This is a genomic window from Streptomyces oryzae (assembly GCF_017676365.1).
Taxonomy (GTDB): domain Bacteria; phylum Actinomycetota; class Actinomycetes; order Streptomycetales; family Streptomycetaceae; genus Streptomyces; species Streptomyces oryzae.
This window is the reverse complement of sequence record NZ_JADKMA010000009.1, coordinates 1-55,716: the sequence shown is the minus strand read 5'-3', so window position 1 is coordinate 55,716 and position 55,716 is coordinate 1. Positions and strand designations below refer to the sequence as shown.

Here is a 55,716-nt window from a genome sequence, read left to right as displayed (position 1 = left end):
TACGCGAGGGCCCGGGTAGCTCCCCAGCTACCCGGGCCTCGTGCCGTCCGCCGCACCCCCGTCCCCACGGGGCTGTAAGCCGGAAGTCCCCGACCCGGTCCGCTCCACCGGGCCTGGGATCGCTCAGGACCCCAGCATTCCGGCCACGGACGACGCCTGTGTCAACACCATCCGGCCCCAGCCCGAGACGAGGCCGAGGAGGAGGGCGAGTGGCAGCACCATGGCGGCTGCCACCAGCGGATGACGGCGACCGCCGGGACGGGTGCCGAGATCGGCGAGTGCCGCGAGCCTTCCCTTCCCTGTGGGCGTCGTGCGCCCGGCGATGTGTGCCATCTCCACTCCTGATCGTTGTCTGGGGCGGCGGACGTCTGACCTCGGGGGACGAGTGCTGCGCCCGCCGCTTGACCACAACATTAGGCAAAGACGTACGCAGCGGCGTCATGCGCGCGTACCGACTCGGGGGCCTCCCGCAGGATGACGTGGTGTGGGGGCGCCTACTCCCCAGGGTGGAGGCGTGATCGGCTTTTCCAGGGTCTTCCCCCAAGGGGTACCACCGCCCGGCCGTCCGAGGGCTCCGTGGGGGTGAGTTGTCTCACTCCGCCGCTGCCGCTTGCTCCGGCGGGGCGCCGCTCGCAGACGGTCCGGAACGGTTCCGGGACGCTGCCCGGTGTATCCGTGCGACCTCCGGCTTCGGGTGCGCCCTTGGTGCCCGCCAGGACCCGTCGCTCCGTCAAACTCCGTCCGGCGGCGTCTCTTTGACTGCGACGGGCCGGGGGCGCACGGGCGCGCGGAACCGGCGCGCCCGACGGACTTTCCGTCGTCCGCCGGGCTCTGACATTCCGTCCGGCGCCGCGTGCGCGGCCTATCGTCGCCTTGCCACGGCAGTCCGTAAGCTGTGGTCGTCAGACGGACCGGTCGGCGGTGGGCTGCTTCCCCCACCGGGCGCCGGAGGTGGGGCATTCGCGCACCGGACACCGGAGGTAGGAACGGACATGGCGATGATGCGGCTCCGGCGCGAGGACCCGCGAGTCGTCGGCTCGTTCAGGCTCCACCGGCGCCTGGGGGCCGGGGGCATGGGCGTGGTCTACCTCGGTTCCGACCGGCGCGGCCAGCGGGTCGCGCTGAAGGTGATCCGGCCGGATCTGGCCGAGGACCAGGAGTTCCGCTCCCGCTTCGCCCGCGAGGTGTCGGCGGCGCGGCGCATCAGGGGCGGGTGCACGGCCCGGCTGGTGGCGGCGGACCTGGAGGCCGAGCGGCCCTGGTTCGCCACCCAGTACGTCCCCGGCCCCTCGCTGCACGACAAGGTGAACGAGGGCGGGCCGCTGCCGGCCGCGCAGGTCGCCTCGATCGGCGCCGCGCTCGCCGAGGGCCTGGTGGCGGTGCACGAGGCGGGCGTCGTGCACCGCGATCTGAAGCCGTCCAACATCCTGCTCTCGCCCAAGGGCCCGCGCATCATCGACTTCGGCATCGCCTGGGCGACGGGCGCCAGCACGCTGACGCACGTCGGCACCGCGGTCGGCTCCCCCGGCTTCCTCGCCCCCGAGCAGGTGCGGGGCGCGGCCGTCACCCCCGCGACGGACGTGTTCGCGCTGGGCGCCACGCTGGCGTACGCGGCCACGGCGGACTCCCCGTTCGGGCAGGGCAGTTCGGAAGTGATGCTCTACCGCGTGGTGCACGAGGAGCCGCAGCTGGACGCGGTGCACGCCGCGCTGGCTCCGCTGATCCGCGCCTGCCTCGTCAAGTCGCCGGAGGACCGGCCCAGCACCTTGCAGCTGTCGCTGCGGCTCAAGGAGATCGCGGCGCGCGAGGCCCGGGGGCTGTCCGACGGCGACGCGACACTGGGCGACTGGCCCGGTGCCGGTCACCGCCCGGCGGCCGGCGGGCCGGTCTCCGGCAGGCCGGTGCCCGGCAGACGGCACGAGGCGCCGTCCCGGGAGCGGTATCCGCGGGACCACGCACAGCAGCGCACCCAGCGGGACAGCGGCAGCCGGGAGCGCGAACGGACGGCGAGCGCGTCCCGCGCCTCCACGCCACGCGCCCCCCGCTCGACGGCGCCCGGCTCCTCGCACGCCGCGCGCCCCTCGCGGGACGCGGGACATGTGACCGGCAGCGGCGGCCGCAGGGGTGGAGAGCGCCCGGCACGCCGCCCCGCGAGCCCGCCGCCTCCGCGGGGCGGCAGCGAGCGGACGGGCGGCGGCAGGCCGGCGGCGACCGGCGGCAGGCGCCCGGCAACCAGGGGCGGCCGCCCCGGCGGGCTCAGCCCCGCGGCCCGCAAGCGCCGCCTGCTGCGGCAGCGCCTCATCGTCTTCGTGACCGTCACGCTGCTGGTCGCGCTCGGCATCGCCGCGGCCCAGGGCTGCGAGGGCCCGACCCGGGGGCTCGGCAGCGTCTCGGAGCAGCGGCCGTAGGAGCGTAAGGCAGTTGGACGGGGTCCGCGCCCATGGGACCTGGTGCCGTCAGCGGGTCACCGCGTAGAAGGCGACAGCCGCGGCGGCGCCCACGTTGAGGGAGTCGACACCGTGGGCCATCGGGATGCGGACCCACTCGTCGGCGGCGCGCAGGGCACGGGTGCTCAGGCCCTCGCCCTCGGCGCCGAGCATCAGCGCGGTGCGGCCGGTGGCGCCCGTGGTGACGGTGTCGATGGGGACGGCCTTCTCGTCCGGGGTGAGGGCGAGCAGCGGGAACCCCGCGTCGCGTACCGTCTCCAGGCCGCGCGGCCAGCTCTCCAGCCGGGCGTACGGCACGGCGAAGACGGCGCCCATCGACACCTTCACCGAGCGGCGGTAGAGCGGGTCGGCGCAGTCGGGCGAGAGCAGCACGGCGTCCATGCCCAGCGCCGCCGCGCTGCGGAAGATGGCGCCGATGTTGGTGTGGTCGTTCACCGACTCCATGATCACGACACGGCGGGCCGTGGCCAGCAGTTCCTCCGGCGCCGGGAGGGGCTTGCGCTGCATGGAGGCGAGGGCGCCACGGTGCACGTGGTAGCCGGTGACGCGTTCGGCCAGTTCCGGGCTCACGGCGTAGACGGGCGCGGGCACCTCGTCGATGACGTCACGCATCACGTCGATCCACTTGGCGGACAGCAGCATCGAGCGCATCTCGTATCCGGCCTGCCGGGCACGCCGGATCACCTTCTCGCCCTCCGCGATGAACAGCCCCTCGGCGGGCTCGCGCTTACGGCGCAGTTCGACGTCGGTCAGGCCGGTGTAGTCGCTCAGCCGGGGGTCGTCCGGGTCGTCGACGGTGACGAGCCCGCCGGCCGACGGGCCGCCGGGCGTGCCGTTGGGGGATGATGCTGTAGCCACAGGCCGATACTGCCCTGTTCCGCTCGGAGTGCCAATGTGTGCTCAGGTCGCTGTACACGGTGCCCCGCATCGGGGCTGCGCTTGCCCACCCTGCGCCCTGGGGGTACCCCCTGCTCGAAGAGCTTGGGGGAGCAGACTGCCCAAGCTTGCGGGGTAACAAATAAGGGGCGCGGGGAACTGCGCGACAAGCCACAACCAACCCACAGACCGCAACGGCCCGGTAGGGGCAGCCCCCTACCCGGACTGGCGCAGGGACACCACGTCGCCGATCACGACGACGGCCGGAGGCCGCACCCCCTCGGCGACGGCGCGCTCCGCAGCCGTCGCCAACGTGGCGTCGACCCGACGCTCAGTCGCCATCGTGCCCTCCTGAACGATGGCGACAGGGGTCTCATCCGGCCGGCCGTGCTCACGGAGCGCGGCGGCGATCGCGCCGAGGTTCTCCACGGCCATCAGCAGCACGAGGGTGCCGCGCAGCCTGGCGAGCGCGGGCCAGTCGACCAGCGAGCGCGGGTCGTCGGGGGCTACATGGCCGCTGACGACGGTGAACTCGTGGGCCACACCCCGGTGAGTGACGGGGATACCGACCGCTCCGGGCACGCTGATCGAGCTGGAGATCCCGGGTACGACGGTGACCTGGACGCCCTCGGCCGCGAGCTGTTCGGCCTCCTCCATGCCCCGGCCGAAGACGAACGGGTCGCCGCCCTTGAGGCGTACGACGGACCGTCCGGCCTTGGCGTGCTCGACCAGTACGGCGTTGATGGCTTCCTGGGCCATCGCACGGCCGTAAGGGATCTTGGCCGCGTCGATGACCTCGACGTGCGGCGGGAGTTCGTCCAGCAGATCGCGGGGGCCGAGCCGGTCGGCGACCACCACATCGGCCTGGGCCAGCAGCCGGCGGCCGCGCACGGTGATCAGATCCGGGTCGCCGGGTCCGCCGCCGACGAGGGCGACGCCCGGGGTGCGGGGGCTGCGCTGTTCCGCGTCGAGGGTGCCGTCCCCGAGGCGGGCGACGATCGCGTCCCGGATCGCGGCCGAGCGGCGCGGATCGCGGCCTGCGGCGCCCTGCGCCCCGCTGGTGAGGACGGCCACGGTGATGCCGTCGCTGCGCCCGGTGGCAGGCGTCCACGCGGTGCCCTGGTCCGCGTCGTCCGTCCGTACGCACCACACGCGGCGGGACTCGGCCTCGGCGACGATGGCCGCGTTGACGTCGGGGTCGTCGGTGGCCGCCAGTGCGTACCAGGCGTCCGCGAGGTCGCCGTCCCGCCAGGCGCGGCGCTCCCAGGTGATCTCACCGCTGGTCACCATCGCCTCGACGGAGGGCGTGACCTCGGGCGCGACGACCGTGACGTCAGCGCCCGCCGCCAGCAGCGCCGGAAGGCGGCGCTGTGCCACGGTGCCGCCACCGACCAGCACGACGCGGCGCCCGGCCAGGCGGAGTCCTACGGGGTAGGCGGGAGTGGCGGAGGTTTCCGACATCTGGGACGGCATCCTTCTCGGGAGGGCGAGCCGGCTCGATTCTGAACCGACGACGATGACGACGATGCCGCTGCGGCGGTGAAGCGGCCGGGGGACGGTGAGGGACAGCCTATGCGGGACCGGCGAGCAGTGCTGTCTCGCAGGTCACGGCGCGGGCGGAGCTGGTGCGGTGCGGACGCGAGGGGGACAGCCTGATGCGGCGCCCCGGTCCCCGGGTCCGGAGCCCGGGAGCCGTGGACGCCGTCGCATCGAGGCGTCGCGTCAGCCCTTCTCGGTGACGCCCGCCGCGTCGAACGTGGCCACCTCGTGCATCGCACGGGCCGCGCTCTGCACCATCGGGAGCGCCAGCAGCGCACCCGTGCCCTCGCCCAGCCGCAGATCGAGGTCGACCAGCGGCCGCAGCCCCAGCTTGGTGAGGGCCGCGACATGGCCGGGCTCCGCGCTGCGGTGGCCGGCGATGCAGGCGGCGAGCGCCTCGGGCGCCACGGCGCGGGCCACCAGCGCGGCGGCCCCGGCGCTGACCCCGTCGAGGATGACCGGCGTACGCAGCGAGGCGCCGCCCAGGATCAGTCCGACCATCGCGGCGTGCTCCAGCCCGCCGAAGGCGGAGAGCATGCCCAACGGGTCGGCCGGGTCGGGCTGATGGAGCTCCAGCGCGCGGCGTACGACCTCGACCTTGCGGGCGTGTGTCTCGTCGTTGATGCCGGTGCCGCGCCCGGTGACCTCGGCGGGGTCGGCGCCCGTGCAGGCGGCGATCAGCGCCGCGGAAGCGGTGGTGTTGGCGATGCCCATCTCGCCGGTGAGCAGCGCCTTGTTGCCGGCCGCGACGAGATCGCGGGCGGTCTCGATGCCGACCTCGAGGGCCCGCTCGACGTCCTCGCGGCTGAGCGCGGGCCCTGCGGTCATGTCCGCCGTACCGGCCCGGACCTTGCGGGGCAGCAGACCGGGCGTGGCGGGCAGCTCGGCCGCCACTCCGACGTCGATGACACACACCTCGGCGCCCACCTGGTTGGCGAACGCGTTGCAGACCGCCCCGCCGCCGAGGAAGTTGGCCACCATCTGCGCGGTGACCTCCTGGGGCCAGGGCGTCACGCCCTGCGCGTGCACGCCGTGGTCCCCGGCGAAGATCGCCACAGCGGCCGGCTCCGGCACCGGCGGCGGGCACTTGCGGGAGAGCCCGCACAGCTGCGCCGAGATGATCTCCAGCATGCCGAGCGCCCCGGCGGGCTTGGTCATCCGCTTCTGCCGCTCCCACGCCTCACCGAGCGCCTTCGCGTCCAGCGGGCGGATGGCGCCCAGCGTCTCGGCGAGCATCCCGGCCGGCTCGGCGCCGGGCAGCGCGCGGCGTCCGTACGACTCCTCGTGGACGACCCAGGACAGCGGGCGCCGCTTGGACCAGCCCGCCTGCATCAGCTCGGGCTCGTCGGGGAATTCGTCGACGTAGCCGACGCACAGATAGGCGACGATCTCCAAGTGCTCGGGCAGCTCCAGTGTGCGCACCAGCTCCCGCTCGTCGAAGAAGCTGACCCAGCCCACGCCCAGCCCCTCGGCCCGCGCGGCGAGCCACAGGTTCTCCACGGCGAGCGCCGAGGAGTACGGCGCCATCTGCGGCTGCGTGTGCCGCCCGAGAGTGTGCCGGCCGCCGCGCGTCGGGTCGGCCGTGACGACGATGTTGACCGGGGTGTCGAGGATCGCCTCGATCTTCATTTCCTTGAACTGCTTCGCCCGGCCCTTGGGCAGCGACTTGGCGTACGCCAGCCGCTGCCGCTCGGCCAGCTCGTGCATGGTCCGCCTGGTCTCCTCGGAGCGGATCACCACGAAGTCCCACGGCTGCGAGTGCCCGACACTGGGCGCCGTGTGCGCCGCCTCCAGGACGCGGAGCAGCACGTCGTGCGGGATCGGGTCGGGCCGGAAGCCGTTACGGATGTCCCGCCGCTCCCGCATCAGCCGGTGCACGGCTTCCCGCTCGGCCTCGGCGTACCCCGGCGCGGGGTCGCCCACGGGGGCGTCGGCGACGTCTTCGGCGCCGTGCTGGCCGCCCTGTTCGGCCCCGTGTTCGGCGCCCTCTTCGGCGGGGGTGTCGGCCGGGGCTGGGGCTTCGCCTTCGGCGGGGGCCGTTGCTTCGCCTTCGGCCGGCGTCGGCTGTTCGCCTTCGGTGGGCGCCTCGGTGTCGGACGCGGTGCCGGGCTCGCTCGCCGCGGCGTCGCCGGTGGGCGGCTCGGTTTCGGCTTCGGTTCCGGGTGCGGTTCCGGGGTCAGCTGCGGCTTCGGTTGCGGCCGCGGCATCGTTACCGGCTGCGGCTTCGGAGTCCGCTGCGGTCGCGGAGTCGGCTTCGGCTTCGGCTTCGCCTTCGGCCTTGGCTTCGGTCTCGGTCTCTGCTGCGGCTTCGGAGTCGGCTGCGGTCCCGGGGTGGGCCTCAACCTCGGTGTCGGCCTGGGCTTCGGCTTCGGCTTCGGCTGCAGCCTCGGGCTCGCCGGTTGCTTCGCCGGTCGTCGCCTCGGCAGCGACGGACTCGTCTTCTGCCGCCGCAGACTGGGAGTCGGTGGTTGCTGTGGGGGCGTCCGCGTCGGCCTCACCGTTCGCGGCTTGCGCGGGCGGCGCGGGCTCCGTGGCTTCCGCGACGCTGCCCAGCTCCATGGTCGCCGAGTCGGCCGGAGCGTTCACCGGCGCGGCAGCCTCTGCGGTGTTGCCGGGCTGTGCTTCCGGTGCCGGCTGAGGGGCAGCCGCTTCGGGCGTCGGCATGGGCTCGGGCTCCTGGTCGGGCTGGGCCTCGGACGAGGTGCCCGGGGAGTCGGGGGCTGTTGTCGCCTGTTCGGGGATCGCGGGGCCGTCCTGCTGCTCCGGGTTCTCGTTTATCGGCGGGGCCACCGACTGAGGCTGCGCTTCGCCGCCCTGCGCCGGAACGGTGGGCAGCGCGCCGGGCTGCGCCTCCTGCCGAGGGCCGGGCACGGTGTCGCTGACGGCGCTCTCCGGCGCGGACGCGGGCGCCTGCTGGGGTACGGCCTCACCGGACGCGGAGACCTCGATCGGTCCCCCCGTCGTCGGCTCGGCAGCGGGCTGCTCGGCAGCAGTGGACTGCTCGACCGGAGCGGCCTGTTCAGCGGGGAGGGGCTGCTCCCCGGGCACGGGCTGCTCCGCGGGAAGGCCGGGCTCGGCCGTCGCGGGTGCGGGCTGGGCGGTCCACGCGTCCGGCGGGAGCTGGCCCAGCTGCGGGCCGGGCAGCGGCTCCTCGACGGCTGGTACGGGTGCCTGCTGCTCGGCCTCCGGCTGCGGCGCTTCCGACTGCGGCTGCGGCTGCGCGCCCGGCTGGGGCTCCGGGTGCGGCTGCTCCTCCGCCTGGTGCTGGGGCTGGGGCTGGGGCTCCGGCTGCTGCGCCGGGGGTTCGGCCTGTGCGGGCTGCTGTTCGGGGGCAGCAGGCTCCGCGGTCTGCGAGTGCATGACAGCAGGAGTTGCCTGCTGCGGCGCCGCGCCGGGAGCCGGGCCGGCCGGCGCGTTCTGCACGGGGGCACCCTGCACCGGGGCGGCCTGCGGAGCCGCGGGAGCCGGCTGCGCGGCGGCCCGCTCGGAGAGCGGACGCACGGTGCCGGACTGCTCGGGCACCGGCGGCCCGAGGTGCAGCGGGCGACGCGGGCCGTTTCCGCTGGCGTTCCCACCGCCGTTGCCGTTACCGGGTGCGGCACTCTGCGGGGACGCGGGCGCTGCGTGCGGCTGCGGCTGTTGGGGGTTTCGGACGGAGCTCACGTCGATGGAGCCGGAGTCGCGGCCGTCCGTCTCGTGCTGTTCCGGTGCGGCCGCGGCCGACTGCGAGGCGGCGCCGGCAGCGGCGTCTGGCTGCGGCTGCTCCGGCTGGGCCGGCTGAGTGTCCTGCGCGGGCGGCTGCGCCGCGCCCTGCCCGTTCTGGACGTACGCGGCGTCCTGCGCTCCGTCTCCGAGCGGATGTCCGTGCTCCGCATAGCCGTTGACCGCGTACGCTTCGCCCGGCGCGGGGGCGCCTTCAGGGCCGTACGGCGCCTCGGGCGGCAAACCGCCCTCCTGCGGCGGCTGCTGGGCGGCGGCAGGGTGCGGCTGCCCGTGCGGGTCGTACTCGTGCTCGTAGGAGCCTTCCGGCTGGGGCTGGGTTTGCGGGTGGGGCTGGGTCTGCGGCATCGGCTGTCCCGGGCCGGGCGCCGGCTGCTCGTTCCAGGCGCCCTGCGCGGACGGCATCAGCAGCAGGTCCTCTTCCTCGTGCGGTTCGTGGTGACTTGATGCGTCGTGGGGGACATGCGCGATGTGGGGGCCTTGCACGTCATGGTGGTTCTGCGGGGGGTGGGCGGAGGCTGCCTGGGCTGCGTGCTGGATGTTCTGGACGCCCTGGGCTTCCTGGAGGTTCTGGACGTCCTGCACGTCGCCGACGCCGCCGGCCGGGCCGGCGAAGGTGTGGGCTCCGGAGGCCGGAACGCCCGGCTGCCCCTCCGGCTGCTGCCCGCCTGCGTTCTCCGGCAGCCCCTCGTCCGGGATCTGACCGGTGTCAGTCATGCGTTCCCCTCGCCCATCGCTAGTGCTCCTTCCAACCCGGCGGACGGACCGCCGCACCCCGTAGATGAAGAACGAGCACGCACTCTGTGCGGCACGTGCCTCCGCCTACACCATTCGGACAATGACGGACGAAGCGTCAACACCGAACGGTGGCACAACAGTCCATCAGCCTACCCGTCGCCACCGACACCACCGGCCACGGGTGGGAGGGAAAGCGCACTTCGTCGGGGTTCGTCACGCAGCACGTCACAGAGGTTCACCGGCACGTCACAGGTGTTCAGGTGCGGACGGCCGACAGCAGGAAGACGACGGAGCGTTCGGTCTCCGTCCACGCGGCCGTCTCCAGCTCGACCGACTGAAGCAGGGCGCACTCGACGGCATAATCGCGCTCCCCGAGCGCCCTCCCGACCGCCTCTGCCTCATCTCTGGTGGTGGCGTGCGTGACGATACGCGTGGGGCGGCGGTCGGCGACCGCCGTGACGGTGACCGCTCCCCCGCCCCCCACCCGCACCACATCCGGCTCGGGCAGGTCCTCCAGGATGTGCGGCGCGATGCCGTGCACGGTCTCCAGCTGGACGCCGAAGCGCCGGGCCGCGGCGTAGATGCGGGCACAGGCGTCGGCGTCGCTGTCGACGGCGATGGCGGCGGCCCCCAGCCGCGCGGACTCCACGGCGAGGGCTCCGCTGCCCGCTCCGATGTCCCACACGAGGTCGCCGATCCGGGGTCCCAGCCAGGCGAGTTGGGCGGCGCGCAGCTGTACCGACTCGCCGGCCCGGGGTGCGCCGGCCTTCCCTTCCACCGGCACTCCGGTGTACTCGGCCGCCGGCAGGGCCCAGCCGCGCACGGCGGGCGGGTAGCCGACCTCGTGACCGGCGAGCCAGGCGCTGCCCTGGGTGGCGCCGCTGTCGGCGCCGGCTCCCGTACCGCCCACGACGATGACGACGTTGGGGTCGCGCCAGGTGTGGTCGGCGACCTTGTCGGAAGTGAGGACGGTGACCTGCTCGCGCTCGGTGCCCAGGGCCTCGCAGATGACGAAGGTGCGGTGGACCCCGGTCAGCAGCAGCGCGAGTTCGGCCGGCCCGGCGCCCGGCGAGGTGAACACGGCGACCTTGGTGTGGGCCCGGCAGACGTTGACGGCGCGCCGCAGGGTGCGGCTGCTGGCGACGACGAGCTGGGCGTCGTCCCAGGGCATCCCGGCGCGCGCGAAGGCGGCGGCGACCGAGGAGACGGCGGGCACGACCTCGACCTCGAGGCCGTGCTCGGGGGCGCGCAGGGTCCGTACGACGCCGAAGAAGCCGGGGTCGCCGTCGGCGAGGACGACGGCCGAGCCGCGGTGGCGGGCGATACGGCGGGCCGCGAGCGAGGTGCTGCCGAGCCGGATGCGTTCGGCGTTCGGCGGGACCTCGGGCAGCGCGAGGTGGTGTGCGGCTCCGGCGACGAGGGTGGCCGCAGCGAGTGCCGAGCGGGCGGCGTCGGTCAGCGGCGAACCGTCCCACCCGATCACGGTGACGCGGTCGGCCATGGTGGGTGTCTCCTGGCTGGTGAAGTGCTCATCGCAGGTCGGGCCCACTGAGCGTACCCCCTGTGCGGCCGGGAGCGGCCTCCGCGTCCTGCCGTGCGCGGCCGTCGGTGCCTCCCTGTGCCCCGCGTGCGCGGTGTGCCCCCCGCGTACGCGGCGGTCGGTGGCGGTCAGTGGCGCTGGGGCCAGCCGGGGTAGTGCGCGTAGCCGCCGGCCTCGGCGAACTGGTCGAAGGCGCCGTCGAGATCCTCGGGGAGCAGGCTCCAGACGATGAGGTCGGTGCGGATCTCCGCCCAGCCGCCTTGGGCCTCCGGCCGGGAGGAGTCCCAGTTCTCGGTGCGGGTGCGCGCTATCCAGGCGTTGCGCAGCACTCCCTCGCTGATGCAGCCGAGCTTCTGGGCGACCTGCTGGGCCGCGGTGTTGTCGGCCGCGGTGCGGATCTCCAGGCGTTCGAACTTCTGGTCCTGGAAGAGCCATTGGGCGACCGCCGCCAGCGACTCGGAGGCGTATCCCTCGCCGCGGGCCCAGGAGGCGGTGGCGTAGGCGGCGTGCGCCGAGAGAACGCGCCAGTCGGTGTCGCGCAGTTCCACCAGGCCGACCAGGCGCTGGGTGAGCAGTTCGGTGACGGCGAAGACGATGCCGTCGCCCGAGGTGCGCCGGGCGGGGGCGGTGCGGGTGACGAAGGTCCGAGCCTCGGCCTCGGTGTAGGGAACCGGCGCCGCCATCCAGGCGGTGATCTGGTCGTCCGCCATCATCTCGGTGAGCGCGGGGACGTCAGCTTCCTCGAACGGGCGCAGCACGAGCCGGTCCGTGCTGATCGAGATGTCCGGGAAGGTCGAGGTCATTCGCCGCTCCTACACGTCGGGGTGCAGCACAGCATGCAGCATCGGCACCGTGATGTGCAGCGCCGGGCCCCCTTGGCGAGCGGGGCCCGGCGCTGATCAGAGACTTGTCGACACGGGGACATTCCCCGGATCAGACCGTGGCGTTCACGATCCCACAGACCCGAAGACGGGTTCGATGGCCCCCTGGTATTTGTGCTCGATGAACTTCTTGACCTGCTGGGAGTTGAGCAGCTTGGCCAGCTTCTCGATCCGCGGGTCGTGCTGCTTGCCGTCCTTGACCGCGAGGAAGTTCGCGTAGGGGTTGCCCTTGGCCTGCTCGGCGACCAGCGCGTCCTTGGCGGGGTTGAGGTCGGCGTCGACGGCGTAGTTGCCGTTGATGACGGCGGCGTCCACGTCGTCGAGCGCGCGCGGGACCGCCGCGGCCTCCAGCTCCTTGAACTTCAGGCCGTTGGTGTCGGCGATGTCGCCGAGGGTGGCTTCCTGTCCGGCGCCCGGCTTCAGCTCGATGAGGCCGTGCTTGGCCAGCAGGTGCAGGGAGCGGCCCTCGTTGGTGCTGTCGTTGGGGACGGCGACGGTGTCGCCGTCCCCGATGTCCTTCAGGCTCTGCTCCTTCTTGGAGTAGAGGCCCAGCGGCTCCAGTTCGACGTTCACGACCGGCCTGATGTCGGTGTGCTGCTTCTTGTTGAAGTCGTCCAGATAGGGCTTGTGCTGGAAGAAGTTGGCGTCGACCTCGCCGCTCTCGGTGGCGGTGTTGGGCACCACGTAGTCGTTGAACTTGCGGACGTCGAGCTTGAGCCCCTCCTTGGCGGCGAGGTGCTTTTGCACGTATTCCAGGATCTCGGCGTGCGGGGTGGGCGAGGCGGCGATCCTGAGGGTCTGCTTGTCCTCGCCGCCCTGGCCGATCCCGTAGCCGATCAGCGCCAGCGGGACCACCACGGCCGCGGCCACCGCGACGGTACGGCCACGCCCCAGCCGGGCGAGCCGCCTGCTCGCTCCCCCGTCGCCGCCCGCGCCGCCGCGGCCGGCGGCCAGCAGCCGTACGACGGCGTCGCCGATGATCTGCACGGCGGTGACGATGACGATCAGCGCGACCACCGTGGCGAGCATGACGCTGGTCTCGAAGCGCTGGTAGCCGTACTGCACGGCGACCGAGCCGAGACCGCCGCCGCCGACGGTGCCGGCCATCGCCGAGTAGCCGATCAGCACGATCACCGTCGTGGTCAGCCCCGCCACCAGGGACGGCAGCGCCTGCGGGAGCAGCGCCTTGAAGACGACGGTGGGGGTGCCGCCGCCCATCGCCTGCACGGCCTCGACGAGCCCGCGGTCGACCTCGCGGACGGCGGTCTCCACCAGCCGCGCGAAGAACGGGATCGCGCCGATGGCCAGCGGCACGATGGCGGCGGTCGAGCCGACGGACTGGCCGACGACGAACCGGGTGAAGGGGATCAGGGCGATCAGCAGGATGATGAACGGCAGCGACCTGCCGACGTTCACCACCGCGCCGACAACCTTGTTGACGGGTGCGTTCTGCAGCATCCCGCCCTTGTCGGTGAGGACCAGCAGTACGCCCAGCGGCAGTCCGCCGGCCAGTGCGATCAGCGCGGACCAGCCGACCATGTAGAGGGTGTCCCAGAACCCCTGGAAGAGCAGCGGCTGTATCTCGGACCAGGTCACTTGGCGCCCTCCTTGGCGAGACCGGCGGTGCCGCGCGCGGCGTCGGTGTTCTCGTCGTCCCTCGCCGCGGCTGCGACGGCCGCGACATCCACGGTCAGGCCCTGCTCGCGCAGGAAGCCGATGGGCACGACGTTGTCCTCGAAGCTGCCGGGCAGTTCGATCCGCATCCGGCCGACCTGCTTGCCCGCGACGGTGTCCATGGCGGCGCCGAGGATGGAGATGTCCACCTCGTAGGTCCGCGACAGCTTGGAGATCACCGGCTCGGTGGTCGTCGCCCCGTGGAAGGTGACGTCCACGACGGTACGGCCGGGCGCCGAGGGCACTCCGCCGACCGGGAAGAGCTCGCGGGCCAGCTCGGAGCCGGGCGTGGCCAGCAGTTCGGGGACGGTGCCCGATTCGGTGATCCGGCCGTTCTTCATCAGCGCGGCGGAGTCGCAGACGGCCTTGACGACGTCCATCTCGTGCGTGATCAGCAGCACGGTGAGGCCCAGTTGCTCCTTGAGGTCGCGGAGCAGCTGGAGGACGGAGCGGGTGGTCTCCGGGTCGAGTGCGGAGGTGGCCTCGTCGGAGAGCAGCACCTTGGGGTCGCCGGCCAGCGCCCGGGCGATGCCGACCCGCTGCTTCTGGCCGCCGGAGAGCTGCGCGGGGTGTGCCTTGGCCTTGTCGGCGAGGCCGACGAGGTCGAGCAGTTCGCGTGCCTTGCGGGTGCGCTCCTGTCCGCTGTAGCCGAGGATCTCCAGCGGCAGCTCGACGTTGCCGAGCACCGAGCGCGAGGACAGCAGGTTGAAGTGCTGGAAGACCATGCCGATCCGGCCGCGTGCCGCGCGCAGTTCCTTGCCGGCGCGCTTGCCGCTGCCGGCGAGGGCTGTGAGCTCCTGACCGGCTACGGAGACGGTCCCGGAGGTGGGGCGTTCGAGGAGGTTGACGCAGCGGATGAGCGAGGACTTCCCGGCGCCGCTCTGGCCGACGACGCCGAAGACCTCGCCTTCGCTGACGTGGAGATCGACCCCGTCCAGTGCGGTGACCTCGCGGTCCCGTGTGCGGTAGACCTTTGTGAGGTCTTTTGTCGTGATCACAGAAACATCCGTGGTGTCGGTGGGATAGCGCTTACGGTGCCGTCGGGGCGAGCGCGCGGCGCGGTGTCCGGCGGTGCGGGCAGAGTGCGCCCACGGCTGCGGTGTTCGCGGTGCGCGTGGGAAGTCCGCCACGGCTTCGGCCGGCAGCCCGGAGGGCTCGGCGGTGGCGGGGATGCTCTGCCCGCGGGGCTCGGCGCGCGGGCTCGTGACTCGCTTCGGGGCGCGAGTCGCCTCGGTCAGCTCAGGCGGGGGCCCTCAGCGGGCACACATTCGCCGCGCGGTCTGCGACGGCCAGGCGCGCAGCGGCATACAACGAGCACCGGGCGTCCTGGTCGCCTCGGTCGCAAGGGTGCGGCAGCTCGTCGTGTTCATGGAGCTCAGTAAACCAGAGAGGGCGGACGGCACCGAGCCCTATGTCCGCATTGCGGACGCGGAAATGGACAGCAGCCCGGTGTGCCGCGGCCCGTTCAGTCCTCTGCGACGACCGTCACACCCGAGGCCGTGACCTGCGCGGTCACCGAGCCGAGGTGCTCGACCAGCACATCTGCACTCAGCTGATCCCGCGCGTGTGTTGTGGCCAAGCCCACGGTCCGCATCCCGGCCCTGCGGCCCGCCTCCAGCCCGGCGGGCGCGTCCTCGAAGACCACGCACCGCGCCGGGTCGGCGCCCAGCTTCCCTGCGGCCAGCAGATAGGGCTCGGGGTCGGGCTTGCCGCGGGTGATGTCGTCGGCGGCGACCACCAGCGGCGCCTCGATGCCGACGGCACGCAGCCTGGCCTCGGCCAGCTCGCGGGTGGCCGAGGTGACCACGGCCCAGCTGCCCTCCGGCAGCGAGGCCAGCAGCTCGGCGGTGCCGGGCAGCGGGACGACGCCGCCGTGCGGCACGTCCTCGACCTCCAGCCGCTCGATCCGGGCCAGCGCCTCGGGGATCAGCTCGGCCGGCAGCAGATCGCCGACGATGTCAGCGGCCGGCCGCCCGTGCAGCTCGACCGCGGCGAAGTCCTCCGCGCTGATCCCGTACTCCTGCGCCCACCTCGTCCAGCAGCGGAGCACGGACTCCATGGACGAGAGCAGGGTGCCGTCGTTGTCGAACAGCGCGGTCACAGGGGCTTCGAACTTCATGCCGGGCAGCGTACGCGGACGCCCGGGGGCGCGCGTCGGCGGGCCCGGGCGCCCTTCTAGACTCCTTCACATGCTCACCCCGCTGACCGTCGCGCTCGCCGTGGCCGCACTTGCGCTGGCCGCGTGGTGCGGCTGGGCGGCCTACCGCGACCAGCCCACGAAGGACTGGCACTTCGCCGGCATGGCCGTGGTGACCCTGCTCGCGCTGGCGCAGCTGGTGGTCGGCATCGTCCAGGCGGCCCGCGGCCAGACCGCGGCCGAGGGCTCGGTGATCTTCTTCTCCTACCTGGTCGGCGTCGTGGCGTGCGTGCCGGTGGTGGGTCTGATCTCGCTCACGGAGCGCACCAAGTGGGGCTCGCTGACAGTGGTGGCGGGCGCCGTCGTACTGGCGGTCCTGCAGGTGCGTCTCCACGACATCTGGGGAGGCGGCACGGGTGGCTGAACGAACGCCCTCGCAGACCGTTCCCGCGCCCCGCCGCGCGGGCATCAACACCGGTCCCGGCAAGCTGCTGGTCACGCTCTACGGGATCTTCACGGTGGGCGCCGCCTCGCGCTCGGCCGTCCAGCTGTCGACCCGTTTCCACGAGGCGCCGCTGGCCTACGTCCTCTCGGCGGTCGCCGCCGTGGTGTACGCGTTCATCACGCTCTCCCTGGTCAGGGGCGGTGAGGGCGCGCGCAGAGCCGCCCTCACCTGCTGCGCACTGGAGCTCTTCGGCGTCCTGGCGGTGGGCACCTGGACCCTGGTGGAGCCGTCCGCCTTCCCGGACGCCACGGTCTGGTCCGACTACGGGATGGGCTACCTCTTCATCCCCGTCGCCCTCCCGGTGACGGGCCTGTGGTGGCTGCGGGCCCGCCGCGACGGGTGACTCCCCGCGCGACGGGCCCGGCCCCCAAGCTCCGGCGCCCGGCACAGCGCTACGCGCTGGTGGCGTACTCCGTGGCGTCCTTGGCGAGAGCCACCAGCGTCACCCGGCGGTCCCGCTCGGTCCCCACCGGGGTGTACCCCAGGCGGCGGTACAACCGAAGGTTGCCCTCGCTGCGGCTGCCGGTCACCAGGTGGTAGCGCTTGGGCGCGAACTCGTCGGCGAGCCGGGCCTCGACGGCGGCCAGCAGCCGGCCGCCCAGTCCGTGCCCCTGGAGGCGGGGGTGCACACACAGCCGGCCGATGCGCGCGGTGCCCTCGGCATCGACCTTGCCGCGCACGGTGCCGACGACCTCCTCGCCGAGCCGGGCCACCACCATGCAGCCCTCGGCGAGTTCGGCCCGCAGCTCGTCCAGCGTCTGGACGAGCGGCTCGATGGAGTAGTCGCCGTACAGTTCCGCCTCGCTCTGGAAGCAGAGGTACTGCAGCTTCAGTATCTGTTCGGCGTCTCGCTCGTCCGCCGCAGAGATGGTCACGCTCATGCCCATGTGCGCATGCCTCCCCAAGTTGTGTGCGCACGGGCACGGGAGAGTGAGGGTGCCGTGTCCGTGCAGTCTGCCCTGGTGACGCCGGTTGCCTCTCGCACCCTTCCCTTACTTCCGGGTGGCGGAACCTTTGCCGCGAGCATTCTGCGCAGGCATTCCAGACAGCGGGAACGCAGCGGGCCCACCGCACCCTGTGAGATTCCCAACTCATGGGCGATTTGCGGGTATGTGGGGTCTTTCCTGGACAGCAGCGCGCGCAGCACGGCGGGACAGCGCCCCGGAAGTCCGCTGACGGCCGCGACAAGTTCGCGGCGCCGCTCGATGGCCAGCAGCGGCGCCTCGGTGTCGCTGGCCGGATCGCCGTGGCCGTCGGCTGCGGTGATCCTCGACTGCGGAGGTGTACGGGGTGCGGGCTCGGCCCCTCGCGGTACCTCGCGCCCCTCGCCCGCGTCCGCCGCCGCCCGGGCTTCGGCCCATACCGCGGCGGCCAGCCAGGCGGCGGGCTCGGTAGGCGGCCCGGTGCGGCGCAGCTGCTCCAGCCAGCGCAGCCAGACGCCCTGGCGCAGATCCTCGGCGTCCGCGCCGGAGCGGGCGGCGGCCTCGGCGGCGCACTCGGCATCCAGCAGCGCCCGCAAGCCGGGCGCCATCAGCGCGTGTTCGGTCATACGCCGCTGCACGCGCGCCGCCCGGCCGCGGTTGCGGAACGGGCGGCGCGTCACTCGTGCGGGTGGAACGGGGCGGGACTGGTCAGCGGTTGGCGCGGAAGTCGGCAGCCGCCAGCAGCGCGGTGTCGCAGTTGTCGGAGAAGATTCCGTCGATGCCGGTCTCGAACCAGCGCTTGAAGGCACCGAACGCGTCGCCGTACGCGTTCGGATCGTCCCCCTTGCGGAAGTCGGCCGGCAGGAAGGTGTTCTCGTTGCGCATGGTGTACGGGTGCAGCACCAGCTTCTGCGCGTGCGCGTCCCGCACCAGGGTCGTCTCCTCGCCGAGGGAGCCGTCCTCCTTGCGGGGGATGATCAGGTCGAGGGTGGGCCCGATGCCCTGCGCGAAGCCGGCGATCCACTTCAGCCCCTCGGGCTCGACCAGATCGGCGACGGTGCGCGGGTCTCCCGCTTCCTCGAAGTCCCAGGGGCGCGAGTCGGCAGTCCACAGCAGGACGACGCGGGGGCACTCCACCAGCTTGCTCAGCTGCTCCATGCTGCTCGGCTCGAAGGACTGGAGGAAGTTGGGAGAGTCCGCCTTGTGCCGCCCGTACCGGCGCAGCAGCTTGGCCAGCGGCTTCTCCAGGCCGAGGCCGAGCTTGCGGAAGTAGGTGGGGTGCTTGGTCTCGACGTGCAGCCATACCGGGCGGCCGCGCTGCCTGCCCTGCTTGTCGGCCCACTGAAGGACCTCTTCGAAGCTGGGCACCTCCCAGCGGCCGTTGTAGAGGGTGTTGTGCTGGCGCTGCTTGGGGATGCGCTCCTTGGCCCGCAGCGTCTTGAGCTCCTTGAGGGTGAAGTCCTCGGTGAACCACCCGGTGATCTCGTCGCCGTCGACCGTCTTGGTGGTCTTGCGGGAGGCGAACTCGGGGTGGTCGGCCACGTCCGTGGTGGCGGTGATGTCGTTCTCGTGCCGGCACACCAGGTGGCCGTCCTTGGTGGACACCAGGTCCTGCTCGATGACGTCGGCGCCCATGTCGAGGGCGAGCTGGTAGGAGCCGAAGGTGTGCTCGGGGCGGTAACCGCTGGTGCCGCGGTGCGCGATGACGGCCGGAGTGGGCAGGCCACGGTGGCCGTCCCCGCTTCCCTCGGTGCGGACCGCCGAGCGGCTCGCGGCCTGCGCGGTGCCGCCGCCGAGCGCGACCGCGCCCGTACCCGCCGCGCCCAGCACCGCCGCCGCCCCGAGCACGGTTCTGCGGCCCGGCTGCTGCTCCTGTCCCATGCGCTCTCCTCATCTCCCGGTGGCACCGATGTCCGGCCCCTGCCACACGTCGGGCTGATCGTAGGACCGGCCGGGGGACGCCGGGGAGACGTGCGGGCGAACACGGCTGAAACACCGGCGAGTCGGCGACCGGGAGGGGAGCAATACGGAGGTAACCCGCGTCAATTCCCCGTAACGGTGCAACCAACCCGGTGTGCCGGGTACCCGAAGCGGCGAGTATCGTCCTCATCTGCGCGTCCTGCGCATCGACCACGTCCGTGCGCATCGACCAGGCGCACGGTCATATCGACTTGGGCGGAGGGTCCGTTGTCCCGTTTCCGGCTGATCAAGGCAGTGCTCGGCCCGCTCCTTCGCGTGCTGTTCCGGCCGAAGATCGAAGGGGCCGACCGTATTCCCGGCTCGGGTCCGGTGATCCTGGCCGGCAACCACCTCACCTTCATCGACTCGATGGTGCTGCCGCTGGTCACCACCCGCCAGGTCTTCTTCATCGGCAAGGACGAGTACGTCACCGGCAAAAGCCTCAAGGGGCGCCTGATGGCGTGGTTCTTCACCGGTGTCGGCATGATCCCCGTCGACCGGGACGGCGGCCGCGGAGGCGTCGCCGCACTGATGACCGGCCGCCGGGTGCTGGAGGAGGGCAAGGTCTTCGCCATCTACCCCGAGGGCACCCGCTCCCCCGACGGCCGCCTCTACCGGGGCCGTACGGGCATCGCACGGCTCGCCCTGATGACGGGCGCCCCCGTGGTGCCGTTCGCGATGATCGGTACGGACGAGGTGCAGCCGGGCGGCAAGGGCCTCCCGCGGATCGGCGGCGGGCGCCGGATCACGGTTCGCTTCGGCGAACCGCTCGACTTCTCGCGGTACGACGGTATGGACCGCGACCGCTATGTGCTCCGCGCGGTGACCGACGAGGTGATGAGCGACGTCATGCGCCTTTCGGGCCAGGAGTACGTGGACATGTATGCGACGAAGGCGAAGGCGGCCTGAGCCCGAATCTGCCGGATTGCCGGCCTGCCGGCTTGAGCGGTGTGCCCGCTGCCGCTGAGGCCGTCGACGGATTCCGCCGGGCCCTCGCGGTTGTGGCTCGCCGCCGTTGCGGCGGGAAGAGATCTCGGCGGGCGGCGGGGGCCGGCGGGCTTCACTGCCACGGCAGCTCGGAGCGGCGCCGCCAGTACACCTCGGGCTCCTCCACCAGGTCGGCCAGCAGCGCCAGTTGGGCGTCGTCCAGCTCGGCGGCCGTGGCCAGCAGATTGGCGTGCAGCTCACCAACGGTGGCCGCGCCGGAGAGGACGACTCCCGCCCACGGCTGCCGCAGCACAGCGGCGAGCGCGACGGCATCCGGAGTGGTTCCCGCCGCCTCGGCCACCAGATGCAGATCGCGGGGCTCCTGCCCGCCAGCCAGCCGCCCGTTGGCCATGGCCTCCTTGACGATCACCGTCAGCCCCGCCTCGTGCGCCTCGGCCAGCGCGCCCGCCGCCGAGGTCTCCAGCAGGTTGTAGGTGCTCTGGACGGTACGGAAGAGCGGCTCGCCGTCCACCGTGACCGCCAGCCCCGCGCGGATGGCGTCGGCCTGCGCGGGGCCGCTGGTGCTGAAGCCGACCGTGACGCCCTCGGCCGCCAGCCGGGCCAGCCGCTCGTGCAGCGCGGTGTCCGTCAGCGCGGGGCTGTCCGGGGTGACGGAGTGGATCTGGTACAGGTCCAGCCGGTCGCCGAGCAGTTCCCGGCTCTCGGCCAGCTGCCGCTCGAACGCCGCGAGGGAGTGGTCCTTGACCTCGTGCTCCGCCGCGTCCGTCCGCCACTCCCCCACATAGGTGTAGCCCCACTTGCTGCCGACGACCACGTCGTCGGCCTCCGGGTGCTCGTGCAGCCACGCCGCCAGGAACTCCTCGGCCCGCCCGTATGAGCGCGCCGCGTCGAAGTAGCGCACGCCCTGGGCGTAGGCGGCGTCGAGGAGTTCGTGCGTACGGGAGCGCATCGCCTCCGGCGTGCGGTTGCCGGGAAGCTCCGCTTCCCGGCCGAGCGTGATGTACGCGGGGCGGCCGACGGCGGCCAGGCCGAGGCCGAGGTGGGCCGTCGGTGTGGTGGCGGAAGCGAGACGGGTGAAGGGCATCGGCATCTCCCGGCGCGGGCGGTGGGGCGGCTCTTTGCCGCCCCACCGTACTGGGCGGGTGACGCTGGGCCCTGTACCCCGGCCCGGGCACCCCCTCACGATGCCTGATGAGGGGGTGCCCCTTGCTGTGCGTTGCAGGCTGCGGGTTGTTTGTGGCTTGTCGCGCAGTTCCCCGCGCCCCTTACGGGGCACGTCTGCTCTGCACCTGCTGTGCTTGGGAGGTCTGCGCCTAGGGGTACCCCCTGCTCGAAGAGCTTGGGGGAGCAGGGCTGGCAAGCGCAGCCCCCACGCCGGGTGCCCGGGATTGCGGGCTAGCTCTGACTCTTGGCGCCGACCCACTCGCGCTGGAGGTCCAGCTCCGTGCGGAAGTCGGCGAGCTGGGCGGCGACCGCGGAGGGGGCCGTGCCGCCCTTGCCGTTCCGGGCGGCCAGTGCGCCGGGGACGTTCAGTACCTCGCGCACCTCGGGGGTGAGGTGCGGGGAGATCGCGGCGAACTGCTCGTCGGTGAGCTGGTCCAGCTCGATGCCCGTACGCTCGCACTCCTTCACGCAGGCGCCCGCGACCTCGTGCGCCACCCGGAACGGGACGCCGCGCTTGACCAGCCACTCCGCGACGTCGGTGGCCAGCGAGAATCCGGCCGGCGCCAGCTCGGCCATCCGGTCGCCGTGCACGGTCAGCGTCGCCATCATGCCGGTGAACGCGGGCAGCAGCAGCTCCAGCTGGTCGATGGAGTCGAAGACCGGTTCCTTGTCCTCCTGGAGGTCCCGGTTGTAGGCGAGCGGCAGCGCCTTGAGCGTCGTCATCAGCCCGGTCAGATTGCCGATCAGCCGCCCGGACTTGCCGCGCGCCAGCTCCGCGATGTCCGGGTTCTTCTTCTGCGGCATGATCGAGGATCCGGTCGAGAAGGCGTCGTGCAGGGTCACGAAGGAGAACTCCTTCGTGTTCCAGAGGATGATCTCCTCGGCGATCTTGGAGATGTCGACGCCGATCATCGCGGTGACGAACGCGAACTCCGCGACGAAGTCACGCGAGGCCGTCCCGTCGATCGAGTTGGCCGCGCTGCCGCCCTCGAAGCCGAGATCGGCGGCGACGGCCTCCGGGTCGAGGCCGAGCGACGATCCGGCCAGCGCCCCCGACCCGTAGGGCGAGACCGCCGTACGCGCGTCCCACTGCCGCAGCCGCTCCGCGTCCCGCGCGAGGGCCTGGGCGTGTGCCAGGACGTGGTGCGCGAACAGCACGGGCTGCGCGTGCTGGAGGTGGGTGCGGCCGGGCATCGCCACCTCGGGGTGCGTCTCGGCCAGCCCGACGAGCACACCCTGCAACTCGGCCAGCAGGCCGCCGATGACGCGGGCGTGGTCCCGCAGATACATCCGGAAGAGCGTGGCGACCTGGTCGTTGCGGGACCTTCCGGCCCGCAGCTTGCCGCCGAGGTCCTTGCCGACCCGCTCCAGCAGGCCCCGCTCCAGCGCCGTGTGGACGTCCTCGTCGGCGATCGTGCCCTGGAAGTCACCGGAGGCGACGTCCCGTTCGAGGGTGTCCAGGCCCTCGATCATCTGGGCGAGCTCGTCGTCCGAGAGCAGGCCCGCCTTGTGCAGGACGCGGGCGTGTGCCCGCGAGCCCGCGATGTCGTACGGCGCCAGGCGCCAGTCGAAGTGGACCGATGCGGAGAGCTTCTCCAGCGCCTCGCTCGGCCCGTCGGCGAACCGGCCGCCCCAGAGGCGGATGTCGTCGGTGTCGTTGCTGCTCACGTGTGTCGCCTGCTCCTGGCTGGATGGTGGGGTTTCGTCGGCGGCTGCGGCTGCCCAGCGCGGATTATGCCCGTCCGCTCGGGGTCTGCCGTACGCTGAGGTCAGCATAAGTATGCGTACCTCTGCATGAATCGTCAATCAGCGTTTCCGGCCTGCGGCGCCGGCGCCCCCTACGAGGCGCGCCCCTTCAGCTCTTCCGCCAGCACCCGGGTGTGGCCGAGGGCGGGGTCCTTGACGGCGGTCAGCAGAGTGAGGGTGCCGGCACCGGAGGCGGTCTCGAGGAGGTCGCCGAGCGCCTGCTCGCCCTCTTCCGTGGCCAGCTCGGCGCGGTAGCGCTCGGCGAACGCGTCGAAGCGGTCCGGATCGTGCCCGTACCACTTGCGCAGCTCCGTGCTGGGCGCGACGTCCTTGTGCCAGGCGTCCAGTGCGGCCTCCTCCTTGGACAGACCGCGCGGCCAGACCCGGTCCACCAGGACGCGCGCACCGTCGGTTCCCGGCTCGGGCGCCTCGTAGACGCGGCGCACCTGGATCTTCGGTTTCTTCTTGGCAGCCATGACGCCAGCCTGCGACCGGTGCCCGCACTCTCGCATGTTGACACCGTTCACATTGCCGGATAGCTTTCCGCCATGACTGACTACCCGAGTCTCGCGCGGCAGACGTGGCACCAGCTCGAGCCCGTCTACGCGTCCGTCTACTTCTCCCGGCGGACAGCCGCGGAGGCCGGCGCCCTCGGCTACGACGCCACCGCGCGCTGGCCCTTCTACTTCGCCCTGCGTGCGGCCCCGCTCGGAGCGGCGAGTGCCCGGCTGGTGACGGCGACGTTCTACAGCTTCAGCCCGCACAGGGTCGCCGCGCACGTGCCCGGTGTCTGGGCGACGGCCTCGCCCGGTGCGGTGCTGGAAGCGCGGACACGGAGCGTGGACGCGACGCTGCGCGCCATTCTCGGCGACCGGATCGCGGACCCCGGACTCGCCGAGGCGGCCGCACTGGCACGCACCGCCGCCGAGGCCGCCGACTTCGCCGGGCGCCCGCTGGCCGCCGCCAACGCCGCGCTGGAGTGGCCGCAAGAGCCGCACCTGGTGCTGTGGCAGGCGGCGAACGTGCTGCGCGAACACCGCGGGGACGGCCATCTGGTGGCGTTGCAGTCCGCCGGTCTTGACGGCTGCGAGGCGCTGGTGTCCTTCGCCGGAATCGGCGCGGCACCCGCGGAGAACTTCGCCTCGCGCGGCTGGAACGAGCAGGAGTGGGCAGCCGCCCGCACCCGGCTGAGGGAGAGGGGGCTGGTGGACGCGGAGGGGACGGCCACCGAGCGCGGGCGCGAAGTGCGGGACGAGGTGGAGCGGTTGACGGACGAGCTTGCCGCGGGGCCGTATCGCGTCCTCGGCGAGGACGGCTGCGCCCGGCTGGCCGAGCTCAACCGTCCCGCGTTCACCGCGGTGATCGAGTCCGGTCTGCTGCCCGCGCAGTCCACGCTGGGCATCCTCAACATCCAGGCGCCGAAGCCGCGGTAGGGCTTCTCCTCGGAAGGGGGGACGGACTGCCCGAGCTCCGCAGGACAGCAGCGCACCGGTCACATTGCGAGACGGCCTTGCCAACCAGCTCCACCAGGGCGTTTTCTCTGCGGGTGCGAACCGAACACCAGAACACCTCGCCGGACTCCCCCGCCGCCGGCGCCGAGCAACGCGGGGCCCGCCGCGCGGTGACCCTCTTCCCGCTGCTGGTACTGCTCGCCGGCGGCCTCGGCATGGTGACTCCGGGCAGCTTCACGGGAGCGGCCGAGGCAGTGCCGTATCTGCTCGGCGTCGTCATGTTCTGCATGGGCCTGACCATGACGCTGCCCGACTTCCGCTCAGTGGTGCGCCGGCCCTGGGCGGTCGCGCTCGGACTTGTGGCGCAGTACATAGTGATGCCGGGGCTCGGCTGGCTGATCGCCCAGGCGCTGGACCTCTCGCCGCAGCTCGCGGCCGGGCTGATCCTCGTCGGCTGCGCCCCGGGTGGTACGGCCTCGAACGTCGTCACCTACCTGGCGCGCGGCGACGTGGCCCTCTCGGTCTCGGTGACCTCGGTCTCCACGCTCGTCGCTCCGCTGCTGACGCCGCCTCTGACGCTGTTCCTCGCCGGGGAGTTCCTGCCGGTGGACACCGCCTCGATGGTCGGCGACATCCTCAAGACGGTGCTGCTGCCGGTCATCGGCGGATTGGTTGTGCGGCTGCTCGCGGGGCGCTACGTCGAGCGGGCGCTGCCCGTGCTGCCGTGGCTCTCGGCGGTGACCATCGCGGCCATCGTCAGCATCGTGGTGGCGGGCAGCGCGGACGCGATCAAGTCGGCTGCGGGGCTGGTCTTTCTGGCGGTCGTCCTGCACAACGGCCTGGGTCTGGCGCTCGGTTACACCGTGGGGCGCTTCTCGCGGCTGGGCGAGCCCGCCGGACGTGCCTTGGCCTTCGAGGTGGGCATGCAGAACTCCGGCCTCGCCGCATCCCTCGCCACCGCGCACTTCAGCCCGCTGGCCGCGCTGCCCGCGGCGGTGTTCTCCGTGTGGCACAACGTCTCCGGGGCGCTGGCCGCCGCGTGGTTCTCCTACCGGGACCGGCGGCGCCCCGCGGAGTAGTTCTTGCCCGGCGGATCCTGCGATGAGCGTCGCATCCCGAGGATCCGCCGGACAGCCGCCTACCTTGCCGGACCGATCCGGTACACGTCCCCGCCCAGCGCCAGCGCGTACAGCTCCCGGTCGCCGTCCTCGGCGAAGGAGACGATCTCGCCTCCGTTGACGCCGAGGTTGGTCTCCCCGGTGACCTTGCCGTCCTTCATCCGCAGCGCCCGGACGTCGCCCTCGCAGTAGTCGCTGAAGAGGTAGCTGCCCTGCAGCTGCGGGACGGCGCGGCCGCGGTAGACATAGCCGCCGGTGACCGAGCAGCGGGAGGGGCCGCGGTCGTACTCGAAGACCGGCGGCACATGGTTGGCGGGCTCCTCGCCGGCGACCGGAAGGGTGCCCTCCATCCTGGCCCAGCCGTAGTTCTCGCCGCCCTTGCTGGCGGCGGGCGCCCAGTCGATCTCCTCACGGCGGTTCTGGCCGACGTCGCCGATCAGCAGGTCGCCGTTGGCGGAGTCGAAGGAGAACCGCCACGGGTTGCGCAGCCCGTACGCCCAGATCTCGGGCCGGGCATCCGGCTTGCCGACGAACGGGTTGTCCTCGGGTACGGCGTACGGGTCGCCCTTGGAGGGGTCGATGCGCAGGATCTTCCCCAGGAAGGTGTCGAGGTTCTGGCCGTTGTCCTGCGGGTCGTTGGCGCTGCCGCCGTCGCCGAAGGCGACGTAGAGCATCCCGTCGGGGCCGAAGGCGATGTCGCCGCCGTTGTGGTTCGCGTACGGCTGCTTCTGGGTGAGGACCGTTCGGCGGCTGTCCTGCTGGACCTGGCCGTTCTCGACGGCGAACTCGTCCAGGCGGCTGTTGCCCTGCAGATCGGTGAACGAGAGATACAGGTGCCCGAAGTCCGGGGCGAAGGCGATGCCGAGGAGGCCGCGTTCACCGTCCACGGTGGTGTCGTCCGTGATGTCGACAACGGGGTCGCCGAGCCCCTTCTCGTCCAGCACCCGTACGGTGCCGGGCCGTTCGGCGATCCACACCGTGCCGTCGGGTCCGGCTGTTCCGGCAGTGGGGTTCTTGGCCTGGGCCACCTTCGTCAGGGCGACGTCCGCCTGGCGTGGTGCGGTCTTCTCCTCGGCGGACGCCGTGGATAACGCGAGGGAGGCGGCGAGCACGAGCGTGCCGAGTACCGCCGAGCGCTTGCGAACTTTCACCGTGCTCCTCCTTGAGGCAGCGGTCAAGTCGTCTGTCACCCGGCTGCGAAGGGGGCGCTTGCGCCAGCGTGCAACCTGGGTGGGGGGTGATGCGCTACTGGCTGCCCGTGAGAGTAACCGCCCGGAAGGGCATACGGAACGGCGCCGACGGCCGAGCCCTCAGCGCTCCTTCTGCGCCAGCGCCAGCAAGTGGTCCGCGAGGCCCTGGCCACCATCCGGTGCCCGGCTGATCAGCAACAGCGTGTCGTCCCCCGCGATGGTGCCGATGATCTCGTGCACCCCCGCCTGGTCGATGGCCGAGGCCAGGAACTGCGCAGCGCCCGGCGGGGTCCGCAGCACGACGAGGTTGGCCGACGCCTCGGCGGAGATGAGGAGTTCACCGGCGAGCCGCGCCATCCGCGCCTCGGTGGCGGACTCGCCCAGCGGAGCCCGCGGGGTGGGGTCGCCCCCCTCCCCGGGGACCGCGTAGATCAGCTCGCCTCCGGTGTTGCGGATCTTGACGGCGCCCAGCTCGTCGAGGTCCCGGGAGAGGGTGGCCTGGGTGACCGTGAGCCCGTCGTCGGCCAGGAGCTTGGCGAGCTGGCTCTGCGAGCGGACCGGCTGCCTGCTAAGGATGTCGACAATACGGCGATGGCGGGCCGTCCGCGTCTGCGGGACGGCCTGTCCCCCGTGCTGCTCATCGGTCATCGTGCGCGTACCCCTCTGGCTCATCTGCTGCGGCTCATCGCTGTCTGTCGGCCGCGGCACCGGTCGCCGCGCCGGCCGCTGCCACGTCATGGGCCGCTGCCGCGTCGAGGACGGCGGGCAGCGCACCGACGAGCGCGTCCACCTCGGCCTCGCCGACGATCAGCGGCGGAGCGAGCCGGACGACGTCCGGGGCGACCGCGTTCACCAGGAATCCCGCGTCCTGCGCCGCCTGCTGCGCGCGCGGCGCGACCGGCTCGGAGAGCACGATACCCAGCAGCAGCCCCGCGCCACGGACCTCAGCGACCAGCGGGTGGCCCAGACCCGCGATGCCCTCGCGCAGCCGGGCACCGACACGCTTGACGTGGTCGAGCAGCCCGTCGGCCGCGATGGTCTCCAGCACCGCGAGACCCGCCGCGCACGCGACCGGGTTGCCGCCGAAGGTGGAGCCGTGCTGGCCCGGCTCCAGCAGCTCCGCCGCAGCACCGAACGCGAGCGTGGCGCCCAGCGGCAGCCCGCCGCCCAGCCCCTTGGCGAGCGTGACGACATCGGGCTCGACGCCCTGGGCCTGGCACTCGAACCAGTGCCCCGTACGGCCGATGCCGGTCTGGATCTCGTCCAGCACCAGCAGCGTGCCGGTGGCCGCGGTGATCTCGCGGGCCGCGGCCAGATAGCCCTCGGGCGGTACGACGACACCGTTCTCGCCCTGCATCGGCTCGACGATGACCAGCGCGGTCTCCTCGGTCACCGCAGCGCGGAGCGCCTCGGTGTCGCCGTACGGGACGTGTGTGACCTCGCCGGGCAGCGGGCGGAACGGGGCCTGCTTGGCCGGCTGGCCGGTCAGTGCGAGGGCGCCCATGGTGCGGCCGTGGAAGCCGCCCTGGGTGGCGACCATATGGGTGCGCCCCGTGCGCCGTCCGATCTTGAAGGCGGCTTCGACGGCCTCCGCACCGGAGTTGGCGAAGTACACCTTCCCGGGGCGGCCCGCCACCTCCAGCAGCTTCTCGGCGAGCGCGACGGGCGGCTCGGCGATGAAGAGGTTGGAGACATGGCCGAGGGTGGCGATCTGGTCGGAGACGGCGCGCACCACCGCCGGGTGCGCGGTGCCGAGCGCGTTGACGGCGATCCCGCCGACGAAGTCGGTGTACTGCTTGCCCTCCGCGTCCCACAGCTTGCTGCCCTCGCCGTGGGTGAGGGGGATGCGCGGCGTGCCGTAGTTGTTCATCAGCGCGCCCTGCCACCGTCCGGTGAGGGCGGAGTTGTCGTGCGCGATGGTCATGCGGGGCCCTCCGCGTCGTGTCGGGTGTCCGGTGCCGGGACGGCGTCGGGCACGACCATCGTGCCGATGCCCTCGTCCGTGAAGATCTCCAGCAGGATGGAGTGCGGCACCCGCCCGTCCAGCACGCGGGCCGTGTGCACCCCGTTGCGTACGGCGTACAGGCAGCCCTCCATCTTGGGGACCATCCCGCTCGCCAGCTCGGGCAGCAGCTTCTCCAGCTCGGCGGCGGTCAGTTCGCTGATCACGTCGTCGCTGTTCGGCCAGTCCGCGTACAGGCCCTCCACGTCGGTGAGGACCATCAGCGTCTCGGCGCCGAGCGAGGCGGCGAGCGCGGCTGCCGCGGTGTCGGCGTTGACGTTGTACACCCCTCCCTCGCCGTCGGCGGCGTCGGCGCTGCGGGCGATGGAGGAGATCACCGGGATCCGGCCGTTGTCCAGCAGCGCCTCGATGGCACCGGTCTCCACGGAGCTGATCCGGCCCACCCTCCCCAGGTCGACCGCTTGCCCGTCGACCTCGGCCAGGTGCTTGGTGGCGGCCATGATGTGGGCGTCCTCGCCGGTCATGCCCACGGCGAGCGGGCCGTGCTGGTTGAGCAGGTTGACCAGCTCGCGCTGCACCTGGCCCGCCAGCACCATCCGTACGACGTCCATCGTCTCGGGCGTGGTCACCCGCAGTCCGGCGCGGAACTCGGATTCCAGGCCGAGCCGGTCCAGCTGCTTGCTGATCTGCGGGCCGCCGCCGTGCACCACCACGGGGCGCAGGCCGGCGTGCCGCAGGAAGACGACGTCCTGCGCGAAGGCCGCCTTCAGCTCCTCGTCCACCATGGCGTTCCCGCCGAACTTGATGACGACGGTCCTGCCGTGGTGCCGGGTCAGCCAGGGCAGCGCCTCGATGAGGATCTGTGCCTTGGGCAGCGCGGTGTGTTTACGGGTGCCGCTCGGCTGTCGAATGCTCATGACGAGTACGCGCTGTTCTCGTGGACGTAGTCGGCCGTCAGATCGTTGGTCCAGATGACGGCGGACGCGGAGCCTGCGTGCAGGTCGGCGGTGATACGGACCTCGCGGAACCGCATGTCCACCTTGTCGCGGTCCTCGCCGACGGAGCCGCCGCGGCAGACCTGTACGCCGTTGATGGCCACGTCCAGCTGGTCGGGTTCGAACGTCGCGTCGGTGGTGCCGATGGCGGACAGCACCCGGCCCCAGTTGGGGTCCTCGCCGTGGATGGCGCACTTGAGCAGGTTGTTGCGGGCGATGGTGCGGCCCACCGTGACGGCCTCGTCCTCGCTGGCGGCGCCCAGCACCTCGATGCGGATGTCCTTGGAGGCGCCCTCGGCGTCGTGGATCAGCTGCTGGCCCAGGTCGGCGCAGACCGCGTGCACCGCCTCGGCGAACTCGGCCTGCTCGGGGCGTACTCCGGCGGCACCGGAGGCGAGCAGCAGCACCGTGTCGTTGGTGGACATGGCGCCGTCGGAGTCGATGCGGTCGAAGGTGGTGCGGGTCGCGGAGCGCAGCGCGCCGTCCAGCTCGTCCGTCGTCAGGTCGGCGTCGGTGGTCAGGACGACGAGCATGGTGGCCAGCCCCGGGGCGAGCATGCCCGCGCCCTTGGCCATGCCGCCTACCGTCCAGCCCGACGGGCTGGTCACGACGGCCGTCTTGTGCACCGTGTCCGTCGTCTTGATGGCGATGGCGGCCTTCTCCCCGCCGTGCTCCGAGAGGGCTGCGGCGGCCGTCTCGACGCCGGGCAGCAGCTTGTCCATCGGCAGCCGCAGCCCGATCAGCCCCGTGGAGGCGACCGCGACCTCGCCGGCGCCGTGCTCGGTGCCGGTGGCGGCGGTCAGCGCCTCGGCGGCCTTCTCCGCGGTCGCGTGGGTGTCCTGGAAGCCGGGTGCGCCCGTACAGGCGTTGGCGCCACCGGAGTTGAGCACCACGGCGGAGACCCGGCCGCCCTTGAGGACCTGCTCGGACCAGAGCACCGGCGCCGCCTTGACCCGGTTGCTGGTGAAGACGCCCGCCGCCGCCTGGCGCGGCCCGTTGTTGACGACGAGCGCGAGGTCCGGGGCCCCGCTCTCCTTGATTCCGGCTGCGATGCCCGCCGCCGTGAACCCGCCGGCCGCTGTGACGCTCATGGTGCGACTCCGATCGTGGAAAGTCCCAGTCCCTCGTCCAGGCCGAGGGCGATGTTCATGCTCTGCACGGCACCGCCCGCGGTGCCCTTGGTGAGGTTGTCGACGGCGCCGACGACGATGATCCGGTCGGCCTCCTGGTCGTGGGCGACCTGAAGGTGCACGGAGTTGGAGCCCTGCACGGCAGCCGTCGCGGGCCACTGGCCCTCCGGGAGCAGGGTGACGAACGGCTCGTCCTGATACGCCTTCTCGTACGCGGCCCGCAGCTGTTCCGCGGTCGTGCCGGGGGTGGCCTTGGCGCTGCAGGTGGCGAGGATGCCGCGGGACATGGGGGCCAGGGTCGGGGTGAAGGAGACGCTGACGCGCTGCCCGGCAGCCGCGGAGAGGTTCTGGATCATCTCGGGGGTGTGCCGGTGCGTACCGCCCACTCCGTACGGGCTCATCGAGCCCATGACCTCGCTGCCCAGCAGGTGCGGCTTGAGTGCCTTGCCCGCGCCGGAGGTGCCCGTCGCGGCGACGATCACCGCCTCGGGCTCGGCGAGGCCCGCCGTGTACGCGGGGACGAGTGCGAGGGAGACGGCCGTGGGGAAGCAGCCGGGCACCGCGATCCGCTTCGTTCCGCGCAGCGCCGCGCGGGCGCCGGGCAGCTCGGGCAGTCCGTAGGGCCAGGTGCCGGCGTGCGGGGTGCCGTAGAACCGCTCCCAGTCGGCCGCGTCGGCCAGCCGGAAGTCGGCCCCGCAGTCGATCACGAGGGGCCCGTCGTCAGCGGAGCCGAGCTGCTGGGCGACGGCCGCCGACTGTCCGTGCGGGAGGGCGAGGAAGACGACGTCGTGACCGCGCAGCACGTCCGCCGTGGTCTCCTCCAGCACACGGTCCGCGAACGGCACCAGGTGCGGCTGCAGCACCCCGAACCGCTGCCCGGCGTTGCTGTTGCCGGTCAGCGCGCCGACCTCGGCCTGGGGATGCCCGGCGAGCAGGCGCAGCACCTCACCCCCCGCGTATCCGCTCGCTCCCGCCACTGCCGTGCGCACTGCCATGAATCCTCCTTCTCAGGAGCATGACTATACGCAGTGCAGCAGTTTTATGCAATGAATCGTCTGATCAACAGCCGGGCCGAGTACAACGCTCAGGGGCCAACTGAAACGCTCAGTCACAGTCCAGGGCAGGACTCAAACCGCCATTCCCACTCCACAGCGCGGCCGATGAGTTTGTGTCTCGCGGCCGGTCCAAGCTCGTGACACCTCAGGAAGGGAACCGCCATGTCGGAGCTTCTCGTCGACTTCATCACCTCCCTCGACGGCTATGCATCAGGAGAGGGATGGCCCGGATTCTGGGGCCTCGAGGGCCCGGAGTACCTCGCGTGGCTCGGCGAGCAGCCCGAGGCCACCTACCTGATGGGAGCAAACACCTACCGCCTGATGTCGGGCTTCGCCGCAGGCCAGGTCCCCAATGGCCAAGACGAGTTCAGGCCCGAGGAAGAGGCGTCCGTCGACCAGCTCACGCAAGCGTCCAAGGTGGTGTTCTCCTCCTCACTCGAGGAGCCACTGAAGTGGGCCAACGCCACGCTCGTCCGTGACGACGCCGTCGAGGCGGTCCGCGCCATGAAGTCGAGTGGCTCGGGGCTCCTCAGCACGATCGGCAGCCTCAGCCTGTGCCGGTCCCTGCTACGAGCCGGACTCGTCGACCGCTTCCGGGTCGTGATGTTCCCGGTGATCACCGGGGCCACGGGCGAAGAACGCATCTACGACGGCTATCCCGACGTTGCCCTCGAGATGATCGAGCACCGCACCTTCGACGGCCGCACCCAGCTGGTCGAGTACAAGCCCCGCGTACTCGAGCACCCCCCGCTCGACGCCCCTGCGTGACCTCGCCTCGTCCGCCGGTCTGGACGGCCGCCAGGCCGGCGCCGACGGACGCGAAGCAAGACCTGACAAGGGGGCGGACGGTCGACTAAAGCGCTCAGCCACATGGACGTGACCCGCGAACCGGCGCGGTCCCCCTCAGCGGTCCCTGCCGGCCAGCACCACGGACAGCAGCCCCGGAAAGCGGGCTTCGAGATCGTCGCGGCGCAGCGACATCATGCGGGCCTTCCCCACCCGGCGGGTACGGGTGATGCCCGCCTCCCGCAGGATCCGCCAGTGGTTGGACAGCGTCGAGCGGGGCACCTGAAGCCCCTCGGGGCTGCACTGGCTCTCACCGTGCTCCGCCATGTCGCGCACCAGGGCCAGCCGCACCGGGTCCCCCAGGGCGTGGAGCACCGCGGACAGCTCGAGATCCGCCGCCGTTCCCTCAGCGTGCCGTGCCACGGCCCCTCCTTTCCCTTTCCTTCACTTTCCTCCACTTTCCTTCGCTCTTTGCCGCTCGGGATCCTTCCCGTAGTATCTCGATCACTTCAACGTTTCGGAAAACCCGAAATGATCAAGGAGGTTACCCGCCATGCCCGTCGCATGCACCACCCTCGCCCGGGTCTACGTCGACGACCTGGACACCGCCCTGCCGACGTTCGTGGACCTCACCGGGGAACAGCCGCGCCAGCGCTTCAGCTACCGCGGCCTTGAACTCGCGACCATCGGCGGTTTTCTCCTGCTGGCCGGTACCGAAGAGGCGCTCGCCCCCTACCGAGGGACCCATGCGACCGTGCTGGTCGACTCCCTGGACGAGGTGCTGCGGCTCACCGAGCAGCACACCGGCGAGATCCTCGACGGTCCCAACCAGGTGCCGACCGGACGCAATCTGACCGTCCGGCACCGGGGCGGATCGACCATCGAGTACGTGGAGTTCGGCACGCCCGGCGCCGGGACCTGATCCGGGAAAACCCGTGGCCCCGTCCCGTACCGGCCGTGATACTCGCCGCATGATTGACTTCTCCGACTTCGACACGCGCGGGTACCGCACCGTGGACGTGGCCACCGGGTACGGCCAGTGGGTCAGTACGTACGAGGACACCGTCGAGGACGTGATGGACCTCGCGCTGCTCGACGAGCTGACCGTGCCCGCCTGGAGCGGGGTGCGGCGCACTGCCGACCTGGGGTGCGGGACCGGGCGGACCGGTGCCTGGCTGCGGCGGCGGGGCGTCACCGGCACGCTGGACGGGGTCGACCTCACGCCGGAGATGCTGCGGCTGGCGCGCGCCAAGGGCGTGCACGACCGCCTGCTGGAGGGCGACGTTCGCGCCACCGGGCTGGAGTCGGGCGCCTACGACCTGGTGATCTCCTCGCTCATCGACGAGCACCTGCCCGATCTGCGGCCGTTCTACGAGGAGGCGTGGCGGCTGGCGGCGCCGGGCGCGCACTGCGTCGTCGTCGCCTTCCATCCGCACTTCATCATGGCCTCCGGGATGCCCACCCACTTCACCGACGCCTCCGGTGAGCACGTCGCCATCAGCACCCATGTCCACCTGCTCAGCGACCATGTGACCGCGGGCCTGGGTGCCGGATGGCGGCTCGCGGAGATGCGGGAGGGGGTCGTCGACGAGCGCTGGCTGGAGCGCAAGCCGAAGTGGGAGAAGTACCGCCACCACCCGGTCTCGGCCGCGTTCGTGTGGCACCGCACGGACGACTGAGGGTGCGAGGGAGGGTCGGGCCGGGTCGGTCGTACGCAGGTGACGCGGCGGGTTTGCGTTGGAGCGCACTCCAGCCCCTAGCGTCGACGACGGATCGCACCGACCGGCGCCCGGTCCCCGAGACCGGACGCCCGCGCACTGGAGGTACCACCATGACCGCCCTTCCCACCCGCCACCTGGGAGAGCTCGCCGTCTCCGCGCAGGGCCTCGGCTGCATGGGGATGAGCCACGGCTACGGCTCCTCCGACGACGAGACCTCGCTCGCCACCCTGCACCGGGCGCTCGACCTGGGCGTGAACCTGCTGGACACCTCCGACTTCTACGGTGCGGGCACCAACGAGGAGCTGCTCGGCCGGCTTCTCGCCGACCGCCGCGCGGAGGTGGTGCTGGCGACGAAGTTCGGCTTCGCCAACAAGCTGGGCGAGCCCACCGCCATCCGGGGCGACGCCGCCTACGTACGCCAGGCGTGCGAGGCGTCGCTGCGGCGGCTGGGCACCGACCACATCGACCTCTACTACCAGCACCGCGTCGACCCCGAGGTACCGATCGAGGAGACCGTCGGGGCGATGGCCGAGCTGGTCGCCGAGGGCAAGGTGCGCCACCTGGGCCTGTCCGAGGCGAGCGCCGAGACCATCCGGCGGGCCCACGCGGTGCACCCGATCAGCGCGCTGCAGAGCGAGTGGTCGCTGTGGACGCGTGACCTGGAGGACGAGATCGCCCCGCTCTGCCGCGAGCTGGGCATCGGTGTGGTGCCGTTCTCGCCGCTGGGCCGCGGCTTTCTGACGGGGCGCTACACCTCCGTCGACAGCATGGAGGAGGGCGACGCCCGGCGCGGCATGCCGCGCTTCGCCGGGGAGAACTTCGACCGGAACCTGGCGATCGTCGAGCGGCTGAACGAGCTCGCCGAACAGCGCGGGGTCACCGCGGGGCAGCTCGCCCTGGCGTGGGTGCAGCACCGCGGCGACAACGTGGTGCCGATCCCCGGCACCCGGCGGCAGAAGTATCTGGAGGAGAACGTGGCGGCGCTCTCGATCTCCCTCACCTCCGACGAGCTGGCCGCCATCGAGGCGGCGGCACCCCGCGACCGGATCGCCGGGGCCCGCTACGACGACGGCGCCCTGTCCTTCGTCAACGGCTGAGCGTCAAGGGCCGGGAAGCCGCTGTCGGTTACCACGCCCATACTCGTATCCATGGCTGAGAGTGCGGAAAGCAGCGGGGCCGCCGTGCGGGAGCTCCGGGCGCTGCTGAACGAGCTGGCGCTGGACGAGGCGGCGTGCATCACTGCCGTTCGCGGCGCCGATGTCGCCGAGGTGATCCGGCTGTTCGGCGGCGACCCGGTGGGGGCGCCCCCTGCTCGAGCGAAGCCGAGAGCTTGGGGGAAGGCTGTGCAGCGGGTGCTGGGCGAGGAACTTCTGGAAGAGCTCGCCGAGCACCCAGACCGCCAGACGTCACCCATCGCCGTCGCCCAGGCGGGGCCCGCCGTGGTGGTCGTCGAGTACAACGGCTTCCAGGGCACCCGCGAGGAGGTGCTGCGCCCGCTCTCCCGGCTCGGGGGCCGGGCGGCCAGCGCCTATTGGAACGACGACGCGCTCTCCGAGCTCGCCCTCGCCGAGGACGGACTGGTGCTGTCCTCCTTCGAGATGCTGGTCCCCGACCACCGCTACGGCGCCGCGCCGCAGGCGTGGGACAGGTATCTGGACGGGCTCGCCTTCGACAGCGACGCCGACTGGCGGGCCGCCGGCCTGGTTGCCGTCACGCGCGCCACGGGCGCCCGGCTGGACAGGGAGTGGGCGAGCGCGCCGCAGCTGTACGTGGAGATCGAGGAGGTCGGATCAGCCATGCTGCCGCAAGGGCTGGAGGACTCGCCGCTGCTCGCCGAGGAACCGTTCCGTTCCTTCCACGCCGACCTCGGGCCGGGCGCCGTGCCCGAGATGGAGCGCTACGCGGTGGAGCTGGCCGCGCGCCACCACGGCCTGGCCGACGACGCGCTGTGCACGCTCGCGCTGGCCGTCCTGGACGGCTGCGGTCCGCCTGAGGGCCGCAGTGCGCTGCGGGCACAGCTCGCGGCGCGGGCTGCGGCGGGCGACGGCGGGGCGAGCGAGGGCGCGGCCCACGGCGGCGCGGGGTGCGGCGGCGGCCCGGCGGCGCAGCGGGCGGCGGTCTGGCGGACGCTCGGCGATCTGCTCGCCCGCGAGGACGGCGCTCCGGTGGACGGGCCCCCGCCGATGTTCCACCTCTCCCGGGCCATGAACGACAGCCGCAGCACGCCCGAGTCGGAGCGCTTCTGGCTGCTCCACGCGCTTCACCAAGCGGCCCGCGGCGGCTGACCCGGCACCCGAGGGCTGCCGTGGTCACGACAGGTCCAGGTGCCATTCGCCCGCCTTCCCGGTGAGGGCGACGGTGGCGAGCGGGTGGGTCTCGATCTGCCAGTAGGCGTGCGGCGGAGCTTTGAGGGCGTAGCAGAGCGCTGCCCGTAACACGGAGGGCTCGGTGACGGCCACCGCCCACTCGCCGGCGCCCACCGGCCGGGTGTCCAGCCAGCCGCCGATCCGGCGGATGAAGGCCAGCAGCGACTCGCCCCCGTGCGGGGCCGAGCACGGGTCGGTGAGCCACTGGTGGACGGCCTCCGGCTCGCGCGTCGCCACCTCGCCGAGGGTGGCGCCGCGCCAGCGGCCCATGTGCCAGTCCAGGAGGGCCGGCTGGGCGAGCGGGGTGAGCCCGAGCACCGCACCGGTCTCCCGGCAGCGGGGCGACGGCGAGCAGTAGCGCAGCTCGGCAGCGGCCAGAGAGGAAAAGGCGGGGACCTGCCGGACGACCTCCTCCCAGCCGGCGGCGTCCAGCGACCGGTTCTCGCCGAAGCGCACGTCGGCCAACGAGGAGCTGCGGCCCGCGGCGAGCAGCGTCATACGCGCGTGCATGCGGTGAGCGTAGAGCCGTTCGGCCCGGTGTTCGAGAGTTCCGACAGACCGTAGTTCTCGGGGAGTTGAGCACTGCAGCGCTCTTGATGCTCCGTCAGCTCCGGCCCCAACTGCCGCCCGACTCCCCCGCGTTACCCCGTCAGCACCTCCGCGCAAGCCGTACGCAGGCGGCGTACGCCCTCCACGATGTCGCCCTCCGCAGCGGCCGGGGCGAAGGTGAGCCGCAGATGGGGAGCCGGGGGCTCGGCGGCGAAGTAGGCGCGGCCGGGGGCGACGGCGACGCCGGCACGCAGCGCGGCGGCGCTCAGCGCGCCCTCGTCCGTCCCGTCGGGGAGCCGCAGCCACAGGTGGTAGCCGCCGCGCGGGGCGTGGTCGAGGCGCAATGCGGGCAGCTCACTCGCGAGCGCGGTGACCATCAGCTCGCGCCGGGTGCGCAACTCGGCGGCGACCGTGCGCAGATGGCGGGACCAGGCGGGGGCGCCGACGAGTTCAAGCGCGGCTTCCTGGAGCGGCCTCGGCACGAAGAAGCTGTCGACGATCTGGATGGCGCGCAGCCGCTCCAGCACGGGCCCGGACGCGGCCAGCGCACCGACGCGCAGGCTCGGCGAAGTGATCTTGGTCAGCGAGCGGACGTGTACGACGACCCCGTCGGGGTCCTCGGCGCGCAGCGCGGGCGGCAGCGCTCCCGCGTCCTCGTGCGCGAGGTGCCGGGCGAAGTCGTCCTCGACGATGAAGGCGCCTGCCTCGCGCGCCACCCGAAGCACTTCGCTGCGCCGGTCCGGCGCCAGCACGGCGCCGGTCGGGTTCTGGAACAGCGGCTGGCAGACGAAGACCCGCGCCCCGCTGGCCCGGAACGCGTCCGCCAGCAGATCGGGCCGTACGCCAGCGGGCTCGACGGGCACCGGTACCGGGCGCAGGCCCGAGGCTCGGGCTGCGGCGAGCATGCCGGGGTAGGTGGGCGACTCCACGAGGACGGGGGCGCCCGGGGGCGCGAGGGCGCGCAGCGCGGTGGTGAGCGCCGCCTGTCCGCCCGAGGTGATCAGCACGTCCTCGGCGGTGACCGTGCCATGGCGCCCGGCGGCACCGGCAGAGCCCACGGACGGTCCGCCGATCTCCCGCGCGAACCAGTCGCGCAGCTCCTCCACGCCCTCCAGGGGCGGCCGCCGCCATGCTCCCGGCCGCCGTCCGGCGCGGGCGAGCGCGGCGGCGAGGGCCTTCTCCGGCTGGAGACCGGGCGGCAGATAGCCGCCGTTGAGCTCCAGCACGCCCGGTGGCGGCACGTCGAGCGTGGTCGTCACCCCGCTCGCGTCCACGCTGCGGGGCGCCTGGTCGGCGGAGGGGTCGGCGCTGAGCGCCACTTCTTGCCAGGAGGTGTCGCCGCGGGGTGCGAGCGCGTCGTGCGGCCGGCGCGGTTCGGCGCGGAAAGCGCCGATCCCGGGCCTGGTGACCACCAGCCCCTCGGCGGCCAGCACCGCCAGCGCCCGCGAGACGGTCACCGGGCTGGCCCGGAACCGTTCGACCAGGGCCCTGCTGGACGGGAGCTTTCCGCCCGGGGAGTAGCGGTCCAGCTCGCTTCGCAGGGAAGCAGCCAGGTCAGCCACACTGCTACGCTCTGCCATGAGAGACGACGATAGCGCTACTCCCGCCATAGGGATAGCGGCGCCGGCCGCCCCGGTCAGCGCCCGCCCCTGCCCGCCCGATGCGGAGTGCGGCTGCCTTGTGGCTGATCGCGCAGTTCCCCGCGCCCCTGACGGGACGCAGCCCCATTCCGGGTACGTGGCCCGTACCGGGGTCGTGTTCGCCGTGTTCGGGGTCGTTCTCTTCTCGCTGACCTTCCCCGCGACCAGCTGGACGCTGGAGGGGTTCGGCCCCTGGTCGGCGACGTCGTTGCGGGTCGTGCTCGCGGGGCTGGTCGCCGGGAGCGTGCTCCTGGTGCGGCGGGTGCCGCTTCCGGCGCGGCGGCACCGGACCGGGCTCGCGCTCGCCGCTTCCGGTGTCGTGATCGGGTTTCCGCTGCTGACCACGCTCGCCCTGCAGACCTCCACCACCTCGCACGCCGCGGTCGTCGTAGGGCTGCTCCCGCTGACGACGGCCCTCTACGCGTCGGTGCGCACCGGCTCCCGGCCCGCGCCGCTGTTCTGGGTGGCGGCCCTGGCGGGCGCCGCGGTGGTGGTCGCCTTCGCGCTGTACCAGAGCGGCGGCGCCCCCGGCCTCGGCGATCTCTTCCTGTGCGGGGCGCTGCTGATCTGCGCCGCCGGGTACGCGGAGGGCGGCAGGCTGGCGCGGGAGCTGCCCGCGCTGGAGGTGATCGGGTGGGCGCTGGTGGGCTGTCTGCCGCTCGCCGCCGTCGGCGCGGGGCTCGCCCTGGCGTACGAGCCGGTCACGCTGACCGCGCACTCGGTGCCTGGCCTGGCGTGGAGCGCGCTGGGTTCCCAGTTCATCGGGCTGCTCTTCTGGTACCGCGCGATGGGGCTCGCCGGAGTGGCCCGTACGAGCCAGGTGCAACTTGCGCAGCCGCTGCTTACGCTGGTGTGGGCGGTGCTCCTACTCGGTGAGCGTCTTTCTCCCGCCGCGCCGGCGGCGGCGCTCGCCGTGCTGGTGTGCATCGTGGTCGTACAGCGCAGCCGCGCCTGACCACCGGGAACAGGAGGGCATGTGTCATGCGAGCGAACACAGGCGACCAACTGCTGATGCACGGAAGGACCGTGGGACAGCACGACCGTACGGCGGAGATCGTCGAGGTCATGGGCACCAAGGGCGAGCCCCCGTACCGGGTCCGTTTCGAGGACGGCCACGAGGCCGTGATCTCCCCCGGCCCTGACTCCGTCGTGCAGGGCCGCCGGGAGAAGCACGGAGAGAAGAGCTGAGCAACCCCGGAGGGAAGAGCGCCGCGTCCGCGCGCTCTTCCCTTGCTGCGCGGTGTGGTTCCCTTGTTCGACTCCACACATAGGTGACCTTTCGCACCCGCCCGACATCCCCTGTTGCCGCACAGGTAACGTCGGGCGGCAAGCGGCGCGTCCCGGCGCCCTCACACATCCGGGGCGGAGCCGCTGCGGACCGTGAAGTTCAGCGAAAGGCACGAGGTGACAGAGTCTGTAGCCGGCGTGGAACGCGTCGGAGTGGTGGGCTGTGGCCAGATGGGTGCGGGTATCGCGGAGGTGTGCGCGCGGTCCGGCCTGGAGGTGATGGTCGCCGAGACCACCGGTGAGGCCCTGGAACTCGGCCGCACCCGCCTGGTCAACTCGCTCGGCAAGGCCGCTGACCGCGGCAAGATCAGCCGGCAGGAGTGCGACGAGGCGCTGGAGCGACTGTCGTTCACCACCGACCTGGGCGACTTCGCCGACCGCGACCTGGTGGTCGAGGCCGTGATCGAGAACGAGCAGGTCAAGACCGAGATCTTCCAGGTTCTGGACCAGGTGGTGACCCGCGGCGACGCCATCCTGGCCTCCAACACCTCCTCGATCCCCCTGGTGAAGCTGGCTGTCGCCACCTCGCGGCCCGACCAGGTCATCGGCATCCACTTCTTCAACCCGGCACCGGTGCAGCAGCTGGTCGAGCTCATCCCGGCGCTGACCACCGGCGAGGAGACCGTCAAGCGTGCCGAGGCCGTGGTGGGCCAGGTGCTGGGCAAGCACACCATCCGCGCCCAGGACCGCTCCGGCTTCGTCGTCAACGCGCTGCTGATCCCGTATCTGCTCTCCGCCATCCGGATGTTCGAGTCGGGCATCGCCAGCCGGGAGGACATCGACAACGGCATGGAGCTGGGCTGCGCCCACCCCATGGGCCCGCTCAAGCTCACCGACCTCATCGGTCTCGACACCGTCGCCTCGGTCGCCGATTCGATGTACGCGGAGTTCAAGGAGCCCCTGTACGCCGCTCCCCCGCTCCTCCAGCGCATGGTCGACGCGGGCCGACTGGGCCGCAAGGCGGGCGCGGGCTTCTACGCCTACTCCTGAGCAGCCCGCGCCCCGGGCAGCGGCTCCCGGACACCCCCGCCCTCACACCGCGGGGGTGTCGGCGTGTGGCTCGTCGCCGGGCTGGTCCGGGTTGTCGTCCGTGTTCTCGCCCGCCGCTTCGCCCTGCCTGTCGCCGGGCTTCTTGAGTTTCTTGACCGTCTTCCGGCGTGCCACGCCCACCGAGGTGCGCACCACCGACAGCGGCTTGGCGACCGCTTCCAGCGACTTGCGCTCGGCGTCCACCCCGAGGAACGTCTCGGCCAGCCCTCCGACGACCATGATGACGGCGCCCATCAGGAAGCCGACGTAGAGCCTGCCGCGCTCGGTGCCGTCGCCGATGAGCCAGCCGTAGAAGTACGGCCCGGTCGCTCCGGCGGCCTGGCCGATGGCGAAGAAGAGCGCGATGGCCTTGCCCCGCACCTCCAGCGGAAAGATCTCGCCCGCCGTCAGATAGCCGGAGGAGGCGCCGGCCGAGGCGAAGAAGAAGATCACACACCAGGCGAGGGTCTGCGTGGTCGCCGTCAGCACATCGGCCACGAACAGCGTCGCGGTGACCGCCAGCGCGCACCCGGAGAACAGATACGTGCCCGCGATCATCCAGCGGCGGCCCACGATGTCGAACAGCGGCCCCAGGACGATCGGACCGAGCAGGTTCCCCGCGGCGAACGCCAGCAGATACATCGGCGCGTCCTTGTCGGAGACGCCGTAGAACTTCGTCAGCACCAGCGTGTAGGTGAAGAAGATGGCGTTGTACAGGAACGACTGCGTGATCATCAGCGTCGAGGCGAGCACGGCCCGCTTGGGGTACTCCTTGAAGAGCACCCGCAGCAGCGTGACGTAGGTGGCGTGCTTCGACTCGCTGATCTCGATGGCGTCCCGCTCGTCGACCGGCGGGAGCTTCTTGCCGTGCCTGCGTACGGCGGACTCGATCCGGGCGATGGCGGCCTCGGCCTCAGCCTCCTTCCCGTTCATGATCAGCCAGCGCGGGCTCTCCGGCAGATGACGGCGGACGAACAGCACGGAGAAGCCCAGCACCGGGCCGAGCAGGAAGCCGATCCGCCAGGCGACCGAGTCGTCGAAAGTGCTGAGAATCATCAGCTCGGCGATGGTGCCGACCATCGCACCCGCCCAGTACGTCCCGTTGACCAGCAGATCGACCCGGCCCCTGAAGCGGGCCGGCATCATCTCCTGGATCGCCGAGTTGATCGCCGCGTACTCCCCGCCGATACCGGTGCCGGCGATGAAACGGGTGAGATACAGGAACAGGTCCCAGCCGGGGCCCTGCCCATAGGTGAGCGCCGTCAGGCCGCTGCCGAACAGATAGACGCCGAAGGTGAGCAGGAAGAGTTTGCGGCGCCCGAAGCGGTCGGCCATCCGCCCGAAGAAGAGCGCACCCGTCACCTGGCCGACCAGGTAGACGGTCGCGATCAGCCCGGCCTCGCTGGAGGACAGGCCGAGCGTGTCCGAGCGGGTGAGGACCGAGGTGACCGAGCTGGCGACCGTGATCTCCAGGCCGTCCAGGATCCACGCACAGCCCAGCGCCGCGATCATCTTGGTGTGGAAGCCGGACCAGGGCATCCGGTCGATACGTGCAGGGATCAGGCTGCGGAGCGGTGTGTCCGCCGGACGGGATGATGAGTTCGCTGCTGCCACGCCGTCACCCGTAACCGCCCCCGGACGTCCGTCAGAAGATCGTCAGGGCTTCTCACCCGAAAAGATGAGGGGACATCCGCCAGTGACGGATGTCCCCTCGAACGCCGGGCCGAGACTCGTTCAGGCGCCCCGCAGCACCGCTCCGGTCCGCTCGACCGCCTCGGCGACCGCAGCGTCACGCGCGGCGGACGCCTCCTCGGCCTTGAGCGTGCGGTCCGGAGCACGGAAGCGCAGCGCGTACGCCAGCGACTTGCGGCCCTCTCCCAGCTGCTCGCCGGTGAAGACATCGAACAGCCGCAGCGACTCCAGCAGCTCGCCCGCACCGGCGCGCAGCGCGCTCTCCACCTCGGCGGCCGGCACCGACGCGTCCACCACGAGCGCCACGTCCTGGGTGGCCACCGGGAACGTGGACACGTGCGGGCCCCGTACAGGGCCGGCGGCGGCCCGCTCCAGCAGGTCGAGGTCGAGCTCCATCGCGCAGGTGCGCTCCGGCAGCCCCAGCGCCTTCACGGCCCGCGGGTGCAGCTCACCGGCGTGCCCGGCGAGCACGCGCTCGCCGTCCAGCCGGACGTGGAGCGCCGCGCACCGCCCCGGGTGCCAGGGCGTGAAGCTCGCGCTCTCCAGGGTCAGTTCGACACCCGCCTCGGCGGCCACGGTGCGGGCGGCCTCGATGGCGTCGGCCCAGTCGGCGGGGCGGCCCTCGCCCCACCAGCCGGCCCGCTCGCGGGCACCCGCCAGCACCACGGCCAGGTGCCGGGGCTGCTCGGGCAGCGCCGCGTCCAGCGAGGACAGCTGCTCCTGGGTGGGCCGCTGGGTGACCGGAAGCCGCTCGGCGACCGTCTCGGTGCCGGTCGGCAGGAAGACCAGTCCGGTCTCGAACAGGGCCAGGTCGTGGCTGCCGCGCCCGTCGTTGCGGCGCAGCGCGGCCAGCAGCCCGGGCAGCAGCGTGGTGCGCAGCCCCGGCTCCTCGTCCGAGAGGGGGTTGACGAGCTGGACGGTGCGGCGGCGCGGGTCGCCCGCTTCCAGGCCCAGCGCGTCGAAGACGGCGTCGCCCACGAACGGGTACGACAGCGCCTCGACATAGCCGGCGCCCGCCAGCGCGCGGCCCACGCGGCGGTGCAGCCGCTGCCGCTCGGTCAGCCCGCGGCCCGGCAGCGGCCTCGGCAGCGTGGAGGGCAGGTTCTCGTAGCCCTCCAGCCGGACGACCTCCTCGGCCAGGTCGTTCGGGTCGGTCAGGTCGGGCCGCCAGGACGGCACGGTGACCGTCAGCTGCTCGTCCTGCCCGGTGCCCCCGTACACGTCGCAGCCGACCTGCTGCAGCCGGCGGACGACCGTCTCGCGGCCGTAGGAGACACCGGCGACCTTGTCCGGGTGGTCGGCCGCGATGCGGACCGTGTGCGGGCCCGACGGTGTGGTGATCTCGGTGACGCCCGGCTCGGCCGTGCCGCCCGCTAGCAGCACCAGCAGGTCGACGGTGCGCTGCGCCGCCGCCGACGCCGCCTCGGGGTCGACGCCCCGTTCGAAGCGGCGCGACGCCTCGGAGGAGAGCTTGTGCCGGCGTGCGGTACGGGCGACGGAGACCGGGTCGAAGTGCGCGGCCTCGATCACCACGTCCGTGGTCTGCTGCGCCGCGCCGTCGGCGTCGGCGATCTCGGTGTTGGCGCCGCCCATCACCCCGGCCAGGCCGATCGGCCCGCGGTCGTCGGTGATGACCAGGTCACCGGGGGCCAGCACCCGCTTGGTGCCGTCGAGCGTGGTCAGCTTCTCGCCGTCCTCGGCCCTGCGCACCCCGATGGCGCCCTCGATCCGTGCCCTGTCGTAGGCGTGCAGCGGCTGGCCCAGCTCCAGCATCACGTAGTTGGTGATGTCGACGGGCAGCGAGACGGGGCGCATCCCGGCCTTCTGCAGCCTGCGCTTGAGCCAGATCGGGGACTGCGCCTCGGGCCGCAGCCCGGTGACGGTGCGCGCGGTGAACCGGTCGCAGCCCAGCCGGTCGGCGACCCGCACCGGGTGGCCGTGCGCATTGGGCGCCGGCACGTCCAGCAGCGCCGGGTCGCGCAGCGGCACCCCGTAGGCGGTGGCCGTCTCGCGGGCGATGCCCCGCATCGACAGGCAGTAGCCGCGATCAGGTGTCACCGCGATGTCCAGCACCTCGTCGACCAGCTCCAGCAGCTCGATCGCGTCGGTGCCGACCGGGTGCTCGGGCGGCAGCACCAGGATGCCCCCGTGATCCTCGCCCATGCCCAGTTCGCGCTCGGAGCAGATCATGCCCTCCGAGACGTGCCCATAGGTCTTACGGGCGCTGATCTTGAACCCGCCGGGCAGCTCGGCACCCGGCAGCACGACGACGACCTTGTCGCCGACGGCGAAGTTGGTGGCCCCGCAGATGAGGTTCTGCGGGTCGTCCGGGCCCCGCCCGACATCCACCTGGCAGTAGCGGATCGGCTTCTTGAACTCCGTCAGCTCCTCGATGGCCAGCACCTGGCCGACCACCAGCGGGCCCTTGAGCCCGGCACCGGTCCGCTCGACCGTCTCGACCTCGAGACCGGCGGCGATCAGCCTGGCCGCGACATCCCGGCCGGTCTCGGAGGCCGGCAGCTCGACGTACTCCCGGAGCCACGACAGCGGCGCCCGCATCAGATCTCCATCCCGAACGGCTGGGTGAAGCGCACATCACCCTCGACCATGTCTCGCATGTCCTCGACGTTGTGGCGGAACATCAGCATCCGCTCGATGCCGAACCCGAAGGCGAATCCGCTGTACTTGTCCGGGTCGACGCCGCAGGCGGTCAGCACCCGCGGGTTGACCATGCCGCAGCCGCCCAGCTCGATCCAGCCCTCGCTGCTGCACGTACGGCAGGGGTTGTCCGGGTCGCCGACGGAGGCGCCCCGGCAAACGAAGCAGACCATGTCCATCTCGGCGGACGGCTCGGTGAAGGGGAAGTAGGACGGGCGCAGCCGGGTGCCCAGGCCCTCGCCGAAGAGCGCCGAGACCATGTGGTCGAGGGTGCCCTTCAGATCGGCCATGGTCAGCCCCTCGTCGATGGCCAGCAGCTCGACCTGGCCGAAGACGGGGGTGTGCGTGGCGTCCAGCTCGTCGGTGCGGTAGACCCGGCCCGGGCAGATGACGTAGACCGGCAGCTCGCGGCCGAGCAGCGAGCGGATCTGCACCGGTGAGGTGTGGGTGCGCAGCACGACACCGGAGGCGTCGTCGTCGGAGCCGCCGTCCCTGCCGCGCACGAAGAAGGTGTCCTGCATCGTGCGCGCCGGGTGGTCGGGGCCCAGGTTGAGCGCGTCGAAGTTGAACCACTCCGCCTCGACCTCGGGGCCCTCGGCGACCTCGTAGCCCATCGCCACGAAGACGTCCTCGATGCGCTCCGAGAGCGTGGTCAGCGGGTGCCGGGCGCCTGCCGGACGGCGGTCGTAGGGCAGCGTGACATCCACCGCCTCCTCGACCAGCACGCGCTCGTCGCGCTCGCGCTCCAGCTCCTCCTGGCGGGCCTTGAGGGCCTTGCTGACGGCCCCCCTGGCCTGTCCGACGCGCTTGCCCGCCTCCGCCTTGGCGTGCGGGGGCAGTGCGCCGATCTCGCGGTTGGCCAGCGCCAGCGGGGAGCGGTCACCCGCGTGTGCTGCCTTGACCTCGCGCAGCGCCTCCAGATCCCCGGCGGCGGCGACGGCGGCGAGCGCCTCGTCCCTGGCCCGGTCGATCGCTTCCGGTTTCAGTGCCTCGACCTCGACAGGGTCGTACGACTTGTTGGGTGCCGACATCTCTTCCCGTGTTTCCGATTGCCCCCAGCGCTACCGCTGGGAGGTGCCCCCAGGCTGCGCCCCGCCCGTGACTGCTGACACGTCTGCTGACTGCTTGCCGAAGCCCGAGTCTAAAGGGGGCCGCCTGGTGGCGGATACGCGGAGGCCAGGGGCCCGGCCTCCGGTGCTGGCTGCGGGGTGGGCCCGTGGGCGCCGTGTGACCGGAACGGTCAGGCCATGAAGGCCGGGGCGCCCACGGGCAGGATAAATCGGAACCTGGCGCCGCCTTCCGGCGCCCGGTCGACGGTGATGACCCCGCCGTGCGCTTCCACGATGCCCTTGACGATGTAGAGCCCCAGGCCCGTGCCGCCGCGCCGGCTGCCGCGCCAGAAGCGGGTGAACACGCGGCTCATGGACTCCTCCGGGATCCCTGGCCCCTCATCGCTGACCGTGACGGCCGTCGCCGTACCGCCAGGGTCACGGGGGAACGAGGTGGGCTGGACCTCGATGGTGACAGTTCCCTCGCCGTGCCGCACCGCGTTTTCCAGCAGGTTGGCGAGCACCTGGTCGATCTTGTCGGGGTCGGCCCACAGGTCGGGCAGTTTGTCGGCGATCCCGGTCTTGAACCGGGAGGCCGGCCTGCCCGCCGCGACATGGGCCTCCAGGTGCCGCCGCACCGCCGCCGCCATGTCGAGCCGCTGTCTGCGCACCTCCAGCCGCCCGGAGTCGATACGGGAGATGTCCAGCAGCTCGGCGATGAGCCGGGTGACACGGTTCGCGTCGGCGTTGACGGTCTCCAGCATCAGCCGCTTCTGGTCGTCGGTGAAGCGCTCCCATTTCGCCAGCAGGGTCGCGGTGAAGCCCTTGACGGAGGTGAGCGGCGAGCGCAGTTCGTGCGCGACGGTGGCGATCAGCTCGGCGTGGCTGCGCTCGGTCCGCCGCCTGGCCTCGGTGCCCCGCAGCGTGACGACGACCCGCTCGACGGGCCCCCGCGGGCGTGCCCGTACGTAGCGCGCCGCGACCAGCACCTCGTGGCCGCCGGGCAGCAGCAGGTTCCGCTCGGGCTGCCCGTTGCGGATGGCGGGACCGCCGTACGGGTCGGTCAGCTGCCACCAGCGGCGCCCGTCCAGGTCCTCCAGCGGGAGCGCGGTGTGCAGCGGGCTGCCCAGCGCCTCCTCCCGCGACCGCCCGGTGATCCGGACCGCCGCGGCGTTGAAGCAGACGACCCGCCCGGCACCGTCGGCGATCACGAGCCCGTCGGGCAGATCGTCGGGCTGCACGTCCATCCCGTTCCGCCCCTCCTCAAGCCGCCCTCGGTCCCCGGCACCCTACTAGCTCTGCGTGATCGGGTGGCATCCTCAGTGCGATCGCTGTGCGCGCGCTGAGGCGTAGAGGCAGACAGCCGCGGCAGTCGCGAGGTTGAGGCTCTCGGCGCGGCCGTGGATGGGCACCCGCACGACGGCGTCCGCCAGCGCCCGGGTCTCCTCGGGCAGCCCCCACGCCTCGTTGCCGAACACCCAGGCGGTGGGCCCGGCCATCGCGCCGGCGTCCAGCTCCTCGTCCAGGTCCCGCTCCCCCGCGCCGTCGGCGGCCAGCACCCGCACCCCGGCACCGGCCAGCCCGCCGGCCACTTCTTCGACGGGGACGTCCACCACGACCGGCAGGTGGAAGAGCGAACCGGCCGAGGCGCGCACCGCCTTGGGGTTGTAGACGTCCACCGAGGCGTCGGTCAGCACCACCGCATCGGCCCCCGCCGCGTCGGCACACCGCAGCACGGTGCCCGCGTTGCCGGGGTCGCGTACGTGCGCGAGGACGGCGACCAGGCGCGGCCGTGCCGCGACGATCTCCGCGAAGGGCCGGTCGAGGAAGCGGCACAGCCCCACGATGCCCTGCGGCGTCACGGTGTCGGACATCTCGGCGACGACCTCGTCGGACGCGGTGAGCACGGGGACGCGGGCGGCCCGGACCGCAGCGAGCAGCTCCGCATGCCGCTCAGCGGCCTCCGGAGTCGCATACACCTCGACGAGGTGCTCCACCGCCTCCCGTACCGCCTGCGGTCCCTCGGCGAGGAACCGTCGCTCCTTGCTCCGGAAACTCCGCTTGGCCAGCTTTCGCGCGGCGGTGACACGGGGCGATCGCAGGGAGGTCAGCTCGGGGGGCATGAAGGGGGATCGCTCACTTTCGGGTAAACAAATTCTCGCCGTCGCGGACTGAACCACGACGGCGAGAGTTGGGGGTCGACAACGTCAGCCCCCACGCTCGGTCAAGGGCGAAGCCGCAACCGCTCAGGCGGCCTTCGGCGCGTTGACGTCGCTCGGCAGCGCCTTCTGCGCAACCTCGACCAGCGAGGCGAACGCCGCGGCGTCGTTGACCGCCAGGTCGGCCAGCATCTTGCGGTCGACCTCGATGGAGGCGGCCTTCAGACCCTGGATGAAGCGGTTGTAGGTGATGCCGTTGGCGCGGGCGGCGGCGTTGATCCGCTGGATCCACAGCTGCCGGAAGTCGCCCTTGCGCTTCTTGCGGTCGTTGTAGTTGTAGACGTAGGAGTGGGTGACCTGCTCCTTCGCCTTGCGGTACAGGCGGGAACGCTGGCCGCGGTAGCCGCTGGCCTGCTCCAGGATCGCCCGGCGCTTCTTCTGAGCGTTTACTGCCCGCTTGACGCGTGCCACGTGATTACTCCTTGTTGGCGGGGCCGGGAGGGGACCTCACTCACGGCCCAGGTCGATGGGGTCCCGGTCGTGCGGGGACTTACTTGCCGAGAAGCTTCTTGATCTTCTTGGCGTCGGCCGGGGCCGCTTCGGTCTTACCGGCAAGGCGGCGCGTCAGCGTGGACGGCTTGTGCTCGAGAAGGTGGCGGCGACCGGCGCGCTGGCGCATCACCTTGCCCGAGCCGGTGACCTTGAAGCGCTTACGGGCACCACTGTGCGTCTTGTTCTTCGGCATGTCGCCGTTTCACTCCTCGTCAGTGACGCTCCCGCTGTCACAAGGGCAGGCGGAAGCGCCAGTTGTTCGTACAGGTTCCAGGGCAGGTGCCCCGGGAGGGCTCACGCCTCGGCAGGCTCCTCGGCGGACTCCTCAGCGGAAGCGGACCCCTGCTGGCGCTCCGCCTTGCGGGCGGCCTGCGCCTCGCGGGCCTCGGCCATCGCCTCGGTCTTCTTCTTGTGCGGACCGAGAACCATGATCATGTTGCGGCCGTCCTGCTTCGGGTTGGACTCCACGAAGCCCAGGTCGGACACGTCGTCCGCGAGCCGCTGCAGCAGTCGGAAACCCAGCTCGGGGCGGGACTGCTCACGACCGCGGAACATGATCGTGATCTTGACCTTGTCACCCTGCTTGAGGAACCGGACGACGTGACCCTTCTTGGTGTCGTAGTCGTGCGGATCGATCTTCGGCCGGAGCTTCATCTCCTTGATGACCGTGTGCGCCTGGTTCTTGCGCGCTTCACGGGCCTTCATGGCCGACTCGTACTTGAACTTGCCGTAGTCCATGAGCTTGCACACCGGCGGACGGGCGTTCGCCGCGACCTCGACCAGGTCGAGGTCGTACTCCTGGGCGAGCTCCAGGGCCTTGGCAAGCGGCACGATGCCGACCTGCTCGCCGCTGGGACCGACGAGTCGCACCTCGGGGACGCGAATGCGGTCGTTGATGCGGGGCTCGGCGCTGATGGGGCCTCCTCGGGTACACCGCGCGAGCGTCTGGCGGACGGCCGCGCACAAGTTACGTGATCAGTGGGTGACCACCGCTCGCGGACGCACAAAACGCCCCGGACGGATCACAGGCGGGGCTCCTCACAGACCGGGAGCACCGCGCGGAACTCCGCGGGGCGCAGCCTGACCTTTGACCCGCGGCCCGCTGGGCCGCCAGGTGGGAGATCGGAGCCTCCACTTGCGGGCTGGAGGCCGTTCCCGTCACTGGCGGCGGGCATGGTCTTCAGCCGGTCGATATCCCAGCATAGCAGCAGGGCGCCGGGCACGCCCCGCGGTACCCGCCGCTGGGCAGGCGGCTCGGCCCGTACGACAGTACGGCAGGCGCGGGGCTTAGGGTGACCCGCATGAGCGACGCCGCAGCCGCCGGGCAGCCCTCCGGTCACAACCCTGACTTCGACAGCCTCACCCGCGACATCGCGGAGGTTCCTGCGGTCGAGGTGATCACTACCGTGGCGGTGCACCTGATGAGCTCCGCCGCCGTCAATCTCGGCCTGGCCGAGGGCGGCGAGCAGCACAAGGACCTGGACGAGGCGCGGAAGCTGATCCAGGCGCTGGCCGGCCTGGTCACCGCGAGCGCCACCGAGATCGGCTCCTACCACGCGGCGCCGCTGCGCGACGGCCTCAAGTCGCTGCAGCTCGCCTTCCGTGAGGCGTCCACCGTGCCCGACGAGCCCGGCCAGGGGCCCGGCGAGAAGTACACCGGCCCGGTGCACGGCTGAGCCGGCGGCTCCGGCGGGCCGCGGGCGGGCGCTCAACCGACCTTCATCTCGCGGCGCGGCCGCCGGTTGGGCTGCGGGTGCGTCAGCACGTGTACGTACGCCGCGGCGGCCGCGCCCACCAGCGGGGCCACGATGAACAGCCACAGCTGGGTGAGGGCAGCGCCCCCGGCGAAGACCGCGGGGCCGAGGCTGCGGGCCGGGTTGACCGAGGTGCCGGTCAGCGGGATGCCGACCAGGTGGACGACGGCCAGCGCGATACCGATGGGCAGGCCGTCGAAGCCGACGACCGCCACTCTGTGGGTCACCGCCAGCCACGTGTAGACGAGCAGGAACGTCAGGATGATCTCGGCGACGAAGGCGCCGCCGGTGTTGATGTGCACCGCAGAGCGGTCGCCGAAGCCGTTGCTGCCGAAGCTCCCGCTGGTCTCCAGGCCGGGGACCTGCTTGGCGACCAGGAACAGCAGCGCTGCGCCCGCGATACCGCCCACGAGCTGGGCGACCCAGTACTTGATCGCCACATCCAGATCGAGCCGCCCGGCCAGGAACATTCCGAACGTGACCGCCGGGTTCACATGGGAGCCGGATATCGGGCCGATGGCGTAGACGAGCGCGAGCAGTACAAAGCCGAAGCTGAGCGCGATGCCCAGCGTGCCGACGTACTCGGCGGCCAGCACCGCAGCGCCGACACCGAAGAACACCAGCAGCAGGGTGCCCAGGAACTCCGCGGCGATCGGCTGTGGCTTGTCTTCCAGGTCTCTGAGCTGTTCGGGGCTCGCCTGCAACGACTTGACCTGCATATCGACCTCCCGTGGGGGTCGTTGGCGACAGCCGGGGCTCGGACTCTCCCGGCACTCTCCCCGAGTGTCCGACGCGGCCGGACGGCTCGCACCTCGGGCGTGGTCGGGGCGCTGTCAGACGCTGTCCGCGGGCGGTGAGGCCTCTCAGGTGCGGTCGGGCCGGTAGAAGGCGGTGGCGGGCAGTGGGCTGCCCGCGGGGAGGAGCGCCAGGTCGAGGCCGCGGGTCAGCCGCGCGCGCAGTGTCTCGTCGGCGGCCAGCGCTTCGGCCACCCGCCGGGCGACGGCCGTGACCTCGGCGTCCGGCGCGAGCGCCAGGGCGAGGGTGCCGTCCTGCGAGCCGTCGCCCGGCGACAGGTGGGCGCCGGCGACCGCCGGTTCGGCCGCGAGGACGGTGCGCAGCGCTTCGGTGACGGCGGGGTCCGCCGGCGCCGAGGTGTGGGTGCGGCCCTCGGCGAGCGCGTGCAGCGCCGGCCCGGTCAGCTCGTACGGCACAGGTCCTGCCATGTCGAGGAGCAGCGTGTCCGCCTGCTCGTGCGCCGCCGCCTGCAGCGCCTGGTGCAGCGGTACGGCGACAGGGCGGGCGTCGGGGCGCCAGCGGGCCAGCGCCTCGGTGGAGGTGAAGGCCGGGAGCGCCCGACGGCCGCCGGGCGCGTTGAGGGTGGGGACGGCCATCTCGCTGGTCTTGTCGCGACGCAGCCCGTCCGCGCCGGTCTCGGCCTCGGTGAGGACGGCGACGACGGGCACGAGCAGCCGGGCCCCGCGCAGTGCCTCCAGGACGCGGGCCTCGGCCCCCGGCGCCCGGCGGTCGGCCTGCCAGGCGGCGAGCGCGTCGGCGAGGTCGGCGTCGGCGGTGCCGTCGTCGCTGGAGAAGGCCGGCTGCGGGATGTTCTTGAGCGCCACGCACCGAGCGTATCGGGTGGCCCACACCCGATACGCGCGGGATACGTGCGGCGGGATACGCGCGGGAGGGCGGCACCGATAGCGTCGCGGGGTGGGCGAGCGAGGCGACAGCTGTACGGACGGCGAGGCGGAGCCGGACAGGGCGAGCGGGGTCGGGTTGCCGGCCCCGGTGGGGCTGGGGCCGTCGGCGCGGCTGGCGGTGGCCGCCCGGCCGCTGGAGGGCGTGCCGGTGACGGTGGGGGTGCGGGAGAGTGAGTCGTTCGTGGCGGCGAGCGTGATGAAGGTGCACATCCTGGTGGCGCTGCTGCTGCGGGTACGGGGCGCTTCGGGCGGCCCGGCGAGGGAGCTGACCGCCCGGGAGAGGGAGTGGGCCGCCGCCATGGTCGTGCGCAGCGACAACGAGGCGGCGAACGCGCTGTGGCGGGCCGCAGGCGGAGCGGAGGGCGTCGCGGCGGCGGGCCGGCTGCTGGGGCTCAGCCGGACGCGGCCGGCGCGGGACGGGCGCTGGGGGCTGACCACGACGACTGCCGCCGACCAACTGGCGCTGCTGTGCGCCGTGCAGGGGCGCGGGCCCCGCGCCGACGTACTCGCGCCGGCCGACCGGCGGTGGGTGCGGGAGCTGATGCGCGCCGTCGTCCCCTCCCAGCGCTGGGGGGTGACGGCCGCCGCTGACGAGAGCGGGCCGGAGCCCGCCGGGGCGCCCGGCGAGGTGAAGAACGGATGGCTGCCGCGTACCGCGACCGGGCTGTGGGTGATCAACAGCGTCGGCCGGGTCACCGCCGCCGGCCGCCCATGGCTGCTAGCGGTGCTCTCGGACGGGCACGCCTCGGCCCAGGAAGGGATCGCTGCCGTGGAGCGCGCGGCCCGCGCCGCGGTGCGCGCACTCAAGGACCCCCGGGAAACCCCCGACCCCCACCAGACCCCGAGCCGGGCAACCGGACCCGGGAACGCAGCCGAGGCGGAACCCGCGGGGTGAAACCCCGATGCACCGCAAACGCGACACCGATCAACAACGCCCCCAGCACAGCCGCCAGAGTCGCGAACCAACCGGGGCCGGCCTCGTCACCGGAGTCGGCCGAGCCGAAGTACTCCTTGCTGTACTTGCCGACGGGCGGCTGCTGTTCGCGGGGTTCGATGTGGGAGCCCATCTCGATGGCCGCCGCCGGGTCCACGACCCCGGTGCCGACCGCGTCGCTGCGGCCGCCCTGCGGAGTGTGGCCCGCGGTGTCCGAGATCAGCTCCTTGATCTGGGCTGGGCTCAGATCCGGGTGCGCTGCGCGGACCAGCGCCACGGCGCCCGAGGTGAAGGCCGCTGCGGCGCTGGTGCCCCAGCCCTGGTAGTAGGAGCGGTCGGGGTCGGCGATGAGGATGTCCTTGCCGGGCGCCGCCACGGTCGCGTACCAGCGGCGGGTGGAGAACGCGGCCCGCGCGCCGTTGCGGTCGACGGCGGCCACCGCGATCACCCCCGGATAGGCGGCGGGGTAGGAGACGTGGTCGCCGTCCTCGCCGCCGTTGCCCGCCGAGGCGACGACCACCGCGCCCTTGCCCAGTGCGTAACGGACGGCGGCGTCCTCGCGGGCGTCGGGGTGCGCGGCGCTGCTGTCGTCGCCCAGCGAGAGGTTGATGACGTCGGCGCCGTGGTCGGCGGCCCAGCGGATGCCGTCGGCGAGTGCGGTGTTCCGCTCGCCGCGTGCCTTGGCGCGCTGCGGGTCGGTGTCCTCCAGCAGGACGCGGACGGGGAGGATACGGGCCTCGGGCGCGATACCGAGCACCCCGTCCTTGCCGCCCTTGCCGTGGCCGTGCCCTGCGATGATCCCGGCCATGGCGGTTCCGTGCCGGGCCCAGGCGCGGTCGCCCTTCTTGGCTCCCATGCCGACCATGTCCTTGCCGCCGCTGACGTTCTTGTGCAGGTCGGGGTGGCTGCCGTCGACTCCGGTGTCGAGCACCGCAACGGTGATCCCGCGGCCCTTGGTGGTCTTCCACGCCTCCTTGGCGTGCAGGGCTCGGAGGGCCCACTCCTCGCGCTGGAGACCGGCGCCCTGCGCGTGTGCCGTCCCGGCGGTGACGGGGGCGAGGGCGAGGAGGGCGCACAGGAGGGTGGTGAGGGTACGCAGCAGCCGGCTCATCGGACCTCCCCCTGGCCTTTCCCGCCCTGTTCCTTCTCGTCCTGGCTCTGCTTGCCCCGTTCTTTCTCGTCCTGACTCTGCTTGCTCTGGTCCTGCTTGCCCTGGTCCTGTTTGCCCTCGCCCTGCTTGCCCTGGTCCTGCTTGCCCTGGTCCTGCTTGCCCTGGTCCTTGGCCTCGTCGTCGGAGCCGGTCCCGCGTCGGGTCGTGGCCTCGCGCAGCCGGCGCTCGATGCGGTCGGCGATGCCCTGCGCGTCGTGGCCGAGTCCGGCCTGCGCGGCGGCGGAGGTCTCGCCCTTGCGGGTGGCGTCGTTCGCCGCCTGCGGGTCGGTGACGACGCGGCCGTCGGCGAACCCGGAGACGCTGTAGACGACGACGGGCGCGTCCCGCAGCACGCGGACCGTCCAGCTCGCGCGCTGTGCGTCACCGAAGTCGGCGGCGACGGTTCCGCGCGCGGCGTACGGACGGGGCATCAGATCGGTGCGCTGTGCGAGGTTCTGGGCTGCGAACCGCTCCCGCAGGTCGCGCATGGCGGCCGGGTCGGCCTTGGTGAACATCAGCCCGACCGTGGTGACGCTGCTGGACGTCTCGTCGGCGTAGGTGGCCCGCACCAGCCTGGCACAGCCCACCGGTGCCAGCGCCTTGGTCAGCAGCGGGTCGAAGGCGTGCCTGCAGTTGCTGTCCGGCGCCACCGCGACCCGCGTCCAGCGCCGGTCGGCGCCGCCGGGTCCGGCGCGCTCGCCCTCGAGGGTGCGGGGGAACAGTTCGTCGACCGGGAGCTCGTGCCAGGCAGCGCGGGCTCCGTCGAACCCGGCGGCCACAGCGGGCCGTTCCCCGGCGTCGCCGGAGAGCCAGGCGCCCGCGCCCGCGCCGCCCAGCAGGCCGACGCCGAGGACCAGGCAGACGGCGGCCACGACCGTGCGGAAGGTCAGCGGCCTGTGCTCGCGTGCGGCGCCGCCAGGGGCCAGCACGAAGCGAGCGGGGACACCTGGTGAAGGCAGTGAGACCACCGGCGGCGGGGGCTGGGGTGGAG

The 55,716-nt window shown here is 72.4% G+C and carries 52 protein-coding genes and 1 pseudogene; 16 read left to right on the top strand and 37 right to left on the bottom strand.

Features of this window, described 5'->3' with window-relative positions:
- Window positions 1-123: 123 nt before the first annotated feature.
- Entirely contained in the window at window positions 124-333 is a 210-nt protein-coding gene (locus ITI46_RS03370; protein WP_209237849.1) for a hypothetical protein, read from the bottom strand.
- 659 nt (window positions 334-992) lie between these two features.
- On the opposite strand from ITI46_RS03370, the gene ITI46_RS03365 reads away from it, so the two are divergent.
- Window positions 993-2,408 carry a serine/threonine-protein kinase gene (locus tag ITI46_RS03365; protein WP_209237848.1) on the top strand — a complete coding sequence of 472 codons (1,416 nt, stop codon included), beginning with the start codon at window positions 993-995 and terminating at the stop codon, window positions 2,406-2,408.
- A gap of 48 nt (window positions 2,409-2,456) precedes the next feature.
- Here the strand turns inward: ITI46_RS03365 and ITI46_RS03360 are convergent, their stop codons facing one another.
- From ITI46_RS03360 to ITI46_RS03325, 9 genes and pseudogenes are all read right to left on the bottom strand, one after another.
- On the bottom strand, window positions 2,457-3,305 hold the full coding sequence (locus ITI46_RS03360; RefSeq protein ID WP_209237847.1) for a TrmH family RNA methyltransferase: 849 nt from the start codon (window positions 3,303-3,305) through the stop codon (window positions 2,457-2,459).
- A gap of 234 nt (window positions 3,306-3,539) precedes the next feature.
- Window positions 3,540-4,784, bottom strand: coding sequence for a uroporphyrinogen-III C-methyltransferase (gene cobA, locus ITI46_RS03355; protein WP_209237846.1), 1,245 nt, complete (start codon window positions 4,782-4,784; stop codon window positions 3,540-3,542).
- Window positions 4,785-5,045: 261 nt separating this feature from the next.
- Window positions 5,046-9,299: a nicotinate-nucleotide--dimethylbenzimidazole phosphoribosyltransferase gene (gene cobT, locus ITI46_RS03350; protein ID WP_209237845.1), complete on the bottom strand. Its 4,254-nt coding sequence runs from the start codon at window positions 9,297-9,299 to the stop codon at window positions 5,046-5,048.
- A gap of 277 nt (window positions 9,300-9,576) precedes the next feature.
- Window positions 9,577-10,821, bottom strand: a complete 1,245-nt coding sequence (gene cbiE, locus ITI46_RS03345) for a precorrin-6y C5,15-methyltransferase (decarboxylating) subunit CbiE (protein WP_209237844.1) — start codon at window positions 10,819-10,821, stop codon at window positions 9,577-9,579.
- Between the two features lie 167 nt (window positions 10,822-10,988).
- Window positions 10,989-11,663 (bottom strand): GNAT family N-acetyltransferase, encoded by a 675-nt coding sequence (locus ITI46_RS03340; protein WP_209237843.1) that lies wholly within the window; start codon window positions 11,661-11,663, stop codon window positions 10,989-10,991.
- 144 nt (window positions 11,664-11,807) lie between these two features.
- Window positions 11,808-12,596: a MetQ/NlpA family ABC transporter substrate-binding protein gene (locus ITI46_RS34545; protein WP_372451836.1), complete on the bottom strand. Its 789-nt coding sequence runs from the start codon at window positions 12,594-12,596 to the stop codon at window positions 11,808-11,810.
- A gap of 93 nt (window positions 12,597-12,689) precedes the next feature.
- Window positions 12,690-13,337: pseudogene (locus tag ITI46_RS34540) on the bottom strand (methionine ABC transporter permease); the annotation flags it as partial.
- Window positions 13,334-14,413 (bottom strand): methionine ABC transporter ATP-binding protein, encoded by a 1,080-nt coding sequence (locus ITI46_RS03330; RefSeq protein ID WP_209237841.1) that lies wholly within the window; start codon window positions 14,411-14,413, stop codon window positions 13,334-13,336. The pseudogene ITI46_RS34540 and the gene ITI46_RS03330, both read right to left, overlap by 4 nt.
- 467 nt (window positions 14,414-14,880) lie before the next feature.
- Complete coding sequence (locus ITI46_RS03325; RefSeq protein WP_209237840.1) at window positions 14,881-15,534, bottom strand: HAD-IA family hydrolase; 654 nt, start codon at window positions 15,532-15,534, stop codon at window positions 14,881-14,883.
- 70 nt (window positions 15,535-15,604) lie between these two features.
- Between ITI46_RS03325 and ITI46_RS03320 the strand changes: the two genes are divergently transcribed.
- Complete coding sequence (locus ITI46_RS03320; RefSeq protein WP_209237839.1) at window positions 15,605-15,976, top strand: hypothetical protein; 372 nt, start codon at window positions 15,605-15,607, stop codon at window positions 15,974-15,976.
- The gene (locus tag ITI46_RS03315; protein WP_209237838.1) at window positions 15,969-16,400 is read left to right on the top strand and encodes a hypothetical protein; all 432 of its coding nucleotides are present in this window, start codon (window positions 15,969-15,971) and stop codon (window positions 16,398-16,400) included. The genes ITI46_RS03320 and ITI46_RS03315 overlap by 8 nt, the downstream gene beginning before the upstream one ends.
- A gap of 49 nt (window positions 16,401-16,449) precedes the next feature.
- Here ITI46_RS03315 and ITI46_RS03310 read toward each other — a convergent pair whose 3' ends face one another.
- The 3 genes from ITI46_RS03310 to ITI46_RS03300 all read right to left on the bottom strand — a co-directional run bounded on the left by ITI46_RS03310 (window position 16,450) and on the right by ITI46_RS03300 (window position 18,861).
- Window positions 16,450-16,944 carry a GNAT family N-acetyltransferase gene (locus ITI46_RS03310; protein WP_209237837.1) on the bottom strand — a complete coding sequence of 165 codons (495 nt, stop codon included), beginning with the start codon at window positions 16,942-16,944 and terminating at the stop codon, window positions 16,450-16,452.
- The gene (locus ITI46_RS03305; RefSeq protein WP_209237836.1) at window positions 16,935-17,606 is read right to left on the bottom strand and encodes a sigma-70 family RNA polymerase sigma factor; all 672 of its coding nucleotides are present in this window, start codon (window positions 17,604-17,606) and stop codon (window positions 16,935-16,937) included. Before ITI46_RS03305 ends, ITI46_RS03310 begins: the two co-directional genes overlap by 10 nt.
- 82 nt (window positions 17,607-17,688) lie before the next feature.
- Entirely contained in the window at window positions 17,689-18,861 is a 1,173-nt protein-coding gene (locus tag ITI46_RS03300) for a glycerophosphodiester phosphodiesterase (RefSeq protein ID WP_209237835.1), read from the bottom strand.
- A 306-nt stretch (window positions 18,862-19,167) separates the two neighbouring features.
- Between ITI46_RS03300 and ITI46_RS03295 the strand changes: the two genes are divergently transcribed.
- Window positions 19,168-19,848 carry a lysophospholipid acyltransferase family protein gene (locus tag ITI46_RS03295; protein WP_209237834.1) on the top strand — a complete coding sequence of 227 codons (681 nt, stop codon included), beginning with the start codon at window positions 19,168-19,170 and terminating at the stop codon, window positions 19,846-19,848.
- A gap of 151 nt (window positions 19,849-19,999) precedes the next feature.
- Here the strand turns inward: ITI46_RS03295 and ITI46_RS03290 are convergent, their stop codons facing one another.
- The 3 genes from ITI46_RS03290 to ITI46_RS03280 form a co-directional block, all read right to left on the bottom strand.
- A complete protein-coding gene (locus ITI46_RS03290; RefSeq protein WP_209237833.1) occupies window positions 20,000-20,971 on the bottom strand; it encodes an aldo/keto reductase in 972 nt (323 codons plus the stop codon).
- A 311-nt stretch (window positions 20,972-21,282) separates the two neighbouring features.
- Window positions 21,283-22,719 (bottom strand): argininosuccinate lyase, encoded by a 1,437-nt coding sequence (argH, locus tag ITI46_RS03285; protein WP_209237832.1) that lies wholly within the window; start codon window positions 22,717-22,719, stop codon window positions 21,283-21,285.
- A 170-nt stretch (window positions 22,720-22,889) separates the two neighbouring features.
- Complete coding sequence (locus ITI46_RS03280) at window positions 22,890-23,273, bottom strand: DUF488 domain-containing protein (RefSeq protein WP_209237831.1); 384 nt, start codon at window positions 23,271-23,273, stop codon at window positions 22,890-22,892.
- A 72-nt stretch (window positions 23,274-23,345) separates the two neighbouring features.
- On the opposite strand from ITI46_RS03280, the gene ITI46_RS03275 reads away from it, so the two are divergent.
- Both ITI46_RS03275 and ITI46_RS03270 read left to right on the top strand, forming a co-directional pair.
- On the top strand, window positions 23,346-24,230 hold the full coding sequence (locus ITI46_RS03275) for an SCO6745 family protein (RefSeq protein ID WP_209237830.1): 885 nt from the start codon (window positions 23,346-23,348) through the stop codon (window positions 24,228-24,230).
- Window positions 24,231-24,343: 113 nt separating this feature from the next.
- Window positions 24,344-25,327, top strand: coding sequence for a bile acid:sodium symporter family protein (locus ITI46_RS03270; protein ID WP_209237829.1), 984 nt, complete (start codon window positions 24,344-24,346; stop codon window positions 25,325-25,327).
- A gap of 59 nt (window positions 25,328-25,386) precedes the next feature.
- On the opposite strand, the gene ITI46_RS03265 is transcribed toward ITI46_RS03270, so the two are convergent.
- The 6 genes from ITI46_RS03265 to argC all read right to left on the bottom strand — a co-directional run bounded on the left by ITI46_RS03265 (window position 25,387) and on the right by argC (window position 31,639).
- Window positions 25,387-26,517 (bottom strand): PQQ-dependent sugar dehydrogenase, encoded by a 1,131-nt coding sequence (locus ITI46_RS03265; protein ID WP_209237828.1) that lies wholly within the window; start codon window positions 26,515-26,517, stop codon window positions 25,387-25,389.
- Between the two features lie 159 nt (window positions 26,518-26,676).
- Window positions 26,677-27,204 (bottom strand): arginine repressor, encoded by a 528-nt coding sequence (locus ITI46_RS03260; RefSeq protein ID WP_209237827.1) that lies wholly within the window; start codon window positions 27,202-27,204, stop codon window positions 26,677-26,679.
- Between the two features lie 34 nt (window positions 27,205-27,238).
- The gene (locus ITI46_RS03255) at window positions 27,239-28,480 is read right to left on the bottom strand and encodes an acetylornithine transaminase (RefSeq protein WP_209237826.1); all 1,242 of its coding nucleotides are present in this window, start codon (window positions 28,478-28,480) and stop codon (window positions 27,239-27,241) included.
- Window positions 28,477-29,436 (bottom strand): acetylglutamate kinase, encoded by a 960-nt coding sequence (argB, locus tag ITI46_RS03250; protein ID WP_209237825.1) that lies wholly within the window; start codon window positions 29,434-29,436, stop codon window positions 28,477-28,479. The genes ITI46_RS03255 and argB overlap by 4 nt, the downstream gene beginning before the upstream one ends.
- Window positions 29,433-30,605, bottom strand: a complete 1,173-nt coding sequence (gene argJ, locus ITI46_RS03245; protein WP_209237824.1) for a bifunctional glutamate N-acetyltransferase/amino-acid acetyltransferase ArgJ — start codon at window positions 30,603-30,605, stop codon at window positions 29,433-29,435. Before argJ ends, argB begins: the two co-directional genes overlap by 4 nt.
- Entirely contained in the window at window positions 30,602-31,639 is a 1,038-nt protein-coding gene (argC, locus tag ITI46_RS03240; protein WP_209237823.1) for an N-acetyl-gamma-glutamyl-phosphate reductase, read from the bottom strand. The genes argJ and argC overlap by 4 nt, the downstream gene beginning before the upstream one ends.
- Before the next feature lie 222 nt (window positions 31,640-31,861).
- Here argC and ITI46_RS03235 point away from each other — a divergent pair, with 222 nt between their 5' ends.
- Complete coding sequence (locus tag ITI46_RS03235; RefSeq protein ID WP_209237822.1) at window positions 31,862-32,467, top strand: dihydrofolate reductase family protein; 606 nt, start codon at window positions 31,862-31,864, stop codon at window positions 32,465-32,467.
- Between the two features lie 135 nt (window positions 32,468-32,602).
- On the opposite strand, the gene ITI46_RS03230 is transcribed toward ITI46_RS03235, so the two are convergent.
- Complete coding sequence (locus ITI46_RS03230) at window positions 32,603-32,908, bottom strand: ArsR/SmtB family transcription factor (protein ID WP_209237821.1); 306 nt, start codon at window positions 32,906-32,908, stop codon at window positions 32,603-32,605.
- 130 nt (window positions 32,909-33,038) lie between these two features.
- On the opposite strand from ITI46_RS03230, the gene ITI46_RS03225 reads away from it, so the two are divergent.
- From ITI46_RS03225 to ITI46_RS03210, 4 genes are all read left to right on the top strand, one after another.
- Window positions 33,039-33,407: a hypothetical protein gene (locus tag ITI46_RS03225; RefSeq protein ID WP_209237820.1), complete on the top strand. Its 369-nt coding sequence runs from the start codon at window positions 33,039-33,041 to the stop codon at window positions 33,405-33,407.
- Window positions 33,408-33,456: 49 nt separating this feature from the next.
- Entirely contained in the window at window positions 33,457-34,164 is a 708-nt protein-coding gene (locus tag ITI46_RS03220) for a class I SAM-dependent DNA methyltransferase (RefSeq protein WP_209237819.1), read from the top strand.
- A 152-nt stretch (window positions 34,165-34,316) separates the two neighbouring features.
- Window positions 34,317-35,303 carry an aldo/keto reductase gene (locus tag ITI46_RS03215; protein WP_209237818.1) on the top strand — a complete coding sequence of 329 codons (987 nt, stop codon included), beginning with the start codon at window positions 34,317-34,319 and terminating at the stop codon, window positions 35,301-35,303.
- A gap of 51 nt (window positions 35,304-35,354) precedes the next feature.
- Window positions 35,355-36,491: a DUF6461 domain-containing protein gene (locus ITI46_RS03210; RefSeq protein ID WP_209237817.1), complete on the top strand. Its 1,137-nt coding sequence runs from the start codon at window positions 35,355-35,357 to the stop codon at window positions 36,489-36,491.
- Window positions 36,492-36,515: 24 nt separating this feature from the next.
- Here the strand turns inward: ITI46_RS03210 and ITI46_RS03205 are convergent, their stop codons facing one another.
- Both ITI46_RS03205 and ITI46_RS03200 read right to left on the bottom strand, forming a co-directional pair.
- The gene (locus ITI46_RS03205; protein ID WP_209237816.1) at window positions 36,516-37,082 is read right to left on the bottom strand and encodes a histidine phosphatase family protein; all 567 of its coding nucleotides are present in this window, start codon (window positions 37,080-37,082) and stop codon (window positions 36,516-36,518) included.
- Between the two features lie 131 nt (window positions 37,083-37,213).
- Window positions 37,214-38,701 carry an aminotransferase-like domain-containing protein gene (locus ITI46_RS03200; protein ID WP_209237815.1) on the bottom strand — a complete coding sequence of 496 codons (1,488 nt, stop codon included), beginning with the start codon at window positions 38,699-38,701 and terminating at the stop codon, window positions 37,214-37,216.
- On the opposite strand from ITI46_RS03200, the gene ITI46_RS03195 reads away from it, so the two are divergent.
- From ITI46_RS03195 to ITI46_RS03185, 3 genes are all read left to right on the top strand, one after another.
- Window positions 38,700-39,716, top strand: coding sequence for a DMT family transporter (locus ITI46_RS03195; protein ID WP_209237814.1), 1,017 nt, complete (start codon window positions 38,700-38,702; stop codon window positions 39,714-39,716). The two genes, ITI46_RS03200 and ITI46_RS03195, sit on opposite strands and share 2 nt — an antisense overlap.
- 26 nt (window positions 39,717-39,742) lie before the next feature.
- Entirely contained in the window at window positions 39,743-39,949 is a 207-nt protein-coding gene (locus ITI46_RS03190) for a DUF1918 domain-containing protein (protein ID WP_209237813.1), read from the top strand.
- 216 nt (window positions 39,950-40,165) lie between these two features.
- A complete protein-coding gene (locus ITI46_RS03185) occupies window positions 40,166-41,038 on the top strand; it encodes a 3-hydroxybutyryl-CoA dehydrogenase (protein WP_209237812.1) in 873 nt (290 codons plus the stop codon).
- 42 nt (window positions 41,039-41,080) lie between these two features.
- Here ITI46_RS03185 and ITI46_RS03180 read toward each other — a convergent pair whose 3' ends face one another.
- The 8 genes from ITI46_RS03180 to infC form a co-directional block, all read right to left on the bottom strand.
- Window positions 41,081-42,691 carry an MFS transporter gene (locus ITI46_RS03180; protein ID WP_307808048.1) on the bottom strand — a complete coding sequence of 537 codons (1,611 nt, stop codon included), beginning with the start codon at window positions 42,689-42,691 and terminating at the stop codon, window positions 41,081-41,083.
- A gap of 120 nt (window positions 42,692-42,811) precedes the next feature.
- On the bottom strand, window positions 42,812-45,328 hold the full coding sequence (pheT, locus tag ITI46_RS03175) for a phenylalanine--tRNA ligase subunit beta (protein WP_209237811.1): 2,517 nt from the start codon (window positions 45,326-45,328) through the stop codon (window positions 42,812-42,814).
- On the bottom strand, window positions 45,328-46,458 hold the full coding sequence (gene pheS / locus ITI46_RS03170) for a phenylalanine--tRNA ligase subunit alpha (RefSeq protein WP_209237810.1): 1,131 nt from the start codon (window positions 46,456-46,458) through the stop codon (window positions 45,328-45,330). The genes pheT and pheS overlap by 1 nt, the downstream gene beginning before the upstream one ends.
- Before the next feature lie 209 nt (window positions 46,459-46,667).
- A complete protein-coding gene (locus tag ITI46_RS03165) occupies window positions 46,668-47,723 on the bottom strand; it encodes a sensor histidine kinase (RefSeq protein WP_209237809.1) in 1,056 nt (351 codons plus the stop codon).
- Window positions 47,724-47,795: 72 nt separating this feature from the next.
- Window positions 47,796-48,599: a TrmH family RNA methyltransferase gene (locus tag ITI46_RS03160; protein WP_209237808.1), complete on the bottom strand. Its 804-nt coding sequence runs from the start codon at window positions 48,597-48,599 to the stop codon at window positions 47,796-47,798.
- Between the two features lie 123 nt (window positions 48,600-48,722).
- Entirely contained in the window at window positions 48,723-49,106 is a 384-nt protein-coding gene (gene rplT, locus ITI46_RS03155) for a 50S ribosomal protein L20 (RefSeq protein ID WP_209237807.1), read from the bottom strand.
- 79 nt (window positions 49,107-49,185) lie between these two features.
- Complete coding sequence (rpmI, locus tag ITI46_RS03150) at window positions 49,186-49,380, bottom strand: 50S ribosomal protein L35 (RefSeq protein WP_019360090.1); 195 nt, start codon at window positions 49,378-49,380, stop codon at window positions 49,186-49,188.
- Between the two features lie 101 nt (window positions 49,381-49,481).
- Window positions 49,482-50,153, bottom strand: coding sequence for a translation initiation factor IF-3 (gene infC / locus ITI46_RS03145; protein WP_209237806.1), 672 nt, complete (start codon window positions 50,151-50,153; stop codon window positions 49,482-49,484).
- A 335-nt stretch (window positions 50,154-50,488) separates the two neighbouring features.
- Here infC and ITI46_RS03140 point away from each other — a divergent pair, with 335 nt between their 5' ends.
- Window positions 50,489-50,863, top strand: coding sequence for a DUF1844 domain-containing protein (locus ITI46_RS03140; protein WP_209237805.1), 375 nt, complete (start codon window positions 50,489-50,491; stop codon window positions 50,861-50,863).
- Window positions 50,864-50,895: 32 nt separating this feature from the next.
- On the opposite strand, the gene ITI46_RS03135 is transcribed toward ITI46_RS03140, so the two are convergent.
- Together ITI46_RS03135 and ITI46_RS03130 are read right to left on the bottom strand one after the other, a co-directional pair.
- Complete coding sequence (locus ITI46_RS03135; protein WP_247745398.1) at window positions 50,896-51,660, bottom strand: MIP family channel protein; 765 nt, start codon at window positions 51,658-51,660, stop codon at window positions 50,896-50,898.
- A 144-nt stretch (window positions 51,661-51,804) separates the two neighbouring features.
- Entirely contained in the window at window positions 51,805-52,560 is a 756-nt protein-coding gene (locus ITI46_RS03130) for an SseB family protein (protein WP_209237804.1), read from the bottom strand.
- 91 nt (window positions 52,561-52,651) lie between these two features.
- On the opposite strand from ITI46_RS03130, the gene ITI46_RS03125 reads away from it, so the two are divergent.
- Window positions 52,652-53,536: a serine hydrolase gene (locus ITI46_RS03125; protein ID WP_307808047.1), complete on the top strand. Its 885-nt coding sequence runs from the start codon at window positions 52,652-52,654 to the stop codon at window positions 53,534-53,536.
- Here ITI46_RS03125 and mycP read toward each other — a convergent pair.
- On the bottom strand, window positions 53,445-54,686 hold the full coding sequence (mycP, locus tag ITI46_RS03120) for a type VII secretion-associated serine protease mycosin (RefSeq protein WP_209237803.1): 1,242 nt from the start codon (window positions 54,684-54,686) through the stop codon (window positions 53,445-53,447). The two genes, ITI46_RS03125 and mycP, sit on opposite strands and share 92 nt — an antisense overlap.
- Window positions 54,683-55,716: hypothetical protein (locus ITI46_RS03115; protein ID WP_307808046.1), on the bottom strand; the 1,034-nt coding region annotated here is incomplete at its 5' end. The genes mycP and ITI46_RS03115, both read right to left, overlap by 4 nt.

Bases quoted from the DNA above. Each gene is read 5' to 3' on its own strand.
- ITI46_RS03370 (WP_209237849.1), bottom strand. From the start codon at position 333: ATGGCACACATCGCCGGGCGCACGACGCCCACAGGGAAGGGAAGGCTC.
- ITI46_RS03365 (WP_209237848.1), top strand. From the start codon at position 993: ATGGCGATGATGCGGCTCCGGCGCGAGGACCCGCGAGTCGTCGGCTCG.
- cobA (WP_209237846.1), bottom strand. From the start codon at position 4,784: ATGTCGGAAACCTCCGCCACTCCCGCCTACCCCGTAGGACTCCGCCTG.
- cobT (WP_209237845.1), bottom strand. From the start codon at position 9,299: ATGACTGACACCGGTCAGATCCCGGACGAGGGGCTGCCGGAGAACGCA.
- cbiE (WP_209237844.1), bottom strand. From the start codon at position 10,821: ATGGCCGACCGCGTCACCGTGATCGGGTGGGACGGTTCGCCGCTGACC.
- ITI46_RS03340 (WP_209237843.1), bottom strand. From the start codon at position 11,663: ATGACCTCGACCTTCCCGGACATCTCGATCAGCACGGACCGGCTCGTG.
- ITI46_RS03325 (WP_209237840.1), bottom strand. From the start codon at position 15,534: ATGAAGTTCGAAGCCCCTGTGACCGCGCTGTTCGACAACGACGGCACC.
- ITI46_RS03320 (WP_209237839.1), top strand. From the start codon at position 15,605: ATGCTCACCCCGCTGACCGTCGCGCTCGCCGTGGCCGCACTTGCGCTG.
- ITI46_RS03310 (WP_209237837.1), bottom strand. From the start codon at position 16,944: ATGGGCATGAGCGTGACCATCTCTGCGGCGGACGAGCGAGACGCCGAA.
- ITI46_RS03305 (WP_209237836.1), bottom strand. From the start codon at position 17,606: ATGACCGAACACGCGCTGATGGCGCCCGGCTTGCGGGCGCTGCTGGAT.
- ITI46_RS03300 (WP_209237835.1), bottom strand. From the start codon at position 18,861: ATGGGACAGGAGCAGCAGCCGGGCCGCAGAACCGTGCTCGGGGCGGCG.
- ITI46_RS03290 (WP_209237833.1), bottom strand. From the start codon at position 20,971: ATGCCCTTCACCCGTCTCGCTTCCGCCACCACACCGACGGCCCACCTC.
- ITI46_RS03280 (WP_209237831.1), bottom strand. From the start codon at position 23,273: ATGGCTGCCAAGAAGAAACCGAAGATCCAGGTGCGCCGCGTCTACGAG.
- ITI46_RS03275 (WP_209237830.1), top strand. From the start codon at position 23,346: ATGACTGACTACCCGAGTCTCGCGCGGCAGACGTGGCACCAGCTCGAG.
- ITI46_RS03260 (WP_209237827.1), bottom strand. From the start codon at position 27,204: ATGACCGATGAGCAGCACGGGGGACAGGCCGTCCCGCAGACGCGGACG.
- ITI46_RS03255 (WP_209237826.1), bottom strand. From the start codon at position 28,480: ATGACCATCGCGCACGACAACTCCGCCCTCACCGGACGGTGGCAGGGC.
- argB (WP_209237825.1), bottom strand. From the start codon at position 29,436: ATGAGCATTCGACAGCCGAGCGGCACCCGTAAACACACCGCGCTGCCC.
- argJ (WP_209237824.1), bottom strand. From the start codon at position 30,605: ATGAGCGTCACAGCGGCCGGCGGGTTCACGGCGGCGGGCATCGCAGCC.
- argC (WP_209237823.1), bottom strand. From the start codon at position 31,639: ATGGCAGTGCGCACGGCAGTGGCGGGAGCGAGCGGATACGCGGGGGGT.
- ITI46_RS03235 (WP_209237822.1), top strand. From the start codon at position 31,862: ATGTCGGAGCTTCTCGTCGACTTCATCACCTCCCTCGACGGCTATGCA.
- ITI46_RS03225 (WP_209237820.1), top strand. From the start codon at position 33,039: ATGCCCGTCGCATGCACCACCCTCGCCCGGGTCTACGTCGACGACCTG.
- ITI46_RS03220 (WP_209237819.1), top strand. From the start codon at position 33,457: ATGATTGACTTCTCCGACTTCGACACGCGCGGGTACCGCACCGTGGAC.
- ITI46_RS03215 (WP_209237818.1), top strand. From the start codon at position 34,317: ATGACCGCCCTTCCCACCCGCCACCTGGGAGAGCTCGCCGTCTCCGCG.
- ITI46_RS03210 (WP_209237817.1), top strand. From the start codon at position 35,355: ATGGCTGAGAGTGCGGAAAGCAGCGGGGCCGCCGTGCGGGAGCTCCGG.
- ITI46_RS03205 (WP_209237816.1), bottom strand. From the start codon at position 37,082: ATGCACGCGCGTATGACGCTGCTCGCCGCGGGCCGCAGCTCCTCGTTG.
- ITI46_RS03195 (WP_209237814.1), top strand. From the start codon at position 38,700: ATGAGAGACGACGATAGCGCTACTCCCGCCATAGGGATAGCGGCGCCG.
- ITI46_RS03200 (WP_209237815.1), bottom strand. From the start codon at position 38,701: ATGGCAGAGCGTAGCAGTGTGGCTGACCTGGCTGCTTCCCTGCGAAGC.
- ITI46_RS03190 (WP_209237813.1), top strand. From the start codon at position 39,743: ATGCGAGCGAACACAGGCGACCAACTGCTGATGCACGGAAGGACCGTG.
- pheT (WP_209237811.1), bottom strand. From the start codon at position 45,328: ATGCGGGCGCCGCTGTCGTGGCTCCGGGAGTACGTCGAGCTGCCGGCC.
- pheS (WP_209237810.1), bottom strand. From the start codon at position 46,458: ATGTCGGCACCCAACAAGTCGTACGACCCTGTCGAGGTCGAGGCACTG.
- ITI46_RS03165 (WP_209237809.1), bottom strand. From the start codon at position 47,723: ATGGACGTGCAGCCCGACGATCTGCCCGACGGGCTCGTGATCGCCGAC.
- ITI46_RS03160 (WP_209237808.1), bottom strand. From the start codon at position 48,599: ATGCCCCCCGAGCTGACCTCCCTGCGATCGCCCCGTGTCACCGCCGCG.
- rpmI (WP_019360090.1), bottom strand. From the start codon at position 49,380: ATGCCGAAGAACAAGACGCACAGTGGTGCCCGTAAGCGCTTCAAGGTC.
- ITI46_RS03140 (WP_209237805.1), top strand. From the start codon at position 50,489: ATGAGCGACGCCGCAGCCGCCGGGCAGCCCTCCGGTCACAACCCTGAC.
- ITI46_RS03135 (WP_247745398.1), bottom strand. From the start codon at position 51,660: ATGCAGGTCAAGTCGTTGCAGGCGAGCCCCGAACAGCTCAGAGACCTG.
- mycP (WP_209237803.1), bottom strand. From the start codon at position 54,686: ATGAGCCGGCTGCTGCGTACCCTCACCACCCTCCTGTGCGCCCTCCTC.